Here is a 55273-nt window from a genome sequence, read left to right as displayed (position 1 = left end):
CGCGTCGTCGGCCGGCGATGCATCCGGCCGGCGACGCGCGAACCCATCAGTCGAGCAGCGTCTGGATTTCTTCATACAACAGTCGCGGCACGCGCACGCCGTGCGCGATGCTGCGCGCGCGGGCGTCGAAGCGCCGTTGCGACGGCAGCCGCGCGCCTTGCGCGACGATCGATTCGAGCATGCGTTCGCCGCGCGCGAGCCCGGCGTCGAGATCGTCGCCGAGGAACACCTTCGGATCGAACGCGATCACAAGCTCGCCATGGCACGGCGTCGCGCCGACGCCTTCGTCGAACGCCATCGACTCCTGGCTCGTCATGTCGCCGATCAGCGCGCCGCCGAGCAGCTCAACCATCGCCGCGAGCGCCGAGCCCTTGTGACCGCCGAACGTGCGCATCGCGCCTTGCAGCGCGGCCTTCGGATCGGTGGTCGGCTGGCCGTCGGCATCGATCGCCCAGTGCGGCGGAATCGGCTTGCCTTGCTTCGCGTGCAGTTCGATGTCGCCGCGCGCGATCGCGCTCGTCGCGAAATCGAACACGAACGGCACGCCGGCCGGACGCGGCCACGCGAACGCGATCGGATTCGTGCCGAACACGGGCCGGTTGCCGCCCTCCGGCGCGACCCAGCTATGGCTCGGGTTCATCGCGATCCCGGCGAGGCCCTCGGCTGCGATCGCCTCGACTTCCGGCCACAGCGCGGAGAAGTGATAGCACTGGTTGATCACCATCGCCGCGATGCCATGCTGCTTCGCCATGTCGACGAGCACCGGCAGGCCCGTCTCGAAGCTCAGCAGCGAGAAGCCGCGATGCGCATCGACCGCGACGATCGACGACGACAGCCGCCGCAGCGTCGGCACGGCCTGCGGATCGACCTTGCCCTTCTGCAGCGAGCGCACGCAGACGAGCAGCCGGTAGATGCCGTGCGAATGGCATTCGTCGCGCTGGCCTTGCGTGATCACGTTCGCGATCGCGCGCGCATGCGCGTCGGACATGCCATGGCGGGTCAGCACGCGCAGCGCGAGCGCGTGCACGTCGTCGAGCGACAGGACGACTTCGTTCGCGTCAGACATCGCGCGCCTCCTTCGGCAGGACCAGCACGCCGTCGATGCGCTGCGCGATGTGCAGCGGATTGCCGTCGCGGATTGCCGCGGGCAGCAGCGCGGCCGGCACGTCCTGATACGACACCGGCCGCAGGAAGCGCTCGATCGCGCGCGCGCCGACCGAGGTCGTGCGCGTGTCGGACGTCGCCGGGAACGGGCCGCCGTGCACCATCGCATGACCGACCTCGACGCCTGTGCCGAAACCGTTGACGAGGATGCGGCCGGCCTTGCGTTCGAGCGTCGGCAGCAGCGTCGCGAACAGCGGCGCGTCGCCGTCGGCGAGATGCGCGGCGATCGTCAGCTGGCCTTCGAGCGACTTCAGCACGCGATGCAGCATGCCGGCGTCCGGGCAGCGCACGATCAGCGAAGCGGGGCCGAACACTTCGTCGCGCAGTTCGGGGTGTGCGACGAATGCGTCGGCCGACGTCGCCAGCAGCGCCGCGCGCGCCTGAAGGGGGGCGCCTTCGACGCCTTGCGCGAGCAGCTCGACGGCGGCATGGTCGCGCAGCGCCGCGACGCCCTGCACGTAGCTGGCGTGGATATGCGGGGTCAGCATCGTCTGCGCGGGTGCCGTGCGTATCGCGCCGGCCGCCGCTTCCTCGAACGCGCGCAGCGCGGGGCCGTCGACGGCGAGCACGAGGCCCGGATTCGTGCAGAACTGGCCGGCGCCGAGCGTCAGCGACCCGACGAACTGCGGCGCGATCGTCGTGTGGCGCGCGTCGAGCGCGGCGGGAAACAGCAGCACCGGATTGATCGAGCTCATTTCCGCATAGACGGGAATCGGCTCGGGGCGCGCGGCCGCGATGTGCATCAGCGCGACGCCGCCGCGCCGCGAACCCGTGAAGCCGACCGCCTTGATGCGCGGATCAGCAACGAGCGCCTGACCGATCTCGCGCGACGCGTCGAACAGCAGCGAGAACACGCCGTCCGGCAACCCGCATTCGCGCACGGCCTGCTGGATCGCGCGTCCGACGAATTCGGACGTGCCCGGATGCGCGGAATGCGCCTTGACGATCACCGGGCAGCCGGCCGCGAGCGCCGACGCCGTATCGCCGCCCGCGACCGAAAACGCGAGCGGGAAGTTCGACGCGCCGAACACGGCCACCGGGCCGAGTGCGACGTTGCGCAGGCGCAGGTCGACGCGCGGCAGCGGCTTGCGGTCGGGGCGCGCGGGGTCGATACGCGCGTCGACGAACCCGCCGTCGCGCACAATCGACGCGAACAGCCCGAGCTGTCCGACCGTGCGGCCGCGCTCGCCTTCGACGCGTGCGCGAGGCAGCCCCGACTCGGCGACGCAGCGCTCGATCAGCGCGTCGCCGAGCGCCATGATGTTGCGGCCGATCGCGTCGAGCAACGCGGCGCGCGCATCGAGGCTCGTGTCGCGATACGTGTCGAATGCGTCGTCGGCGAGCGCGCAGGCTGCCTCCAGATCATGCAGGCTCGCGCCGCCGAACGCGGGTTCGAGCCGTTCGCCGGTCGCGGCGGCGATCGCATGGAGTTCGCCGTTCCGGCCGGTCACGGCGGATTGGCCGATCAAAAGCTGACCTGTGAGTTGCATGGTTTTCCTCGAAAAAATGCGGGCCGGGCGCAACGCCCGGCCGATGGAATGGGGAAGGGACGGCGCGCGTCAGCCCTCGTCGTCGTCGAGCTGCAGCTTCGCGGACGGCACGCCGGTATGCGCGCCCCAGTAGTAGATGACGAGCGCGACGAGCGCGACGACGACCGTGTCGTACGGATGCGCGAGCTGGCCCGTGCCGCCGAAGCCGCCGAAATACGACAGCACGATCATCGCGGCATAGAACGCGATCAGCCACGCGGACGAACGCACCTGTTCGGCGAGGCTCAGGTGCGCGGTCGGCACCCAGCGGCGGCACGCGAGATAGATCACGAACATCACGATCTGCAGCCCGAGCAGCCAGGACACGGTGCTCCAGCCCGACCAGTAGACGATCAGCGCGGCGATCACGAACGACGCGGGGCCGGTAATGCCGAATGCGCTCGCGCGGAACGGCCGCGGCAGGTCGGGCGCGGTGCGGCGCAGTGCTGCGACCGACACGGGCGCGACCGCATAGCTGAGCACCAGCGCGGCCGACACGATGTTGATCAGTGCTTCCCACGACGGGAACGGCAGCGTCCAGAAGATCGCGAGGCCGAAGGTGAGCCACAGGCCCGCGCGCGGAATGCCGGATGCTTTGTCGACGCGCGTGAACACCTTGAAGAACGTGCCCGTCTTCGCCCAGCCGTAGACGACACGCGGCGTCGCGTTCATGTAGATGTTGCCGCAGCCGCTCGGCGAGATCATCGCGTCGGCGACGACCATCACCGCGAGCCAGCCGACGCCGAGCGCGAGCGCGATGTCGCGGTACGGCAGCGTGAACGCCTTGCTGATGTCGTGCCAGCCGCCGGCGAGCATGTCGGTCGGGATGCTGCCGATGAACGCGAGCTGCAGCAGCACGTAGATCAGCGTCGACAGCAGGATCGACAGGATCAGCGCGATCGGGATCGTGCGCTGCGGATTGCGGACCTCGCTCGCGACCGACACGATCGGCGTGAGCCCGAGATACGCGAAGATGATGCCGCCCGCGGACACGGCCATCTCGATGCCCGGCATGCCGAATGGCGCGAAGCCGTGCACGGTCAGGTTCGCGGGCTTGAAGAACGTGAACAGCACCGCGATCACCGACAGCGGCACGACGAACTTGAAGATGCTGATGATGTTGTTCGCCTTCGCGAACGTCTTCACGCTCGAGTAGTTCAGGTAGAAGAAGAAACAGAGGAGGGCGGCCTGCACGAGCCAGCCGAGCGTGGTCGGGTCGCTCGACCCTTCCACCGTGAGCCCCGGAAACCACGCGGCCGCGTACTGGCGCGCGGCGACGACTTCGATCGCGATCAGGCTCGAAAAGGCGATCAGCGTGATGAAGCCCATCAGGTAGCCGAGCAGCGGGCCATGCGAGAACACCGGATAGCGCACGACGCCGCCCGCGCGCGGCAGCGCGGCGCCGAGCTCGCAGTAGACGATGCCGAGCAGCAGCACCGCGAAGCCGCCGAGCAGCCACGAGAAGATGCCGGCCGGGCCCGCGATCGTCGACACGTGACTTGCGGCGAACAGCCACCCCGACCCAAAGATGGCGCCGAGACCGATGAACGTGAGGTCGGTCAGCGACAGCTGTTTCTTGAACTTGCCGTGACCCGCGTCGGGGTGCGCGGAACGGGAAAGCGGCACGGACGGTTGTGCATTGCCTTGGCCTGGCATGGGCTTGTCTCCTATGGGAATGTCGGCACAGGCGGAAATCGCACCGCGCTCCGAGGAGCTGCGGCGCGTGCCTGCCGGCCGGCGGCGCCCGGTTCGAACGACCGGGGCGGGACGGGCGGCTCACTGCGTGCACGGTGGGCGGGGGACGGTGCACGGCCGGGTGGCAGGGGATTGACGCCCGGTCGATGCGGCGGCGCGCGCGCGTGAGTCTGCCCGGCCGGGCCGGACCGGGAATGGCGGCGGCGCGCGGCGGAATCGCCGTCGCGCCGCCGCAGGCGGCAAGTCGATCAGAGACCGACGTCCGGCAGCGTCGGGCGGTTCTCGAGCGCCTTCGCGACGATCGCCTTCACTTCCGCGAGCGTGTCGCCTTGCAGCGCGAGGCGCGGCGGGCGGGTAACCGCGCTGCCGCGGCCGACCAGCTCTTCGCACAGCTTGATGCACTGCACGAGGTCCGGGCGCGCGTCGAGGTGCAGCAGCGGCATGAACCAGCGGTACAGCGCGAGCGCTTCGTCGAAGCGCTTCTGCTTCGCGAGGCGGAACAGCGTCTCGCCTTCCTTCGGGAACGCGTTAGACATGCCCGACACCCAGCCTTCGGCGCCGACCGCGATGCTCTCGACCACGACGTCGTCGAGGCCCGCGAACAGCACGAAGCGGTCGCCGACCGCGTTGCGCAGGTCGATGAAGCGGCGCGTATCGCCCGACGAATCCTTGAAGCAGACGATGTTCTCGCAGTCCTGCAGCGCGATCAGCACGTCCGGCGTCACGTCGTTCTTGTAGATCGGCGGGTTGTTGTAGACCATCACCGGCAGGTCGGTGCTCGTCGCGACCGCGCGGAAGTGTGCGGCGGTCTCGTGCGGCTTCGCCGAATAAACGAGCGCGGGCATCACCATCACGCCGTCGACGCCGACGCGCTGCGCTTCACGCACGGTGTTGCGCGCGAACTCGGTCGTGAATTCGGCGATGCCGGCGATCACCGGCACCCTGCCGCCGGCCGCGTCGCGGGCCGCCTCGATCACCTGGAGCTTTTCCGACGTGGACAGCGACGTGTTCTCGCCGACCGTGCCGCAGACGACGAGGCCCGACACGCCGTCGTTCACCAGGTTCTTCACCACGCGGTGTGTGGCGTCGATGTCGAGGGAAAAGTCCGGCTTGAACTGGGTGCTGACGGCCGGGAAAACCCCGGTCCACTGAATGGCGTTTCGGCTCACTGAAATCTCCTACGTTTGTATCGGTCGGCCGACAGGGGCGTCGGTGTGGTGACCAGTATCGCCGCGCAAACGCCCGTCGCGCTTGAGTCGTTTCCCGGAGCAAAATGACGAAATCGGCACAGTCGTCGAAAGGTCCGCGGAAGGCGCCGCGCACTATGCCGATTTCGTCGTCGTCCTTATCGAAAACCCACAAGCGGGCGGACGCGCGACGGAGGAAGCTGTGCTCCTTTCCCCACTCTCGGACGACACAAGATGAAGCGCATCCAGATCATCGATTCGCATACGGGCGGCGAACCCACGCGGCTCGTCGTGTCCGGTTTTCCTGCGCTCGGCAGCGGCTCGATGGCCGAGCGGCGCGATGTGCTCGCACGTGAGCACGACCGCTACCGCACGGCCTGCATCCTCGAGCCGCGCGGCAGCGACGTGATGGTCGGCGCGCTGCTGTGCGAGCCGGTCGCGCCCGATGCGGCCGCCGGCGTGATCTTCTTCAACAACTCCGGCTATCTCGGCATGTGCGGACACGGCACGATCGGCGTCGTGCGCACGCTGCATCACATGGGGCGCATCCAGCCCGGCGTCCACAGGATCGAGACGCCGGTCGGCACCGTCGAGGCGACGCTGCACGACGACCTGTCGGTCAGCGTGCGCAACGTGCCCGCGTATCGCCATGCGAAGGACGTCGTCGTCGACGTGCCGGGCCACGGCCCCGTGAAGGGCGATATCGCGTGGGGCGGCAACTGGTTCTTCCTGATCAGCGACCACGGCCAGCGCGTCGCCGGCGACAACGTCGCGGCACTGACCGCGTATGCGTCCGCGGTGCGCGAGGGGCTCGAACGCGCGGGCGTCACCGGCGCGAACGGCGGCGAAATCGACCACATCGAGCTGTTCGCCGACGATCCCGAACACGACAGCCGCAGCTTCGTGCTGTGCCCGGGCCTCGCATACGACCGTTCGCCGTGCGGCACCGGCACGAGCGCGAAGCTCGCGTGCCTCGCCGCGGACGGCAAGCTCGCGCCGGGCGCCGTGTGGCGGCAGGCAAGCGTGATCGGCAGCGTGTTCCACGCGAGCTACGCGATAACCGAAGGCGGGATCGTGCCGACGATCCGCGGCAGCGCGCACCTGAGCGCGGAAGCGACGCTGCTGATCGAGGAAGACGATCCGTTCGCCTGGGGCATCGGGTCGTGAGCGACGTGCGGACCGACGTCATCGTGATCGGCGCCGGCATCGTCGGCGCGGCATGCGCGCACGAACTCGCGCAGCGCGGGCTGCGCGTGCTCGTGTTTGACGACGCGAGCGGCGGCGCGACCGGCGCGGGCATGGGGCACCTCGTCGCGATGGACGACAACGCCGCCGAGCTCGCGCTGAGCCATTACTCGATCGAACTGTGGCGCTCGCTGAGCGCGCAGATGCCGGACGGCTGCGCGTATCGCAACTGCGGCACGCTGTGGCTCGCGGCCGATGCGAACGAGATGGACCTCGCGCGCGCGAAGCAGGCGGCGCTCGCCGCGCATGGCGTGGCGGGAGAGCTGATCGGCGGCGCGGCGCTCGCCGCGCTCGAACCGATGCTGCGGCCCGGGCTCGGCGGCGCGCTGAAGATCCCCGGCGACGGCATCCTCTACGCGCCCGTGACCGCGAGCTGGCTGATTCAGCGTGCGCCGGGCATCACGTTGCGCCGCGATCGGGTGGTCGAGGTCGGCGGACCGCGCGTGAAGCTCGCGAACGGCGAAATGCTGCGCGCGGAGCGCGTGATCGTCGCGAACGGCGTCGCAGCACGGACGTTGCTGCCCGAACTGCCGCTGCGCCCGAAAAAAGGCCACCTGCTGATCACCGACCGTTATCCGGGGCGCGTATCTCACCAGCTCGTCGAACTCGGCTACGCGGCGAGCGCGCATGCGAGCGACGGCACGTCGGTCGCGTTCAACGTGCAGCCGCGGCCCACCGGCCAGCTTCTGATCGGCTCGTCGCGCCAGTTCGATACCGAAGACCCGCGTGTCGAGCCGCCCGTGCTCGCGCGCTTGCTGCGCCGCGCGGTCGGCTACCTGCCGGCGCTGGCCGACCTGAATGGTATCCGCGCGTGGACGGGTTTCCGTTCCGCGAGCCCGGACGGCCTGCCGCTGCTCGGCGAACATCCGTCGCGGCCGGGCGTGTGGCTCGCGGTCGGACACGAAGGGCTCGGCGTGACGACCGCGCCGGGCAGCGCGCGGCTCGTCGCCGCGCAGATGTTCGGCGAGCGGCCGCCGATCGACGCCGAACCGTATTTGCCGGGACGTTTCCTGTCGACGTCCCGGCCCCATGCAGCCGGAGTGCTCTCATGATCATTCATCTGGATGGCCGCGCGCTGACGGTGGCCGACGGGGTGACCGTTGCAGCCGCCGTCGCGTCGAGCGGCGACGACACGACGCGCATGTCGTGCACGGGCGCGCCGCGCGCGCCGTTTTGCGGAATGGGCATCTGCCAGGAGTGCAGGATGACGATCGACGGCCGGCGCCGGCTCGCGTGCCAGACGCTGTGCCGCGACGGGATGCAGGTGGAGCGCACGCGATGACACATGAACTTCTGAACGTCGACGTCGCGATCGTCGGCGCGGGCCCGGCCGGGCTGTCCGCCGCGCAGGCGGCGCTGCAAAGCGGCGCATCGGTCGCGATCGTCGACGACAATCCGCGCGCGGGCGGGCAGATATGGCGGCAGGGGCCGGGCGTCGCGCCGCCGCCGGCCGCCGCCGCGCGTTTGAAGGTGCTGGGGCATCAGAACGTCACGTATCTCGCGGCGACCCGCATCGTCGCCGAATCGCGCCCGGGCGTGCTGCTGCTGGAAGACGACGAACGCGGGATGCTGCTCGAGTACCTGACGCTGATCCTGTGCTGCGGCGCGCGCGAACTGCTGCTGCCGTTCCCCGGCTGGACGCTGCCGGGTGTCACCGGCGCGGGCGGGCTGCAGGCGCTGATCAAGCACGGCCTGGACGTGCGTGGACAACGCACCGTGATCGCCGGCAGCGGGCCGCTGCTGCTCGCGAGCGCCGCGACCGCGCGCGAGCGTGGCGCGCAGGTGCTGCACGTGCTCGAACAGGCGGCATGGCCGGACGTGCTCGGTTTCGGCGTGGGGCTGTGGCGCTGGCCGTCGAAACTCGTGCAGGCGGCGAAGCTGATGACGCCGGCCTATCGGGCGGATGCGCACGTCGTCGAGGCATTCGGCGACAAGCGGCTCGAAGGCGTGCGGATCCGGCAGCGCGGCCGCGAATTCGACGTCGACTGTGACCGGCTCGCGTGCGGCTTCGGTCTCGTGCCGAACACCGCGCTGCCGAGCCATCTCGGCTGCCGGATCGAGAACGGCGCGGTGGCGGTCGACGCACACCAGCGCACGAGCCGCGCCGGGCACTTCGCGGCCGGCGAATGCACGGGCGTCGGCGGCAGCGAGCTGGCGATGGTCGAAGGGGAAATCGCCGGGTGCGCGGCCACCGGGCAAACCGCGCGGCTCGCCGAACTGGCCGAGCGGCGCGCGCAGTGGCAGGCGTTCGCGGACGCGGTGCGGCAGCGCTTTGCGATCCGCGAGCCGGTCCGCAAGCTCGCGCGGCCCGATACGCTCGTCTGCCGCTGCGAGGATGTGCGCTACGACGCGCTTGCGAACGAGGCCGGCTGGACGGCCGCGAAACTGCAATCGCGCTGCGGGATGGGCGCGTGCCAGGGGCGCGTGTGCGGCGCGGCCGCGCAGGCACTGTTCGGCTGGACGCCGCCCGTGCCGCGTCCGCCGCTCGTGCCGGCGCGGGTGGGGACGTTGTTGCTGGATGGGACTTGCAACGATGGTTGACTGCGGCCCGGCGATGCCTGGTCGCCGGGCCTGAGGCATAGCGCCTCGGTTTTTTGCGCAGGGTGACCGGCGAGCGATTCGCCACGCTCGGGCGGCAGCCCTCGGTATGCCGCAGACCATTCCAGTCGGCCGTGACGACGTGGGTTCCTGCGCGGTCCCGGCAAAGGTCAGGGAACGGCCTTGTGCTTTCGCGGCGCACGTTTTGCTTTTGCGGCCGCTGGCTCCGCATCTGCACGCCTCTTTTGTGACGAGCGCCTGGAGACCTGAATACGACGCTCTTCCGCAAATGCTTCAGCACGTGAAGCGCGTTCGGCCGCCCACGCCGGATTGATCCGCGTGTCGACCTGACTGAAGGTGAAAGGCAGATCCACTTCTTCGGGTTGCCAGTCGGCGTCGATGGGCGCGCCGGTTCGACGATGCTTCATCGTCACGGCACCTTCAGCGTCCGGATCGAACCCGCAGTGCCGCATCCCCCACAAGCGGAGGCTCAGCATCACTCCGTCAAGCTCGCGCGTCTTGTCGGTGACGCAGTATGCGTACCGTTTGGGCCGTTCCTGATAGAGCTTTCGTTCAATGAGCCCGTTCTCCTCCATTGTTTGCAGGCGACGGGTCAGCAAATTGGGCGACATCCCTGTCTGCGCCTGGAGGCCGTCGAAGCGATCATTCCCCATTCTCAACTCGCGCAGGATCAGGATTGTCCAACGATCCGCAATGATGGCGGCCGCACGAGCGAGGGGGCAGAGCGTCTCGCTGGTGTTCTGTTGTTTCATTTGTGTCTCTCACGTGACCCGCCATTCTGAACCAGTCCGCTCTGCGAACCAAGATCGCCGGGATTCGTCCGTGGTGGCATTCGGCCTTTACAAACCATGTGACTTCAAATATTGTAGTCACCAACCAGAGACACCTGAGGGACGATCGAAATGGCAAACCAGTCCACCTCCGAGTTGACGTATGAGCCTGAACTGACGGGGCTACTCATCGTCGATCCCTACAACGACTTCCTGTCGGAGGGGGGCAAGCTCTACGAACTCTCCCGGTCGACCCTCAAGGCTAACAATGTCGTCGAGCATATGCGGCAGGTTCTCGCTGCTGCGCGAGCGGCCGGCGTGCAAGTTTTGATCGCGCCCCACCATCGTTGGCGGGAATGCGATCGGCACAACCACTGGAAGACGATACCCCCCATTGGGGCTGCCGCCGACAAGGGACAGGTATTCGCCGACGGGACTTGGGGCGGAAGTTTTCACCCCGATTTCGAACCGCGCCCCGGCGATGTCGTTGCACAAGAACATTGGCTCTCGAGCGGGTTCGCCAATACGGATCTTGACCTGCAGCTGAAGAAGCACGGCCTGCGCAAAGTGATCGTGATCGGCATGCGCGCCAACACATGCATCGAATCCACCGTTCGATTTGCGGCCGAACTCGGCTATGAAGTCACGCTGGTGAAAGATGCGATAGGCAGCTTCGGTCAAGCCGAAATGGAGGCCTCGCTGAAGTTCAACATGCCGGCTTACGCATGCGGAATCGTGTCGACTGACGAGATCGTCGCGAAGCTCTCGGCCTGACAATCACATGTCCGATGTTCGGCGGTGCCGGTAGCGAGGAATCGCCCAACCCGGCAGACGCATCGACGTCTGTTGCCAGCACACGCTCGACGCGCCAGTCACGCTTCCCGCATCTTCTCCCACCCGCCAGCCCGCGGCGCCGCACAGGCCCGCAGGCATTCGATCGCCGCCGCCACGGCCGCGCGATTCGCACTGTCCGGGTGCCAGTACATCGACACCGACCCGAAGCCCTCGAGCTGCATCGGCAGGATCCGGATCGCGTTGAGCTGCGCGAAGCGCCCGGCGGCGCGATGCGACGCGACGCCGAGCAGGTCGGTGTTGTTCAGCAGCGTGAGATTGAGGATCGACGAATTCGATTCGACGCAGTGCGGCGGCAGCGTGCGACCGGCCGCCGCCAGCGCGGCTTCGAGGGCGTTGGCGACCGGCGTGCCGGGCGGCCAGACGATCCATGAATACGCGAGCACGTCGTCCCAGCCGAGCGCCGTCGCGCCGGCCAGCGGATGATCGGGCCGCGCGACGAAATCGATCGGTTCCACGTACAGCGTTTCCGCCCGCAACTGCGGATCGGCGGGCTCGGGGCCGGACCGGCCGACGACGATGTCGAGCTCGCCGCGCGCCAGCTGAGGCATCAGCTGGAGCATCGTGCTTTCGGTCAGCCGCACCTGTGCGCGCGGCATCCGCTTCAGCAACTGCGAGACCGCGAGCGGCACCGTGTCCGCAGCGGCGACCCCCGACGTGCCGATCGCCACGAGGCCGCTGCCGCCTTCGCGCAGCGCTTCCATGTCGTCGCGCGCGACGTCGAGATGCGCTTCGATCCGCCGCGCGTGTTCGATCAGTGCTTCGCCGTAACGCGTGGGTCGCAACCCGCGCGCATGCCGCTCGAACAGCGGCAGCCCGATGTCTTCCTCCAGCTCCTTCAGCCATTTCGACAGCGCCGGCTGCGTCGTCGCGAGCGCAGCCGCCGACTGGCTCAGGTTGCCGGTGCTTGCAAGGCTCAGCAGCACCTGCAGATGGCGCAGCCGCAGCCGGTTAGTCCAGTCCATTGCCCACCCCTCGTATCGCCAAGGTATATCTAAAAAAGTATGAATTAGATGATTTTGCCATTTTACGAGGTATATCTGCGTCGCATATAAATCTTCTAACGGGTCGATGACAACGACCGAGATGTGACCGTAGCGCCGATCCCCGTCGGCCGAATCAAACTTTGTATGGGACCCGAGTCAGCGCTGAAGCGCCTACTCGGGCCGATAGGAGACACCATGTCCAGACAAGCCCCGGACGCCTCGCGGGTTGCCTATTACGCACGGATTGCCGAGCAGCGCCTGACGCCGCTGTGGGAATCGCTGCACAACCTCGTGCCGAAGACGCCGCAGCCGGCCGCGCTGCCGGCGATCTGGAAATATGCGCAGGTGCGCGACCTCGTGATGCAGGCGGGGGACGTGATCAGCGCGGAAGAGGCGGTGCGCCGCGTGCTGGTGCTCGAGAACCCCGGGCTGGCGGGCAAGTCGAGCATGACGCCGAGCCTTTATGCGGGCCTGCAGCTGATCCTGCCCGGCGAGATCGCGCCGAGCCACCGCCATACGCAGTCGGCGCTGCGCTTCATCGTCGAGGGCAAGGGCGCGTGGACCGCGGTGAACGGCGAGCGCACGACGATGCATCCGGGCGATTTCATCATCACGCCGTCGTGGACGTGGCACGACCACGGCAATCCTTCCGTGGAGGAAGGCGGCGAGCCCGTCGTGTGGCTCGACGGCCTCGACATTCCGCTCGTCGCGAGCCTCGACGCGGGCTTCGCGGAGAACTATCCGGAAGCGACGCAGCCGGTCGAGCGTCCGGAAGGCGACAGCTTCGCGCGCTTCGGCCACAACATGCTGCCGGTGCGGCACCGCGTGACCGACCCGACGTCGCCGGTCTTCAGCTATCCGTACGCGCGCACCCGCGAAGCGCTCGACGCGCTGTACCGCAACGGCGAGCTCGATGCATGGGACGGCGTGAAGCTGCGCTACGTGAACCCGGCGACGGGCGGCTGGCCGATGCCGACCATCGCGACCTTCATGCAGTTCCTGCCGGCCGGCTTCGACGGCCGCACGTACCGCAGCACCGACGCGACGATCTACTGCGTCGTCGAAGGCCGCGGCACCGCGCACGTCGGCAACGAGACGTTCGCGTTCGAGCCGCACGACATCTTCGTCGCGCCGTCGTGGGCGCCGGTGCGGCTGGCCGCGCAATCGGACTGCGTGCTGTTCAGCTATTCCGACCGGCCCGTACTGTCAGCGCTGAACCTGTTGCGCGAAGCGCGCGACTGACGCCGCCGGCATTCCGATTCCCTTCTTCCCGCGCGCCTTCAACCCGGCGCGCGATCCTGTTCATCCTGCTGGAGCCGTATCCATCATGTCTTTCGTCTTTCCGCCCGAAGCACCGATCGCACTCTCCGTCGCCGGCAGCGACGCGCAATTCGCGGTGCGCCGCGTCTACTGCGTCGGCCGCAACTACGCCGCCCATGCGCGCGAAATGGGCTTCGATCCCGATCGCGAGCCGCCGTTCTTCTTCTGCAAGCCGGCCGACTCGGTCGTGCCGGTCGCCTATGGCGAGACGCTCGACCTTGCGTATCCGTCGCAGACGCAGAACTACCACTACGAGGCCGAACTCGTCGCGGTAATCGGCAAAGGCGGTTCGGACATCCCGGTCGAGCAGGCACTGGAACACGTATGGGGCTACGCGGTCGGCCTCGACATGACGCGGCGCGACCTGCAGATGAAGATGCGCGAGATGGGCCGGCCGTGGGAAATCGGCAAGGCGTTCGACCGGTCCGCGCCGATCGGGCCCGTGCATCCGGCGAGCGCCGTCGGTCACTTCGAGCAGGGCGGCCTGTGGCTGACCGTGAACGGCGAGACAAAGCAGAAGAGCGACGTGTCGCACCTGATCTGGTCGGTCGCGGAGACGGTCGCCGACCTGTCGAAGTTCTTCCGCCTCGAGCCGGGCGACGTGATCTTCACCGGCACGCCGGAAGGCGTCGGCGCGGTGCGCTCGGGCGACGTGATGCAGGTTGGCGTCGAGCGTCTCGGCGAACTGACCGCGCGCGTGGTCTGACGCGAGGGACGCATCATGCAGCTGCACAGCTTCTTCAACAGCTCGACGTCGTATCGGGTGCGTATCGCGCTCGCGTTGAAGGGCCTCGCGTACGACACGCTGCCCGTCAACATCCGCGTCGGCGAGCAGCGCGCGCCGGACTACGTCGCAAACGTGAATGCATCGGCGTCGGTGCCGGCGCTCGTTTACGGCGAATTCCGGCTCGGCCAGTCGCTCGCGATCCTCGACTATCTCGACCAGCTTCATCCGGAGCCGCGGCTGATTCCGCTCGAGCCGCAGCGGCGCGCGCGCGTGCTGGAACTCGCGATGCTGATCGCGTGCGACATCCACCCGGTCAACAACCTGCGCGTGCTGCGCTATCTGGACAGCGAGCTGAAGGTCACACCGCAGCAGAAGACCGCGTGGTATCGCCACTGGATCGCGGAAGGGATGGCGGGCGTCGAGCGCTTGCTCGAACGCGCGGACAGCGGCCCGTGGTGCTTCGGCGACACACCGACGCTCGCCGACGTGTGTCTCGTGCCGCAGGTCGCGAACGCGCTGCGGATGGACTGCGACCTCGGCGCCTATCCGCGCAGTCTCGCGGTGGTCGAGCATGCGCTGCGGCATCCCGCATTCGACGCTGCGCAACCGCAGCGGCAACCCGACTACATCGCTTGATGCAGACGCAAGGCATGGGGCCGGAGCAAGCGCTGAAGCGCTAAATCCGGCCGACCGCGAAGCAAGGGCGGAAGCAAGCGCTGAAGCGCTAAATCCGGCCGACCGTGAAGCAAGGGCGGGAGCAAGCGCTGAAGCGCTGGTCCACGCCGACCGCGAAGCAAGGGCCCGGAGCAAGTGCTGACGCGCCAGCTCAGGCCGAAATTGGAGACAGACATGAACGAAACACAGACAACGGGCCGGCGCGTGCTCGTGATCGGCGGCGGCATCGGCGGGCTCGCGACCGCGCTCGCGCTCGCGCGCCAGGGCATCCACGTGAAGCTGCTGGAGCAGGCCGCGCAGATCGGCGAGATCGGCGCGGGCATCCAGCTCGCCGCGAACGCGTTCAACGCGCTCGACGCGCTGGGCGTCGGCGAAACGGCGCGCAGCCGCGCGGTGTTCACCGACCATCTGCAACTGATGGATGCGATCGATGCGAAGGAGATCGTCCGCATCGACACGGGCGCCGCGTATCGCGCGCGCTTCGGCAATCCGTATGCGGTGATTCACCGCGCGGACATCCACCTGTCGATCTACGAGGCGGTCAAGGATCATCCGCTGATCCAGTTCCGCACCGATACGCAGGTGTGCGCGTTCGAGCAGGATGCGCAAGGCGTGACCGTCACCGACCAGCGCGGCGAGCGCTATCGCGCGGACGCCGTAATCGGCTGCGACGGCGTGAAATCGGTGATCCGGCAGGCGCTGGTCGGCGATGCGCATCACGTGACGGGGCACGTCGTCTACCGCGCGGTGGTCGACGTCGAGAACATGCCGAAGGACCTGCAGATCAACGCGCCGGTCGTCTGGGCCGGCCCGCATTGCCATCTCGTCCACTATCCGTTGCGCGGCGGGCGCCAGTACAACCTCGTCGTCACGTTCCACAGCCGCGAGCAGGAGGAGTGGGGCGTGCGCGAAGGCAGCAAGGCGGAAGTGCTGTCGTACTTCGACGGCATTCATCCGCTGCCACACCAGATGCTCGACCGGCCGACGTCGTGGAAGCGCTGGGCGACCGCCGATCGCGATCCGGTCGAGCGCTGGAGCGTCGGCCGCGCGACGGTGCTCGGCGATGCCGCGCATCCGATGACGCAGTACCTCGCGCAGGGCGCGTGCCAGGCGCTCGAGGATGCGGTGACGCTCGGCGCGGCCGTGAAGGAGACCGACGGCGATTTCGAAGCGGCGTTCGCGCTGTACGAACGCGTGCGGATTCCGCGCACCGCACGCGTGCTGTATTCGGCGCGCGAGATGGGCCGGATCTATCACGCGAAGGGCGTCGAGCGGCAGGTGCGCAATGCGCTGTGGGTCGGACGCACGCAGGACCGGTTCTACGACGCGCTCGAATGGCTGCACGGCTGGCGTGCCGAGGATTGCCTGAAGGCTGCCGCGTGACCTGACACTCAACCCGGCGGCGCGCGTACCCAAGACACGACATGCCACGACATGTCACGACAGGCGCCCGCCCACATGGAGGAGACACCATCATGGCCGTTACGCCATCCATCGACGTGACCGGCTGGATCGACCGGCAGCGCATTTCGCCGTTCCAGGCCACGATCGTCGTGCTGTGCTTTCTGATCGTTGCGATCGACGGCTTCGACACCGCATCGATCGGCTTCATCGCGCCGGTCATCCGCGCCGAATGGAATCTGTCGCCGGCGCAGCTCGCGCCGGTGTTCGGCGCGGGGCTCGCCGGCCTGATGGCCGGTGCGCTCGTGTTCGGCCCGTTCGGCGACCGGTTCGGACGCAAGCGGCTGCTGCTCGCATGCGTGGCCTGCTTCGGTATCGCAAGCGCCGCGTCGGCGGGCGCGGGCAACCTGCACGAGCTGATCGCGTGGCGCTTCGTGACCGGCCTCGGGCTCGGCGGTGCAATGCCGAACGCGATCACGCTGACGTCCGAATACTGTCCGGCGCGCCGTCGCTCGCTGCTCGTGACGACGATGTTCTGCGGCTTCACGATCGGCTCCGCGCTGGGCGGGCTCGCGGCCGCGGCGCTGATCGAGCGCGACGGCTGGCGCGCGGTGTTCGTCGTCGGCGGCGCCGCGCCGCTGCTGCTCGTGCCGGTGCTCGCGTGGCGGCTGCCGGAATCGGTGCGCTATCTGGTCAACGCGGGCCGGGATGCGTCTCAGGTCGCGGCACTGCTCGCGCGTATCGCGCCGGACGATTCGCTCGCGCGCGCATCGTTCATCGCGCCGCGCGGGAAGCCTGCGGGGTCGCCGCTCGGCCGCCTGTTCGGCCCGGACCTGCTGCGCGGCACGCTGCTGTTGTGGCTGACGTTCTTCATGAGCCTGCTCGTCATCTACCTGCTGTCGAGCTGGCTGCCGACGCTGCTGCGCACGACCGGCGCGACGCTGCAGACGGCCGCGCGCGTGACCGCGATGTTCCAGGTCGGCGGCACGCTCGGTGCGATCGTGCTCGGCTGGCTGATGGACCGCTTCGATCCGCATCGCGTGCTCGCGTGCAGCTACGCGGCGGCCGGCGTATTCGTCGCGGCGATCGGCACGCTTGCCGCGACACCGTGGGGCGCCGCGCTGGCGGTGTTCGCGGCCGGCTTCTGCGTGTCCGGGTCGCAGGTCGGCGCGAACGCGCTGTCCGCGGCGTTCTATCCGACCGAATGCCGGACCACGGGCGTGAGCTGGGCGAACGGAATCGGGCGCGGCGGCTCGGTCGTCGGGTCGATGGCCGGTGGGGCGATGCTGTCGATGGGGCTGTCGCTGCCGACCGCGTTCGCGATCGTCGCGGTGCCTTGCGTCGCTGCCGCGATGGCCGTGTTTGCGCTCGGTACGGTGCGGATGGCTGCGACCGCCTCGGGCAGCGACGCAATCGTGCACGGGATGGTGAGCGACGAAGCCTGAGGAGCGGGGCGGGGGCGGCTGCCGTGACACAGGGCGGCCGCGATGCGTTCTGGAAGCGGGACTCGATTGCCAACGATATATAAAAATATATAATGTCAGATAGTAGATTGTTCAGGGACCTCGATGAACTCCGATTCTTCCTCCGCATTTCCCGCTCCCGAGCAGATGCGCGCCGCGGCCGAGTCCGCCTGCGCGCTGCTGAAGGTCCTGTCGAATCCTGACCGGCTGCTGCTGCTGTGCGAGCTGTCTCAAGGCGAACGCTGCGTGAGCGATCTCGAGGCGCGGCTCGACATCCGCCAGCCGACGCTGTCGCAGCAGCTCGGCGTGCTGCGGGATCACACACTGGTTCGCACCCGCCGCGACGGCAAGAATATCCATTACTCGCTCGACAGTCCGGCCGCGATCGCGGTGATGGCGGTGCTTTACGAGCAATTCTGCGGCCCGGCTGCGAAGGGGAAACGCGATGCAGATGCAGCTTGATATGGCTCATTTCACGCCGTGGCTGTCGCTCGCGGGCGGCGTGCTGATCGGGCTCGCGGCCGCATGGTTCGTGGCGTTCAACGGACGCGTGGCCGGGATCAGCGGCATCGTCGGCGGCTTGCTTGCACCCCGCCCGGACGGGCGCGACTGGCGGCTGGCGTTTGTCGCCGGGCTGATCGTTGCGCCGGTCGGGTTGCGCGTGGCCGGAAGCGGGGCGATGCCGCAGGTCGACGCGAGCTGGCCCGTCGTCATCGCGGCTGGCCTGCTGGTCGGGATCGGCACGCGCTACGCGGGCGGATGCACGAGCGGCCACGGCGTGTGCGGGTTGTCGCGCGGGTCGATGCGCTCGCTGGTCGCGACGGCGACGTTCATGGCCTTCGGGTTCCTGACCGTGTTCGTGCAGCGGCACGTGCTGGGAGGCTGACATGACCGCATGGTTCGCATTTTTCGCGGGGCTGGTGTTCGGCGGCGGGCTCGTCGTGTCGGGCATGTCCAATCCGCAGAAAGTCCTCGGGTTTCTCGATGTCGCGGGAAGCTGGGATCCGTCGCTCGCGTTCGTGATGGCGGGCGCGACGGGCGTGGGCGTGCTTGCGTTTGCGTGGGCGAAACGCCGCACGCGGTCATGGCTCGGCCTGCCGATGCAGCTGCCGACCGCGCGCGGGATTACCGTGCGGCTCGTGGCCGGAAGCGCGGCGTTCGGTGTCGGCTGGGGGCTGGCGGGGTTCTGTCCGGGGCCGGCGATCGTGGCGATCGGGTTCGGATCGATCAAGGGCATCGGGTTCGTCGCCGCGATGCTGGCGGGAATGGCCGCGTTCGAGTGGATCGAACGGCGTCGCGCCGCGCGGTGACGGGCCGGCCGTGAGGCTCGCCGTAATGCCGGCCGCGAAGCCAGCCGCTAAGCCAGCCGGCTAAGTCAGCCGCTAAGCCAGCCGGCTAAGTCAGCCGCAAGGCGAGCCGCGATGCCGGCCGCGAACCCAGCCGCATAACCGGCCGCATAACCGGCCGAAAGCGGCAGGCGCCGAGTTGCGGGCGTCAGGATGCCGCTGCCCGCCAGCGCTGCACGCGTGCACGCCACGCATCGATCACGCCGCGCCATCCGGGGCGGGGCGCCGGCGCCATGATTGCCGCAACGGCCCCCGCATTGGCCCCCGCATGACTCGCCCCCGCGCCGGCGGCCGCGAGCGACGCAAGGCCGGCCGACTCGATCGTCAGGCAGTCGCCGGCGTCGAGCACCTTGCGCACGTAGTGCGGTGCGTCCGGCAGCCAGTCGAGCCCGCCGTGCCTGAGCGTGACGGCGAGCGCGCCGTCGAGCACGATCACCTGGCTGCCCTTGTCGAACCACGCGATGTGGCTTTGGCCGGCGTCGAGCCGGATGTTTCGAGTTCGCATGGCGATTCCTTTCCCGGTTGCCTGCCTCGCGCCGTGCGAGACAATCGCATGCCGACAGGTTAGGGATGCCGGCCCGGGCGCGACAGATTCAGGGGCCGGGAATCTGTTGCGGTGCAGATGGGCGATTCGCGCCGCTGTATCGGTCAGTTTTCTCAGGTTCTGTATCTGGCACGCGCACACCCGCGCAGGCACGATGGCCCGCATGACGCCTTCCCACGACGAATCCCGCCGGCATCTGCCGATGCTCGGCGAACCGCTTTACGAGCGGCTCGCCGAGCATTACCGCCACATCATCGCCGCCGGCACGCTTGCGCCCGGCGACCGGATGCCGTCGGTGCGCGCGGTGATGGAGCAGCACGGTGTCAGCCTGTCGACGGCGATCCAGACCTTCCGGCGGCTCGAGGACACCGGCTGGTGCGACGCGAAGCCACGGTCCGGCTACTTCGTTCGTCGCCGGGCGGGGGCCGCAATCGAAACGCTGCGTGACAGCGACGCGCCGCCGCCGATGTCGGTCGAGCCGCCGTTCGCCGGGCTGCACGAGCGCGTGTCGCGCGTGATCGATCGCGGCAATGCCGCGCCCGATGCGCTGAATCTGGGCGGCGCGTCGGCGTCGTCGGCGCTGTATCCGACGGCACGCCTGCAGGCGCTCGCGATCCGCCAGCTGCGGCACAAGCCGACGTTGCTGACCGACGCCGGGCCCGTTGGCGGCTCTGCCGAATTCCGGCACGCGATGGCGAAGCGCGCACTGTCGTTCGGCGTGGCGGTGTCGCCGGACGACGTGATGTCGACGAGCGGCGGCGTCGACGCGATGAACCTCGCACTGCGCGCGGTCGCCCGGCCGGGCGACACGATCGCGATCGAATCCCCGGCATTCTTCGGGCTCATCCAGTTGCTCGAAAGCCTCGGCCTGCGCGCGCTCGAAATCCCCGCGAACCCGACGACCGGGATGTCGATCGAGGCGCTCGAAGTGGCGCTGTCCGCGTATCCGGACATCAAGGCGGTCGTCGTCGTGCCGAACCTGCAGAATCCGCTCGGCAGCGTGATGCCCGATGACAGCAAGGCCGCGCTCGTCGCGCTGTGCGCGAATCGCGGCGTGGCCGTGATCGAGGACGAGCCGTACCGCGAGCTCGTCGAGGCGCCGCAGTGCGTGAAACCCGCCAAGGCATGGGACCGCGACGGCACCGTGATTTACTGCCCGTCATTCAACAAGGTGCTGGCTTGCGCCCGGCGCGATCTTTTCCAACACCGACCGCTTCGATGCGTTCATCCGGCTCGGCTGTACGCGCGTGTTCGATGCCGAGCTCGAAGCGGCATTCGAGACCCTCGGACGGCTCGTGCGCGACGCAGCGGGCGCCTAGACGGCCCGCCGTCGCGCCGGTTGTGCCGTTGACGCCGCGCTAGCGGCCGGCCGTGTGCGCGGCGAGGTGCTGACGGATCAACGACAGGTAGCGATCACCGACCGAGAAATCGCGCGCGACCCGCGGCCGGCGCGCATGAAGGAGCGTGGCCGGCGGGTTCATGCCCAGATATCGACACACGGCGGATGGATAGGGCTTGCGGGTGTGCCCGAGCTGCCGCGCCGCGCGTTCGACGCGGGCATCGCCGACCTGGGCGCGTAGCCACGCCAGCACTTGGCGATCAGTGTCGTTGACGATCCGGACCAGATGTTCCATCGCGCACCTCACTGTTCATAAATACAGTACTGTAAATATAACCAGTATTGTGGGCGGCAGCAAGCGGACGGCACGGCCGTTGGCCATTCGGACAGGGGTCAGCGCGCCGGCGCGCGGGCGGCTGCCCCGCCGGTGGCGCCGGCTGCGGCGTAGCGCGCGTCGGTCAGCGTGCCGAGGAACGCGACGATGTCGTCGATCTCCGCGTCGGTCAGCGCGGGCGGCGTGCCGGGGCGGCGGTTCATCGGCGTCGAGTTGACGTTGATGTTGCCGCGGTACACGGGCGGCACGTCGTCGAACGTTGTGGCGCCGTGATACCAGTGCTGCGGATCGGTCGAGCGCGTGTTGTAGAACGCGACCGCATCGCGCAGCGACGCGAACACGCCGTTGTGCATGAACGTCTGCTTCACGGCGACATTGCGCAAGCCTGGCGTACGCAGGTAGCCGCACCACTGGTCCGGCTCGGGCCAGCGCAGCCGGCGCGCGGTGTCGCACAGGCCGTTGTCGAAGTGGCGCGGGTCGCGATTGGCCGGCAGTGTGCGATTGCGCGGCACGGCGATCGCGTCGTAGCCGAAATCGGTAAACAATGAACGCTCCGGGCGGCTCGAAGTGTCGGACAGCGTATGGCAACTCATGCAGTTGCCCTTGTCCGGATTCTTGAACAGCGCGAGCCCGCGCATTTCGTGCGGGCTGAGCGGTGCGCGGCTGCGCAGGTACGCATCGAAGCGGGACGTGAACGGCGCCATCTCGTCGCTCTGCAGATACGCTTCGACCGACGCGCCGAGCGCACGCACCAGCAGTTCGGGATCGCGCCGCACACGGTCGCCGAAGCGCGCGGCGAGCGCTGACGCGAGTTCGGTCGCATCGATCTTGCGCAGCAGCGCGGCCGGCGACCGGTTGTTCATCTCGTTCGGATCGAACAGCGGCCCGCGGATCTGCTCGGCGAGCGTGTCCGCGCGGCCGTCGCTGAACAGCCCGCCGAACGGCGACGGCGCGGGCGCGTCGTCGTCCTGGTAGAAGTGGCGGCGGGGCACGTACCGTACGTACAGCAGCGACGGTGCGTTGCGCTGGCTGAAGCGTCCGGGCCGGCTGCCTTCCGGTACGCCCGGGCCGGCCAGCGCGGTCGCGGACAGCGTCGGCGCGAACGCGCGGCCAGGATCGTGGCAGCCCGCGCACGACATGCCGCCCGGCTCGGACAGACGCGGGTCGAAGAAAATCCGGCGGCCGAGCGCGACGAGCGTCGGATCGGGCGCGAAGCGCGCGGTCGCCGCATCGACCTTGGCCGTGACTTGCGGCGTGCCGTTGCCGATCGTGCCGACGACGCGCGCAGGCGGCGCGCCGGGCAGCAGGATCGTGTCGGACGCGGCTGCGGCGGCCGGAAGCGGGGCGGTGGCGGTGACGGCGGCGATCACGGCTGCAGCCGATACCGAGCCGATCATGCGGGCGGCGCGATACGGTTTCGGCGTCCCGGCAGCCACGAGGTGCGGTGTGCGGGCCGGGGGATGCGCGATGCCCGACCGGTCGATTTCGCGCCGCGCGGCGTTCGCTTCCGCCGTGCCGCCGCGCGATGCGCCGACGCCACCCGCCGATCGCGCGGCACGGCCATCCCGTCGAACAAGGCCGCTCACGGCGCGATGAACCCCGTCTTGTCGCACGCGAGCGTCGTACCCGACTGGTTGCATGACGCGAGCAGCTTGCCGGCGGCCGAATACGCGTGGAACACCCAGCCCGTCGCGGGCGTCGCGCGGCGCTCCATGATCAGGAAACCGAAGCTGTTGTTGTGCGACAGCCGGTCGATGACCGCGCCGGGCGCGGGCGTGAGACCGGCCGGGAACGGGTCGGGCAGCGCGACGTCGAGGTTGTCGCCGCCGTTGCCCGACACGATCGTCGCCGGGTGGCCGGACGCGAAGTTGATCGCCTGGAAGTCGTGCACGTGGCCGTGCAGCGCGACGTGCACGCCGGGCGGGTAGTACGCCTGCGCGTTGAGGCTCGACATCACCGACTGCAGCGCGAGGTTGCCCGGCGCGGGCGTGCTGCCCGGGATCGGCGCGAACGCGAGGATCGGGTGGTGGTTCGTGAAGATCGTCGTCGTCATGCCGGCCTTCGACGCGAGCGCGGCCACCGTCTGGAACTGCTTCTGATAGATCTGGAATTGCGTGTCGGTCGTCTTCAGCGCGGTGCGGCCGACCTTCGCGGTGTCGAACACGATCACCTGCGAGCCGCCGCCGAGCGATACCGTATACGGTTCCGAATAGTTCGCGTTGCCGTCGTTGGCCGGATCGTTGCACGAACGCGCGTCGCTGTAGGGGCGCGGATCGAGGAAGCGGAACCAGCCCTGGCCGCCGCGCGCGCATTCCTCGTGGTTGCCGCGCACGAAGACCCACGGCGCCTTCGCGAAGAGCGGCGCGGCCGGGCGGAACAGGTCGGCCTGCCACGTATCCCAGCCGTAGCCCCACGGGCTGTCCTTGCAGCCGGCGATGTCGGGCGGGCACGCGTTCTCGCGGTAGTGATAGTCGCCGACGTGCAGCACGAGATCCGGCGACAGCTTCGCGACGCTTGCGGCGATCGTCTCGAACGGCCATACCGATGCGTCGTTGCACGCCTGCCATGCGTTGTCGGCCTTCTTCATCCGGCAGCCCGTGTCGGCGATGATCGCGATGCGCTGCGGCAGCGCCTTCGGCAGCGGCAGCGTGCGGCCCGCGACGCTCGCGCTCTGCGCGCCTGCCGGCAGCGTCGCCTCGCACACCGAGACCGGAAAGCTCGACGGCTTCGAATCGGCCGGGTCGCTGGCGGTCGGGCGCAGCGGCACCGTGCCGGCACCCACGCGCAGCGTCATCCGCGACACCTTGCCGTCGACGGCGAGCTGCGGGCACGGCGGGTCGCCGGCCGACGCGGGCGTGTAGTTCGTAATCACGCGGGCAAGCGGCTGGTTTGCATCGCCGATTTCGACCCATGCGGCCTGGACGTTGATCGCGGCGCTGGCCGGGTCGGCGGGCGAATCGATGTGGTTCGAGCAGGCGGACAGCATCGCGAGGGCTGCGATCGCCGCGAGCGAGGCAACACGCGCAGGCACGGCGCGCAGGGAGAGTCGTCGCATGATGGTCACCGTTGAAAAGGCGTCAACATACGCAACGCCAATGTAAGAAATTTGAAAAAGAAACGGCAGGTGCGTCGCGATGCGGGGCGCCGTCGACGCATTGTCCGCGATTCGGCTCGCGGGATTTCGCGGTGGGTACAGTCGGGTCGATGGAAGGGCCTGCCCGATGACGGTGTACCGCATCGCACGACTTGTCGCGCGACCGCTTGACCTCAAGCCGGCTTGAAGTCGCACACTGGCGAATCGCCTCCCGAGGGCAAACACAAGGAAACGAACATGAACCACACACCGTCAGCCAACGTCGAGCAGGCCGCACTCTGGAATGGTCCGTCGGGCCGCGCCTGGGTGGATACGCAGGCGGCGCTCGACACGATGTTCCGGCCATTCGCCGAGACGCTTGTCGAAACGGCCGCCGCCACGTCGGCGCGGCACGTGCTCGATGTCGGCTGCGGCACGGGCGCCGTCACGGTGGCCATTGCGCGGCGTCTTGGCGCGGATGGCCGCTGCACCGGGATCGACGTGTCGGCGCCGATGCTCGATGCGGCGCGCTCGCGCGCCGAACGCGACGGCGTGCACGCCGACTTCATCCGCGCGGACGTGCAGACGCATGCGTTTGCCGCCGCGCAGTTCGACCTGATCGTGTCGCGCCTCGGCGTGATGTTCTTCGACGATCCGGTTCGCGCGTTCTCGAACCTGCGGGGTGCGGCGGCCGACGGCGCAGGCTTGTGCGTGATCGCGTGGCGCAGCGGGGCGGAAAACCCGTTCATGACGACCGCCGAGCGGGTCGCGGCGCCGCTGCTGCCGAATCTGCCGCAGCGCAAGCCGGGCGCGCCCGGGCAGTTTGCATTCGGCGACCGGGAGCGGATCGCGGCGATCCTCGACGCGAGCGGCTGGACTGGTGTCGACATCCGGCCGATCGATGTGTCGTGCGTGCTGCCCGCGTCCGCATTGAGCGACTATGTGTCGCGGCTTGGACCTGTCGGCCTCGCTTTGCAAGAGGTCGACGACGCAACGCGCGTGCGTGTGGTCGAAACCGTCTGCGCCGCGTTCGAGCCATACGTACACGGCGACGAAGTGCGTTTCGAAGCGGCGTGCTGGATGATCGGCGCGCGAAAGTGAGTTACGAAACGGCGGATGTGCCGGCGGCAATCCGGCCTGGCCAATGAGCAGACGTCAACGCTCCCGCCGCGCGCGCAGCATCAGCCACGCACATCCCGCCGTGACCATCGCGAGCCCGGCGAGCACCGCTTCGACGCCGAGTGCGAAGCCGCCCGGAATTGCCACGGAATCCGGTTCGGGCGACTGCCCGGTGAACATCGCGCCGGCGCCGCCGATCAGCAGCACCGCGCAGATGCACCAATAGGCCTTGCCGCGCCGCCCGGCCGCCCATATCCGCCACAGCGCGAGGCCCAGCCCCGCGAGATACAGCAGCGCGAAGGTGCCGAGCGCGATCGTGTCGCCGACGAGATCGTGCGACACGCCGCTCATCGCGCGCCTCCGAGCAGCATGCGACCGGCCGCGTCTGTCAAAGGAAAATCCGCCGTCATTTCGCCTCCGTCGCGTGTCCGGGCGCGCGGCTCAGCAGGTGCGTGCGCGCGTCGGCCGCGAGCGACGGCAGGACGGCCTGCGGCTTGAACGTCGTGCGGGGCGAGGGGCGGGAGTCTGTCATGGTCGGCATCGGATTGTGGGCGCAACGAAATGCAACGCCGCCCGCCAGCGCGCGTCGGACCCCGGTGCGGCGGGTTCGTCGAGTGTACCCCGGTGGAGGAACTGCAACGAGAGTCGTGCAGAGGTCAGTCTGACGAATTGCAAGGTTGGCGGGCGGCGAGGGAAACCAGGCGGGCGTTTGGGCATGAAATGGCGTTGCATTCGGTCGATTTTTTTGCAACGCGGCGCAGTCAATTTCGAACTTGTCCAATTGACGCTCGTTTCGGCAGCCCATTAAATTGCAAGGGTGCGGCAGTCGTCGGACGGACGAAACCGAAATCGACGAGACCGACACATGTCATTATTTGAGGATTGCGTAACATGCGTGAATTGAAGGTATCCGAAGCAATGCGAATTTCTGGCGCCGGCCTGGTGATCGGCGGCGACATCAGCGGCAACGTCGGTACGGGCGGGAATGGCGGTGCTTCCATCGGGACCGGCATCGGCATTGGCCAGGGCGCCAACGTGTCGATCAACGGTCGGCCGGTTTCTCCCACGAGTCCGAGCAGCAACGGCGTTGGGTTGATCGTCGGGAGTTCCGGGTTCGACGTTTCGAAATTCATCAACTCGTTTTTCAAGTTCAATTTCAATTTCAAGTTCTGATTCCGGTGCGTTGAACCCGGAATTCAAATGAACAGACAGACGTATCTTGAGGGCAGCGATTCGCTGCCCTTTTTTTCGACTTGCGCGATGTTCGACGCTTGGTTTGATGCGACGCCGCAACCCGTGTGAGGAAGCGTGGGCGTGATGCGCGGGCGCCGGCCGGCGATGCGCCGTCGGAACCATGCGTGCCGGCGGCGCACCCGGGAAATCCCTCGGGTGAGTGAAAATTTATTTTTTCTTACGTTTTGATTGTGTAAATTGATTTTCACCGGTCCTGTCGACGCATCCACATGCCGCCCACCGCATCGCCCGACACCTGCCAAGCCGAACCCGCGATCGCTGCCCGCATCGCGGCGGCAATGCCGTCGCTGACACCGATTCACCGCCGGATGGGCGAATACGTGCTGGCCAATCCGTTCCGCGCGGCGACGATGCGGATCGACGAGCTCGCGCAGGCCGTGAACGCATCGATCGCGACCGCGAACCGCTTCGCGAAGGCGCTCGGTTTCGACGGCTATCCGGCGATGCGCGCGGCGCTCGTGCGCGGTTTCGAGGCGACGCTGGGGCCCGTCGAGCGGCTGCGCTCCGCGCAGGAGCAGGAAGCGGGCGTGCGCGGCGCCGCGTGGATCGACGCGGTGTTCGACCAGGCGGTCGCGAACATCGAGGACACGCGCGCGCATCTCGACGCGTCGAACGTCGAAGCAGCGGTCGAGGCGATCGTTGCCGCGCGCCGCGTGCTGATCCTCGGCGCGGGGTCGAGCGCGTTTCTCGCCGGGCTGATGGAGCACGGATTGTCGGTCTGCCACGACAACGTGCAGTCGCTCGCGCTGCTCGGCGGCCCGTCGCACGCGGCGCGGCGTCTGTACGCGGCCGACGCGCGCGATCTCGTGATCGCGATCGCCTTTCCGCGCTACGTCGAGGACACGATCGAACTGGCCCGCCGCACGGCCGCGCGCGGTGCGCAGGTGCTCGCGATAACGGACGGCCCGCATTCGCCGCTCGTGCCGATCGCCGCGCTGTCGTTGTTCGTCACGGCGAAGCGGCGTTTCGCGGCGACGTCGGAAGCGGCCGTGCTCGCGACGATCGAGGCGCTGATCGACGCGGTCGCGCTGCGCACGCATCGCTCCGCGAAGGCCGCGGCGGACATGACCGAATTCCTGCTGCCGTGGCTCACGCAACCGCAGGCGGCGCTGTCGGCGACGAACCCTTCCTCCCATCGTTCAAGGAAATCATGACTTCACCCGCGATCGTGGCGATTCACGGCGGCGCAGGCACGATCCTGCGCAATGCGATGAACACGGAAACCGAACTGCAGTACCGCACGGAGCTGGCCGCGATCCTGCGTGCTGCGCAGGCCGTGCTGGCCGACGGCGGCAGCGCGCTTGACGCGGTCACCGTCGCGGTGCGGATGCTCGAAGACTGCCCGCTGTTCAACGCAGGGCACGGCGCGGTGTACACGGCCGAAGGCAAGCACGAGCTCGACGCCGCGATCATGGACGGCGCGACGCTCGCCGCCGGCGCGGTGTGCTGCGCGACGCGCGTGCGCAATCCGGTGCTCGCCGCGCGGCGCGTGATGGAGGCGAGCGAGCACGTGCTGTTCGCGGGCGCGGGCGCCGACGCGTTCGCGGCCGCGCAAGGGCTGGAACTCGTCGAACCCGGCTACTTCGATACCGAAGCGCGCCATGCGCAGTGGGTGAAGGCGCGCGATGCGGCCGGCATGCTGCTCGATCACGACGCCGCGACGTTTGCATTCGGCGACGGCGAACCGCGCCCCGTCGAGCCGCTCGACCCGGACCGCAAGCACGGCACGGTCGGCGCGGTCGCGCGCGACGTGCACGGTCACGTCGCGGCGGCAACGTCGACGGGCGGCATCACCAACAAGCAGCCGGGGCGCGTCGGCGATTCGCCGATCATCGGCGCGGGCTGCTATGCGGACGACGCGACCTGTGCGGTGTCGTCGACCGGCACCGGCGAGATGTTCATCCGGCTCGCGACCGCGCACGACGTCGCCGCACAGATCGCGTACCGCGGCGTGTCGGTCGCCGAGGCCGCGTACGACGTCGTGATGAACAAGCTGCCGCGCATCGCGGGGCGCGGCGGGATCATCGCGGTCGACGCGCACGGCAACGTCGCGATGCCGTTCAACACCGAAGGTATGTACCGCGGCTTTGCCCGCGTGGGCGAAGCGCCCGTCGTCGGGATCTACCGCGACGACGCGGCCTGATTCCGGCCGACCCCAGATGCAGGAGACGCACGCATGACTTCGAAACGAACTCCGTCCGCGCTTGCGATGCCCGAAAAGCGCGTCATCGCGGTGGACGACCTGTCGGTGACGTTTCGCCGCGAAGGCGTGACGTTCGACGCGGTGCGCGGGGTGTCGTTCCATGTCGATCGCCGCGAGACGCTCGCGATCGTCGGCGAGTCGGGCTCCGGCAAATCGGTCACGTCGCTCGCGCTGATGCGGCTCGTCGAGCACGGCGGCGGCGTGATCACGAGCGGCCGGATCGCGCTGCGGCGGCGCAACGGCACGCAGCTCGACCTCGCGCAGGCGAGCGCTGCGACGATGCGCGGCGTGCGCGGCGCGGACATCGCGATGATCTTCCAGGAGCCGATGACGTCGCTCAACCCGGTGTTTACGGTCGGCGACCAGATCAGCGAGGCGATCGCGCTGCATCAGTCGAAGAGCGCGTCCGACGCGCGCGCGGAGACGCTGCGGCTGCTCGACCTCGTGCGCATCCCGGAGGCGCGCCGCGTGTTCGCGCGCTATCCGCACCAGCTGTCGGGCGGGATGCGGCAGCGCGTGATGATCGCGATGGCGCTGTCGTGCCGGCCGGCGCTGCTGATCGCCGACGAGCCGACGACTGCGCTCGACGTGACGATCCAGGCGCAGATCCTGCAACTGATCCGCGGCCTGCAGGACGAGATGAACATGGGCGTGATCTTCATCACGCACGACATGGGCGTGGTCGCCGAGGTGGCCGACCGCGTGCTCGTGATGTATCGCGGCGAGAAGGTCGAGGAGGGCGAGTCGGAGCGGATTTTCGCGGCGCCGGCGCATCGTTATACGCGTGCGCTGCTCGCGGCGGTGCCGCGTCTCGGCTCGATGCACGGTACCGACGTGCCGGAGAAGTTTCCGTTGCTGAAGGTCGACGCACCCGCGGCGGCGGACGGCGCGGCAACGGAGCCGGCCGGCAGCGCGAACGGCGCGGCGGCGGCCGCCGTGCCCGCGCAGCCGCGCATCGATCCCGATGCGCCGCCGATCCTGCGCGTGCGCGATCTCGTCACGCGCTTCCCGGTCAAGAGCGGCCTGTTCGGCCGCGTGTCGCAATACGTGCATGCGGTCGAGCGCGTCAGCTTCGAACTGCGCGCGGGCGAGACGCTCGCGCTCGTCGGCGAATCGGGCTGCGGCAAGTCGACGACCGGCCGCTCGCTGCTGCGCCTCGTCGAATCGCAAAGCGGGTCGATCGAGTTCGACGGCCGCGACATCAGTGCGCTGAAGGGCCACGACCTGCAGACGTTGCGCCGCAATATCCAGTTCATCTTCCAGGATCCGTTCGCGTCGCTGAACCCGCGCCTCACGGTCGGCTTCTCGATCATGGAGCCGCTGCTCGTGCACGGCGTCGCGAGCGGCGCGGCGGCGCAGGCGCGCGTCGACTGGCTGCTCGACAAGGTCGGGCTGCCGGCGGACGCCGCGCAGCGTTATCCGCACGAATTCTCCGGCGGCCAGCGACAGCGGATCGCGATCGCGCGCGCGCTTGCGCTGAACCCGAAAGTCGTGATCGCCGACGAATCGGTGTCCGCGCTCGACGTGTCGGTGCAGGCGCAGATCGTCAACCTGATGCTCGACCTGCAGCGCGAGCTGGGCGTTGCGTACCTGTTCATCTCGCATGACATGGCGGTGGTCGAACGCGTCAGCCATCGCGTCGCGGTGATGTATCTCGGCCAGATCGTCGAGATCGGCCCGCGCCGCGCGGTGTTCGAGGCGCCGCAGCATCCATACACGAAGAAGCTGATGAGCGCGGTGCCCGTCGCCGACCCTGCGCGCCGGCATGCGCCGCGCCAGCTCGCGGCGGACGAGATCCCGAGCCCGATTCGCGCGGCCGGCGACGAGCCGGCGGTCGCGCCGCTCGTCGCGGTCGGCCCCGATCACTTCGTCGCGACGCATCGCGTCGGCGGCGCGTACTGACGCGCAAGGAGACAGAAATGGATCGCAGTTGCGCGCGCGCCAGGCAAAGACGGTTTTTTCCCGAGCGGGTGCAGTCATTCCGCGAGTCCCACCACGCGTCACCGAACCATGCACAGGAGCCAGGCAACATGAACAGACCGCTTTCGTTCCCGATGTTCCGTCCGCGCACGCTGATCGCCGCGGGGGCGAGCGCGTTCGCGCTGGCGGCCGCGCTGCCCGCGTTCGCGCAGCAGACCGCGGTGATCGCGGTGGACCAGACGTTCACGACGATGGATCCGTACGACGCGAACGACACCGTGTCGCAGGCCGCCGCGAAATCGTTCTATGAAGGGCTGTTCGGCTTCGACAAGGACATGAAGCTCGTCAACGTGCTGGCGACGAGCTACGAGGCGTCGCCGGACGCAAAGGTCTACACGATCCACCTGCGCAAGGGCGTGAAGTTCCACGACGGCACCGACTTCAACGCGGACGCGGTGAAGGCGAACTTCGACCGTGTGACCGACCCGGCGAACAAGCTGAAGCGCTACAACCTGTTCCGCGTGATCGAGAAGACCGAAGTGGTCGATCCGTACACGGTGAAGCTCACGCTGCGCGAGCCGTTCTCGGCGATCATCAACACGCTCGCGCACCCGTCCGCGGTAATGATTTCACCGGCCGCGCTGAAGAAGTGGGGCCATGACATCGCGCTGCATCCGGTCGGCACCGGGCCGTTCGAGTTCGTCGAGTGGAAGCAGACCGACGACATGAAGGTGAAGAAGTTCGCCGGCTACTGGAAGAAGGGCTATCCGAAGATCGACATGATCGACTGGAAGCCCGTGATCGACAACAACACGCGCGCGGCGCTGATGAAGGCCGGCCAGGCGGACATGGCGTTTCGCATTCCGTACGAGCAGGTTCCCGACCTGAAGGGCAATCCGAAGCTAGACGTGGTCGAGCGGCCGTCGATCGTCGTGCGCTACGTGTCGCTGAACCTGCAGCAGAAGCCGTTCGACAATCCGAAGGTGCGCCAGGCGCTCAACTACGCGATCAACAAGGAAGCGCTCGCGAAGGTCGCGTTCTCGGGCTTCGCGACGCCGACGACGGGCGTCGTGCCGCCGGGTGTCGATTTCGCGGCGAAGACGGGCCCGTGGCCGTACGATCCGGCGAAGGCGCGCGCGCTGCTGAAGGAAGCCGGCTATCCGAACGGCTTCGAGTCGACGCTCTGGTCCGGCTACAACAACACGACGTCGCAGAAGGTGATCCAGTTCCTGCAACAGCAGCTCGCGCAGGTGGGCGTGAAGGTGCAGGTGCTGGCGCTCGAGTCGGGCGAACGCGTATCGAAGGTCGAGAGCGCGCCGGATCCGGCAACCGCGCCGGTGCGGATGTTCTACATCGGCTGGTCCGCGTCGACCGGTGAGGCGAACTGGGCGCTGACGCCGCTGCTCGCGTCGGCGTCGATGCCGCCGAAGCTCTTCAACACCGCGTACTACAAGAGCCAGGCCGTCGACGACGATCTCGCGAAGGCCCTCGAAACGGTCGACCGCACGAAGAAGACCGAGCTCTATACGGACGCGCAGAAGAAGATCTGGGCCGACGCGCCGTGGATCTTCCTCGTGCAGGAGAACATCGTCTATGCGCGCAGCAAGCGGCTGCAAGGCGTGTACATCATGCCGGATGCGTCGTTCAACATCGACGAGATCTCGATGAAGTAAGCGCGTTCGCGCGCGTCGCGGCACGCCGGCGTGGCACTTCGCACGCGCCGGCGCGTCGCCAGGGTTCGGTGCTCACATGCTGAATTTCATTGTCAAACGCCTGTTCGGTTTGTTGCCCACGCTCGCGATCGTCGCGGTGCTGGTGTTCCTGTTCGTGCACCTGCTGCCCGGCGACCCGGCGCGGCTCGCGGCGGGGCCGGAGGCCGACGAGGCGACCGTCGCGCTCGTGCGCGCCGATCTCGGCCTCGACAAGCCGATGCCGACGCAGTTCGCGAACTTCTTCGTGAAGATCGCGCAGGGCGACTTCGGCAAGTCGACGCGCAGCAAGCGTCCCGTGTCCACCGAAATCGGCGAGCGCTTCATGCCGACGCTGCTGCTGACGCTCTTCAGCATGGTGTGGGCGACGCTGTTCGGGATGGCGATCGGCATCGCGTCGGCGGTGTGGCGCAACCAGTGGCCGGACCGTGTCGGCATGACGCTCGCGGTGTCCGGCATTTCGTTTCCGGCGTTCGCGCTCGGCATGCTGCTGATGGAGATCTTCTCGGTGAAGCTCGGCTGGCTGCCGGTCGTGCCGGACGGCACGTGGAAGAGCTACGTGCTGCCGTCGCTGACGCTCGGCGCGGCGGTCGCGGCCGTGATGGCGCGCTTCACGCGCGCGTCGTTCGTCGAGGTGCTGAACGAGGATTTCGTGCGCACCGCGCGCGCGAAGGGCGTGCACGAGCCGATGGTGGTGCTGAAGCACTGCCTGCGGAACGCGATGATTCCCGTCGTCACGATGATGGGGCTGCAGTTCGGCTTCCTGCTCGGCGGCTCGATCGTCGTCGAGGCGGTGTTCAACTGGCCGGGGCTCGGGCGGCTGCTCGTCGATGCGGTGACGATGCGCGACTACCCGGTGATCCAGGCGATCGTGCTGCTGTTTTCGCTCGAGTTCATCCTGATCAACCTGACCGTCGACGTGCTGTACGCGGTCATCAACCCGACCATCAGGTTCAAGTGAGGCGCACATGAACGCGACTGTCCAGCCCGCGGCGCCGGCCGCGTCCTCCACGGTCCGCACGCCGTGGCGCGAATTCTGGCGCAAGTTCCGCAAGCAGACCGTCGCGCTCGTCGCGGGCGGCTTCGTGCTGCTGCTCGTCGTGCTCGCGATCGTCGGCCCGCACATCGTGCCGTTCGATCCGGAAAACTATTTCGACTACGACGCGCTCAATGCGGTGCCGTCCGCCACACACTGGTTCGGTGTCGATGCGCTCGGGCGCGACATCTTCAGCCGGATCGTCGTCGGCACGCGCATCTCGCTCGAGGCGGGCTTCTTTTCGGTCGCGCTCGGCGCGCTGATCGGCACGTTCTTCGGGCTGCTTGCCGGCTATTACGAAGGCTGGTGGGACCGCATCACGATGCGCATCGCCGACGTGCTGTTCGCATTCCCGGGGATCCTGCTCGCGATCGGCGTCGTCGCGATTCTCGGCAACGGGATGATCAACGTGATCTGCGCGGTCGCGATCTTCAGCATCCCGGCGTTCGCGCGGCTCGTGCGCGGCAACACGCTGGTGCTCAAGCACATGACCTACGTCGAGGCCGCGCGCAGCATCGGCGCATCGGACTGGACGATCCTGATGCGGCACATCCTGCCGGGCACAGTGTCGTCGATCGTCGTCTACTTCACGATGCGGATCGGCACGTCGATCATCACGGCAGCGAGCCTGTCGTTCCTCGGGCTCGGCGCGCAGCCGCCGACGCCGGAGTGGGGCGCGATGCTGAACGAGGCGCGCGCGGACATGGTGAGCGCGCCGCACGTCGCGATCTTTCCGAGCCTCGCGATCTTCCTGACGGTGCTCGCGTTCAACCTGCTCGGCGACGGGCTGCGCGACGCGCTCGATCCGAAGCTGGAGCGGCGCTGATGGCGACCGACAGGGGATTCGACGCCGTATCGCGCGGCGGCGTGCTACCGACCGGGCCGCGCGGCACGATCGCCGACGTGCCCGGCGTGACGGTCGGCCATTGCACGCTCGACGCCGGCGCGGTGCAGACGGGCGTGACCGTCGTGAAGCCGCATCAGGGCGACGTGTACCGCAGCAAGGTGCCGGCGGGCGCGGCGGTGATCAACGGCTTCGGCAAGAGCGTCGGGCTCGTGCAGGTGGACGAACTCGGCGTGATCGACACGCCGATCGCGCTGACGAATACGTTCGGCGTCGGCGCGATTGCCCAAGCGCAGATCCGCGCGGCGATCGCCGCGAACCCGTCGATCGGCCGCGACTGGCCGACCGTCAACCCGCTCGTGTTCGAATGCAACGACGGCTACCTGAACGACATTCACGCGTTTGCGGTGACGGCGTCGCATTACGACGCCGCGTGCCATGCCGCGACGCGCGACGTCGCGCGCGGCGCGGTGGGCGCCGGGCGCGGGATGTCGTGCTTCGACCTGAAGGGCGGGATCGGTTCGGCGTCGCGGGTCGCAGTCGCCGCCGGACGTCCGTACACGGTCGGCGCGCTCGTGCTCGCGAATTTCGGCAGGCTGCCGATGCTGACGCTCGGCGGCGTGCCGGTCGGCCGGATCGTGGCCGAACGTGACGCCGTGCATTCTGCACAGCCTGCACCGCCCGAGCAGGGTTCGATCATCATGCTGCTCGCAACCGACGCGCCGCTCGATGCACGGCAACTGTCGCGGCTCGCGCGCCGGGCGGCGGCGGGCCTTGCGCGGACCGGGTCGGTGTATGGCCACGGCAGCGGCGACATCGCGCTCGCTTTCTCGACCGCCTGCACGATTCCGCACGACGCCCGTTACGTCGCGCTGCCGGCGCTGCTGGCCGACGCGGAGCTCGACCCGCTGTTCGTGGCCGCGGCCGAATGCATCGAGCATGCGATCGCCGATGCGCTGCTGCAGGCCGAGACGGTCGCCGGCCGCGACGGCCACGTGCGGCGCGCGCTGCGTGACGCCATCCCCGATCTCGATCGCCTGCTCGACGAAGGGCCGGGCATTCGAACATGAAAATCCTGATATCGACCGACATTGAAGGCATTGCCGGCGTATTTGCCGTCGAGCAGACGCGTCCCGGCAACCCGGAATACGAGCGTGCGCGCCGCTGGATGACCGCCGAGGCGAACGCGGCGATCGAAGGCGCATTCGCGGGCGGCGCGCAGGCCGTCTGGGTCAACGATTCGCACGGCGGCTTCCGCAACCTGCTGCTTGACGGGCAAGACGGGCTCGATGCGCGGGCGCGCGTCGTGCTCGGCAAGCCGCGAACGCTCGGGATGATGGCGGGCCTCGAGCAGCGGCCCGACCTCGTGTTCATGATCGGCTATCACGCGAAATCGCAGACGCCTGGCGTGCTCGCGCATACGATCAACAGCTTCGCGTTCAGCCAGGTCTGGCTGAACGGCGTCGAACTCGGCGAAGCGGGGCTCTACGGCGCGCTCGCGCGGGAGTACGGTGCGCACGTTGCGCTGGCGTCCGGCGACGACGTGTTTGCCGAGGAGACTCAGCCGCTCTTTCCGGCCGCGCGCTTCGAGACGGTCAAGACGGCGGGCGGCGCGTCGACCGGCGACACGCTGACGCCCGCGGCCGCGTGCGTGCGCGTTGCGGCCGCCGCGCGCGAGACGGTCACGCACGCGCTGGCGGCCGGCTGGCGAGCCGGCGAACCTCGGCCGGCACCGGCCGCATGCACGCTGCGCGTGCAGACGGTCGCACTCGCCGATCTGTTCTGCATGCTGCCGACGCTGGAAAGGGTGGATGCGGTGACGCTGCGGTTCGAAACGCCGTCGGTCGAGCATGCGGTGCGTACGCTGAACAGCCTGTCGGCGATGTCGTTCATGTTGCGCTGACGGGCGCGTGCGGGTCGCCCGTGCTCGGGCAAAAAAAACGCGCCTGCCAAATTTGTTGGACAGTCGCGCTTAAAGACACTCGGTTAAACGGAACATGTGCGATCGCGTCGTGGATCGTGTCGCACACATCGATGCGAATTGTTGCCTCTGCCGATGCAATGCTGCCAGCGAGCTGGAGATAGCATAGGATATGCCGCATTACTCGCAAGGAAAATCCCGTTTAACGTTTGCGACGCCCGCCAGAGCGTCATCCGGCAGTGCGGCACGACCTTTCGTCCGGCTTTCCGGCACCACGTCATTCGGCGCTTGCCGAATGACTTCGTGTTTCGGTGCGGCCCGCCAGAACCCGAAACCGTAATTGATGAAACGAAACCGCCGCGCGCGACGATGCCGAATGAGCATCGCCGCGCGCGGCGGAGCAGGGGCGTACGACGCACCGGGCCGAGCCGGCGCGCGGGTCAGACGTCGAAGAACACCGTTTCCTGAGGGCCCTGCATGCGGATGTCGAACCGGTAGACGATCGGCGCGCCCGGCTGCGCTTCGCGTTTCGCGACGAGCGTCGCGCGCCGTTCGGCCGGCACCGCGTTCAGCACCGGATCGGCTGCGTTCGCGGCTGCTTCGTCGTCGAAGTACACACGGGTGAACGCATGCGTGAGTATCCCGCGCATCATGACCGTCACGTTGATGTGCGGCGCGTCATCGGTCGCGATCCGGCCCGGCTTGACCGTCTCGACGACGAAGCGGTGCTGTGCATCGGTGCCGGTGCCGACCCGCGCGAAACCGGTGAAACCGGCTTTCGCGATGTCGTCGCGCGACGCCGGGTACTGGCCTGCGCTGTCCGCCTGCGTGAATTCGAGCACCGCGTCGCTGACGACGTTGCCGTCGCCGTCGAACACCTGGCCGATCAGCAGCACGTGCTCGCCCGCCGCGTGCGGCGCGGCGATCGCCGGCGAGAACAGGCTCTTCAGGTCGTAGTTGTACTGCTGCGGGCACAGGCCGTAAGCGAAGTACGGGCCGACCGTCTGCGAAGGGGTTTGTTTCAGCGTCGTCATGTTTTAGCGCTCCATCGGGGTGGCGTCGCGGCCGCGCAGCACGATGTCGAATTCGTAGCCGAGCGCATAGCCTTCTTCGGTGATGTCCATCGAGAAACGCGAGATCAGCCGGTCGCGTGCCGCTTCGGGCGTGCCCTGGAAGATCGGGTCGTACGCGAGCAGCGGATCGCCGGGGAAATACATCTGCGTGACGAGGCGCGAGCCGAAGTAGTCGCCGAACAGCGAGAAGTGGATGTGGTTCGGACGCCACGCGTTCGGGTGGTTGCCCCACGGGTACGCGCCGGGCTTGATCGTCAGGAAGCGGTAGCGGCCTTCGTTGTCGGTCAGGCAGCGGCCTGCGCCGAGGAAGTTCGGATCGAGCGGCGCGTCGTGCTGGTCGACCTTGTGCACGTAGCGGCCGGCCGCGTTCGCCTGCCACACCTCGACGAGCGTGTTGCGCACCGGCTTGCCGCCTTCGTCGAGCACGCGGCCCGTGACGACGATGCGCTCGCCGAGCGGTTCGCCATTCCTCACCGCGTTCTTCGTCAGGTCGTGGTCGAGTGCGCCGAGGTCTTCGGCGCCGTACACGGGCGCGTACTGATCGCGCAGCTTCTCCTTCAGCGGAATCAGCGGCTTCGTGGGGCCGCGCTTTACCGACGAGCGGTACTCGGGGTGGACGTAGGCGGGATGCGACGGCCAGTCGCGTGGCGTGAGGATCGTGGGGGAATCCATCGGGCGTCTCCTGTCAAGTTTTCGCAGAGGGGATGGCAGGACTTTAGCCAATCCGGAAAGTTATGCAAAATGACCTTTTTTCGCGAATCGTATAACCGTTCGTTATGCGATGCGCGGGGCGTGGCGGAGGGGAGAATGACGTGGTCCTGCCGGGTCGTCGCGGCGTGCAGATCGCGCACGCGCTCGGCGATTTCCTCGACAGCCGCTTCGACGGGCCGGGCGAAACGATGACGTTCTCGCAAGGGATGCTGACCGGGGCGGCGGCCGTCGAACTCGATCAGGAACTGCGCCGGCTGCGCAGCAAGGCGGCGGCGCTGCATGCGGTGTCGTCGTCCGCGCCGCTCGGGCAGGAGCACGGCACGGGTTTGCTGATCGCGAAGCGGATCCGGGAGCCGACAGGCTTTCAGGCGCTGCGGCGCACGGAGCGAGCGCGATGGGGGCCATGGTCGCGTCCGTCCATGTGCCTGCGGCAAACGAAGCTTGGGATCACCGAGAAAGTTATGCAAAATGGTATTTCACCGTCATTCGCATAACCACCTGTTATGAATAACCGAATCGCCGACGGCCGCGTCAAGTTCCGGCACCTGCAATGCTTCCTCGCGGTCGCGCAACTGGGCGGCGTGCAGAAGGCGGCCGAAAGCCTGTCGATCACGCAGCCGGCCGTATCGAAGACGATCGCCGAACTCGAGGCCATTCTCGGCGTCAGGCTGTTCGAGCGCGGCCGGCAGGGCGCGCACCCGACCCGCGAAGCGCAGCTCTTCATGCCGCATGCTAACGCGTGCGTACTCGCGCTGCGGCAGGGCGTCGGGCTGCTGGCGCGCGAAGGCGGCGCCGCCGCGGCCACGCTCGAAATCGGGATGCTGCCGACTGTCGCGGCGTCGCTCGCGCCGGCGCTGATGAAGGCGCTCGCCGCGCGCTGGCCGCGCGCTGTCGTGCGGATCGCGACCGCCGCGAATGCCGAACTGCTCGAACGGCTGAAGGCCGGCGCGATCGAGTGCGCGATCGGGCGGCTGTCGGAGCCGGAGCGGATGATCGGCCTTGCATTCGAACAGCTGTACAACGAACCGTTGATCGCGGTGGTGCGCGCCGGACATCCGTTGATGTCGAGCGCCACGCCGGCCGCGGAACTCGCGCGCTACCCGGTCGTGCTGCCGCCATACGGCACGCTGATCCGGCAATCGGCCGAGCAATTGCTGAGTACGTGCGGCGCACCGCCGCTGGATTCGTTCATCGAGGTGCTGTCCGTGTCCGTCGCGCGTGCGCTTGCGCTCGAGAACGACGCAGTCTGGTTCGTGCCGCAGTACGCGGCCGAATACGACCTGGCGGCCGGCGCGCTCGCGCGCCTGCCGATGCCGTCGGCCGGCACCGACGAGCCGGTCGGGCTGATCCTGCGGACCGACGCCCAGCCGTCGCCCGTCGCGCGGACGCTGATCGACGCAGTGCGGGAGATCGCGCGGGCTCGGTTCGGCGACGGGCGGCCGGCGCAGCCATTGCAACGCGCCCGGCGGCGCACGCGCAGCGACGCCACGAAGCAGCGCTGAGCCGCCGCGCGGGATCGGCCGATCGGCTGAGGTTCGTGTTCGTCACGCTTGGCCTATCGTATCAATTTTGGTACGATAGGCGGCAAGTCGGCGATGGCGAGACAACAATTTCTGGTGACGCTTAGCGTGCGATTCTTCTGCACGGCAGGCGGAAACGAACCGGTCCGCGAGTGGCTCAAGGGGCTCGGGCAAGCGGAGCGGAAGGCAATCGGCGAAGAGATCAAGACGGTGCAGCTGGGCTGGCCCCTCGGCATGCCGCTGGTCCGGAAGATGTCAAAGGATCTGTGGGAGATCCGGGTCACGCTTCCGACGCGAATAGCGCGAGTCTTCTTCACCGTCGTCGGCGACACGATGGTCCTGTTGCACGGGTTCATCAAGAAGTCGCCGGTCACACCGCCAGACGATCTCAACGTCGCAAGGTGTCGACTGAAAGCCGTGAGCAACGGCATCTGAATTTCGCGCACGCGACGCCGGTTCGTGCCGTCAAGGACGACCGGGCAGCGGGCAACGCAAAGCAATGGAGTACGACATGACGACCACGAACAACCGCCACATCGGCAGTGACTTCGACGCTTTCCTCGACGAGGAAGGCATCCTCGAGGAAGCCACCGCAACCGCGATCAAGCGCGTGATCGCGTGGCAGATCGAGCAGGAAATGAAGGCGCAGCACATCACCAAGACCGCGATGGCCGCGCGCATGAAAACCAGCCGCGCAGCGCTGAACCGTCTGCTCGACGAAACCGACACGAGCCTCACGCTGACGACGCTCGCGAGCGCGGCGGCGGCGCTCGGCAAGCGGTTGAGCTTCGAGCTGGTGCCGGCCTGATTTATCCACCGCGCCCCGCCATCCGCAGATAAAGCAGCGCAGCGCCTGCCAGCAGCAGCGGCCACACGATATACCACCCGGTCGTCAGGAACAGCCCCGCGACCGCCGCCAGCGAAACCCACGCGCAACGGCGTGCAACGCCTCCGCGCGGCAGCAGTTTCAGCGCCGCCGCGGCTCCCAGCGCGTACACCATCACGAAGCAGCCGGACGTGACGAGCACGAGCGGCTTCGGCCCGACGCCCGCGACGGTTGTCGCGGCCAGCGCCAGTGCCGCGAGCGCGGCGATCACGCCGAGGCTGCGGCGCGGCACGCCGCCGACCTGGCTGCCTTGAGCGAGCCACGCGGGCAGCGCGCCGTCGCGTCCGAGTGCCGCGCCGAGCTTCGCCGCACCGGCGAAATACGCATTCATCGTCCCGAGCGTCAGCAGCAACGCGCCCGCGGCCGCCAGCACCTGCGCATGGCCGCCGATGCCGCGCGAGATCAGTTCCGCGAGCGGCGCGCCGGACGCGCCGGCGGACGGCCCGAGCACCGTCACGCTCGCGGCGGCGACCGCCAGGTACAGCAGCCCGACCACGACGACCGCGATGCCGGCCGAACGCGGCATGTCGTGCGCGGGCCGGCGGAATTCCGCCGCGAGATGCGTGATGGCCTCCCAGCCGGCGAAGCTCCAGACGAGCAGGGCCGCCGCCTGGCCGATCGCGAGCCAGCCATGCGGCGCAAACGGATGGAGATTCGAGACGCGCGCGTTCGGCGCGGAGGCGAGCACGGCCGCGAGCAACAGCGACACGAGCAGCGCCGACAACACGAGCTGCATTCGCCCGGACACGGTGACGCCGAACGCGTTCGCGGCCGACACGATCGCGATCAGCGCAACGGCGGTGACGATCACCGTCATGTGGCCGCCGCCCGTCACGGCGGCGACGTACGCGCCGCCGAACATCGCCGCGGCCGGCGCGCCGGCCGGCACCGCGAAGTAGAAACACCAGCCGACGATTGCCGCGGCCTTCGGTCCGAACGCGCGGCGCGCATAGGTCGAGACGCCGCCCGCATCCGGAAAGCGCGCGCCGAGCGCCGCAAAGGTTGCCGCGAGTGGCGCGGACAGCACGACGAGCGCTGCCCATGCAAGCAGCGACGCGGGGCCGGCGACCTCCGCGGCCAGCGCGGGCAGCGCGATCACGCCGGTACCGAGCACCGCGCCGACATACAGCGCGGCGCCCTGGATGATCGTCAGCGAGCCGGCGTGGTGGACAGCGGATGACGATGCGGCGCGCGATTCGGCCGAGGACGGCATGAGCGGGGTCTCCTGTTAGGCATGGGCGTGCGCGGGTGGCACGCGCAGCGAATCGTTCGATCCTAGCGGATTGCGCATTGGCATGCGTGCGGTCGTTCAGTAGTCCGCGATGCGCTGCCTGTCAGCCGTTGTCAGGAGCGCCGTGCGAGCCGCAGGCGTGCGTCTTCGCGTGCGGCGGGCGACAGGTCGGGGGCATAGTGGAATGTGCCGGCGACGAGCGACGCGACCGGCACGCCGTCGCGGAACAGCACGCGGTTGCCGGCCAATGCGGGCACCTTGTCGCCGGGCAGCAGCGTGCCGGCGAGATTCAGCGGATCGGCGCCCGTCACGCAGACGAACTGACCCTCGCCCGACTGCCTCCGCAATTCGCGCAGGATCGGGATCGCCTCGGGCAGCGCGAACTGTTCGCCCGCGAGCCCCGCGACGAAGCGTCCGCCGCGAATCTCGCCGCGCGCCTCCAGACGCTGCAGCACGCGCACCAGCTCGCGCCAGCTCGGCAGCCAGTCGGCCTCGCGTTCGAGCAGCCGCCAGAAGACGACGCCGTAGCGGCGCAGCAGCGTCCAGGCGATGTGTTCGAGCGCTTCGGGATCGGTCGTTGCGGGCGTGCGCGTCGGCGTCGGCGTCGGCGGCGGGGCGGCGGGCGGCGGGGCGGCGGGCGGCGCGGGCCGCTGCACGAGCGCCCAGCGCCCGGCATCGTCCATGCCGCCGATCAGCGCGCCACCCCGCCACGTACGCGGCGCATATGTCGCGCTGCGTTTCACGACCGGCTTCAGCAACGCGCGCAGGCCCGCGAAGCTGTCTGCGTTCACGAGACCGGCCGACACGAGTTCGCCGAGCGCCTGTTCGAGTTCGACGGGCAGCATGTGCAGGTCGCTGAGCAGTTCGTCGAAGAACATCGCGCCGTGCGCGGCGAGCACGTCGCGCACCTGCGTTGCGCGCGCGGACAGCGCCGGTTGCGCGGCCGGATCGCGCAGCGCCTGCCATGCGGCGAGATCGCGGCGCGGCAGCAGCACGATCGGCGTCGTCTTCACGGGCGTCGCGGCAGTGCGGGCCGGCGTGCCGATGCGGGTCCACACGAGCTTGCCGGAACGGCACAGCTCGTCGAGCCCGCCCACGGTGTAGTCGGTCAGCCGCGCGGGCAGCAGCGCGTCTTCCCATGCGCCCGCGGCCGCCTCGAAGCCTTCGAGCTGTTCGACGACGGCAGCAAGCGCGTCGCGTCCGGCGCCGCGCGTGTCGGGCGTCAGGTGCTGCCAGTGGAACAGGAAGCGCATGAAGTCCGCACGCTCGACCGGTTCGATTTCGCGGCGCAGGCGTTTCACGGTGTAGCGGTGGATGCGCGCGAGCAGATGACGTTCGCACCATTCGTCGCCGGCCGCACCTACGCCGGCCGCACCGGGCGTAAAGCGGCCGCGCATCACATAGCCTTCCTGCTCGAGCGCGGCAAGGGCGGCCGTGACCGCCGCAATGGACAGGCCGAGCGGCTGCGCGATCGCGTCGAGCGTCAACGGACCGAAGCCGGTCAGCCGCGCGCGGATTACGTCGACGAGCGCGGCGTCCGCTTCCCACGGCGCGGCGCAGGCGGCCGGCACCTTGAGCGCAGGCGTGCAGCGCGCGTCCGGATGCAGCGCGCGCACGCAGACGAGCCGCTCGACCGGCACCCACAGCGCAGGGCCGCCCGGCGCAGCCAGCTTCGTTGCGCGACGGTGTTCGGCCAGTTCCGCGAGCCATCCGGGCCAGCCGTCCTGCGCGCGGGCTTCGTCGTCGGTTACGCAGGCGAGCGTCAGCAGCGCGTCGTGCATTTCGTCCGCATCGCGCACGAGCGGCCACGCTTCGTCGCGTACCGCGGCAATTGCGTCGGCGTCGAGCGCGCCGAGATCGTCCGCCGATTCCGGGTCGCTCCAGCGGCGTGCCTGCACGGCCTGCGTGCGGCGCTCCTCGAGCGGTGCGTCGTCGAGGAACGCGTACGGCTTCGCGTTGAGGATCTCGGCCGCAAGCGGCGACGGCGCGGGCAGGTCGCGCGCGACCAGCTCGATCGCGCCGCTTTCGATCCGGCGCAGCAGCGCGAGCCAGCCGTCGGTATCCATGGCATCGTGCAGGCAGTCGTCGAGCGTCTGGTCGACAAGCGGGTGATGCGGAATCTCGCGCTCGCCGACGATGTTCTCGAGGCACGCGACCTGATCGGGGAACACGGTTGCGAGCAGGTCGTCGCTCTTCATGCGCTGCAACTGCGGCGCGGTCCGCTTGCCGCCGGTGAAGCGCGGCAGCGCAAGCGCCGTCGTCGCGTTCCAGCGCCAGCGCACGCCGAACAGCGGTGCGTCGAGCAGCGCCTGCACCAGCACGTGCTCGGCATTCGCCGCGCGCAGGTAGCGCCAGACTTCGTCGAGCGCGAAGCTGTGCGCGAGCGACAGCGACAGGATGATCGCGTCGTCGGTCGCCGCGGCCTGCAGCTCGAAGTTGAAGGTGCGGCAGAAGCGCTTGCGCAGCGCAAGGCCCCATGCGCGGTTGATGCGGCTGCCGAACGGCGAATGGATCACGAGCTGCGTGCCGCCCGATTCGTCGAAGAAGCGCTCCATCACGAGCGTGTCTTGCGTCGGCAGCGCGCCGAGCGCCGCGCGGGTGCGCGCGAGGTAGTCGGCGATCTGGCGCGCGGCGTCCGGCGACAACTGCAAGTCGTCGACGAGCCAGCGCAGCGCCGGCGCGAGTCGGCTCGGCGTGGTGGCCGATGTGGCGCCGGGCGTGGCGTTAGCCGTGGCGTCGAGGCCGGCGGCCCGCCTGGTATCTGTTTCGTCGCCTGTTCGGCTGCCCGCTTTGTCGCCCGTTTCGTCGCCCGTTCGGCTGCCTGTTCCACCGCCCGTTCCGCCGCGTTTCCCGGCCTGCCGATCGCCGTCTGCAAACAGCGCGTCGAGCCGCGCGCGCAGCCGGCCGACCGCCGCCGACAACTCGTCGCTACGGCCCGGCGCTTCGCCGATCCAGAACGGGATGTTCGGCGATTGTCCCTGAGCATCCTCGACGCGCACGCGCCCCGTCTCGACGCGAATGATCCGGTACGACTGGTTGCCGAGCTGGAATACGTCGCCGGCCAGGCTCTCGATCGCGAAATCTTCGTTGACGGTGCCGACCTGGATGCCCTGCGGCTCCAGGAGCACCGCATAGTCGGCCATGTCGGGAATCGTGCCGCCGGACGTCGTGGCGGTCATCATCGCGTTGCGCCGCCCGCGCACCGTGCCGCCGACCACGTCGCGATGCAGATACGCGGCGCGCACGCCGCGCCGGCTGCTGAAGCCTTCGGCGAGCATCTTCATTACTTCGTCGAAACGCTCGCGCGACAGGCGCGCGTACGGCGCCGCGCGCGTGAAGCACCGGAACAGCGCGTCTTCCTGCCATTCGGCGCAGGCGACTTCGGCGACGATCTGCTGCGCGAGCACGTCGAGCGGCGCTTCGGGAATCCGCAGCGTGTCGAGTTCGCCGCGCCGCACGCAGTCGATCAGCGCCGCGCATTCGACGAGTTCGTCGCGCGACAGCGGGAAAAGGCGTCCCTTCGGTGTGCCGCCGACGTGGTGCCCCGAGCGGCCGACGCGCTGCAGGAAAGGCGCGATGCCGCGCGGCGAGCCGACCTGGCAGACGAGATCGACGTCGCCGATGTCGATGCCGAGTTCGAGCGACGCCGTGGCGACCAGCAGCTTCAGGTCGCCGCGCTTCAGCCGCTGTTCGGCGTCGAACCGGTGCTCCTTCGCGAGGCTGCCGTGATGCGCGGCGATTGCGTCCTTGCCGAGCCGCTCGGCGAGATGGCGCGCCATGCGCTCCGCGGTGCGCCGCGTGTTGACGAACACGAGCGTCGTGCGATGCGCGGCGGCGAGCCCGGCGATCCGGTCGTACAGCTGCTCCCATACGTCGGTCGCCATGACCGGCTCGAGCGGCACGTTCGGCAATTCGAGCGCGAGATCGCGTTCGCGCGCGTGGCCCGTGTCGACGATCGTGCAGTCGCGCGGCGCATCCGCGGGGCCGCCGACCAGGAAGCGCGCGACCGCGTCGATCGGCTTCTGCGTCGCCGATAGCCCGATGCGCGGCAGCGCGCGCCCCGTCAGCGCATCGAGCCGCTCGAGCGACAGCGCGAGGTGGCTGCCGCGCTTGCTGTTGGCGAGCGCGTGGATCTCGTCGACGATCACCGATCGCACGGTCGACAGCATCTGGCGGCCCGATGTCGACGAAAGCAGCACGTACAGGGATTCCGGCGTCGTCACGAGGATGTGCGGCGCGCGCTTGCGCAGCGCGGCGCGCTCGGCCTGCGTGGTGTCGCCGGTACGCACCGCGGTCCGGATTGCCGGCACCGGCAGGCCGAGCCGCGCGAGCGATTCGCTGATGCCGGCGAGCGGTGCTTCGAGGTTCACGTGGATGTCGTTCGACAGCGCCTTCAGCGGCGACACGTAGACGACCAGGGTCGCGTCGGGCAGCGCGCCGTCGTGCGCGAGCGCGTCGCGCACCAGATCGTCGATCGCGCACAGGAACGCGGTGAGCGTCTTGCCGGAACCGGTCGGCGCCGCGACGAGCGTCGAGCGGCCGGCCTTGATGTGCGGCCACGCAAGCGCCTGCGCGCCGGTCGGCGCGGCGAACGTGCGCTGGAACCAGGCGGCGACGGCCGGGTGGAACACGTCGAGCCCGCTGGCGGCGGGGCGGGTGGCAGTGACGTCCATCGAAGCGGCGTATTAGGGTGCGAGCGAGGAGATGAACGCGGCCGCGCGGAGCGGCGCGCGCGAATCGTCAGTGTGCCAGACCCGGGGCGTGCTTGCCGGCCTATGGCCCAAGGCCCAAGTCGCCACTACACGCGATGCAGCCACCCGAGCCACTGCTGCAGCGCCGGCGCACGCGTCCACACCGATTGCGCGAGCCACAGCGCGCCGGCCCACGCCGCGCCGACCACGATCAGGTCGCAATTTCCGCTGTTCCACAGGTTCAGCGAATGACGTCGCCAGATCCACGGCACGCCGAGCGGATTCGGCCAGTCGGCGATCAGGTGCATCACGCCGCCGCACGCGAAGCCGAACAGCGGCGCGGCCCACAGCGGATGCGGATGGTGCGTGAGCCCGTGCCACGCGAACGCGAGTAGCGCGATCCAGCCGATGCCCCAGTGCGTGATGGTGCGGTGCGTGATCCAGAGCCGGCGCTTGCGGCTCCACCAGGCGACTTCAAGCCAGTCGGGCGCGGTGCCGCCGACGACGCCGGCCGCGAAGGCGGCGGGGATGCCCGCGTGCCACGGACCGGTCGCGCCGCTTTGCGCGACGAGAACGGCCGCGACCAGGCCGGCCGCAAAGCCGGTCGCGTGATGTGCGTTGTGAGATGCCATACAAAAAAAGCGGGAGAGAAGACGGGAAAGAAAGCGAACGGAAAGCGTCTGCGCGGCGCAAATGCGAAGGGGCGCCATCTTCTCAGATCGGCGCGCGGCGCGGGAGGTTCACGCGAGGATTTTTCTCGCGTGGCGGCTTGATGGGGTCGGATTTCACGCGATTCGTAGTATCGCCCGACGCAGACCGCTGACACGAAGAGCGTGCAGCCGGGCCTCGGCACCTCGATGCCGGAGAAGGTGGAGACGACGCACCTCTCGGCCGTCGACAAGTGGGGCAACGCGGTGTCGAACACGTACACGATCAACGGCTGTTTCGGTTCGGGCATGATCGCCGACGGCATGGGCATCGTGCTCAACGGCGAGATGGACGATTTCTCCGCGAAGCCGGGCGTCGCCAATGTGTTCGGCGTCATCGGCGCGGATGCCAATGCGATCGAGCCGAAGAAGCGGCCGCTGTCCGGCGTGCATCGACGTCGGTCAGCGCGAGCACTTGGTCCGACTGCGCGAGACTGCGGCGGGCCTCGATCTCCGCGGTGTCGCCGATCGTCTTCATCCCGAGCTGCGCCATGCGCCGTGTGTCGCTTTCGAGCCGCGTCAGCGCGTTGACTTCGTCGTCGGCCGGCTGCATCTTCTCGTGCGCGCTCAGCAGGTCGAAACAAGCGTTCGCGACGCGCAGGATCAGGTCCTGCTTCGCGACCTCGAGCTTCTGCTTCGCCGATTCCTCATCGCACGCTCGCGTCGAACACGTTCGACATTGCGGCGAATCCGGTGCTCGCGACGGTGCTGCTCAATTTCCGCTTCTGAGCGCGCGCGGCGGTTTGTAGTTGACATCTTGCTTTCACATTCCGCTGCGCACGACTGCGATAATGACGCGATTTCGTTGCGTCATTGAAGGAGGCCCGCCATGGGCGACAACGACAGCCGTATCGATGCGGAAGCCATGGAGGCGCGCCAGCGCGCGCTCGAGGAAGATCTCGTCGACGCGTATGACGAGGAGCTCGAGATGGAGCTCGACGACCGCCGCTTCGACGAAGACGACACGCTGTTCTCGCCGGAGCGCCGCGAGGCGCGCAAGCGCTACTTCCGCGAGCTGTTCCGCCTGCAGGGCGAGCTCGTCAAGCTGCAGGACTGGGTCGTCAGTACCGGGCACCGGCTCGTCGTGATCTTCGAGGGCCGCGACGCGGCCGGCAAGGGCGGCGCGATCAAGCGCATCACGCAACGCCTGAACCCGCGCGTGTGCCGCGTGGCCGCGCTGCCCGCGCCCAGCAACCGCGAGCGCACGCAGTGGTATTTCCAACGCTATGTCGCGCATCTGCCGGCCGGCGGCGAGATCGTGCTGTTCGACCGGAGCTGGTACAACCGCGCGGGCGTCGAGCGCGTGATGAACTTCTGTACCGACGACGAATACGAGGAGTTTTTCCGGTCGGTGCCGGAATTCGAGAAGATGCTCGTGCGCAGCGGCATCCAGATCGTCAAGTACTGGTTCTCGATTACCGATCCCGAGCAGGAGCGGCGCTTCCAGCACCGCATCGAGGATCCGCTGAAGCAGTGGAAGCTGAGCCCGATGGATCTGGAAAGCCGGCGCCGTTGGGAGGCGTATACGGCCGCGAAGGAAGAGATGCTGCAGCGCACGCATATTCCCGAAGCGCCGTGGTGGGTCGTGCAGGCCGTCGACAAGAAGCGCGCGCGACTGAACTGCATTCACCATCTGCTGAGCCAGGTGCCGTATCACGAGATTCCGCGCGCGCCGATCGAACTGCCGCAGCGCGAGCATCACGAGGATTACATCCGCCGGCCCGTGCCGGAAAACATGATCGTGCCGGACGTGTATTGACGCACGCGGCGCCGGCCGCGCGCGCAGCACCGGGCAGCGCGGGCGGCGCGGCCGTCACTCCCGGATCAGGAACGCGGCCCGATCGCGCCCGGCGATCCACGACGGCGCACGGCCGCGTCCGCTCCACGTCGCGCCGGTGGCCGGATCGCGATACTTCGCGCCGACCGTGAACAGCTTTTCGCGGTCGCTGTAGCCTTGTCCGAAGACTTCGCGCGCGGTCAGCGCATAGGTCGTGACCAGATGGCGCACCTGCTCCAGCGCGGAATGGCGTTCGGCGCGGCGGGCAGTCCTGATTTTCCTGTCGAGTTCCGCAAGCTGGGCTTGCAGTTTCTGAACACTTTGCATGCGTCGGTTGTCCCGTTGCGAATTTTTGCTTATTGATCACGCGTCGTGCGGGTTTCGGCACGGTGGCCCCCCGGCCAAGGTAAGCCAAGCGAACACGGCACACGCTGCATGCGTGCCGGGCTGCCGGTAAAACGTTTGCGCGACTGTTATACGGAAAACCGAAAGAGATTAAATTTCAGGAGCGGATTTTGCTATGGGACAAATCTGAATTGTCGACAGAATTGAAAATAAAGCGTTGTCCAACGGCAGAAGAGCCTGGAGCGAGAGAAATACGCCGGGGTGTCGACTGCCGATGGGTGGCAGGCTATCGGGATGGTTGATCATCTGTCGGATGATCATCGGCTTGGACGAAACAGGAATCCGCACTCTCGAGCAGGTGCGCGCCGTGCTCGACAGCATCCAGACACTGGATTTCACACCCGCAGCCACCGCGCAAGCGCGTTGTGCGTGGTTCGTGTCGGTTCTCGTGCACTCCAAATTATCGGCGGCGTATCGGGGCGGCCGCGCCGCCGCTTGACGTCACAGGTCGGGAAAACCCGACCGTCCCTGCGTGAGATCGAACAACTCAGTGCGCGCATCGCCCTCGGCAGTGACAGGCAGCTTGATCACGAGGCGCACGGTCATCCCGTACGCGCTGTCGGCCAGTTCGTAACCGGCCTGCTCGATCCAGCGGCGCACGCGCGCTTCGTCGGGGTAGCCGAGCTCGATCGCGAGCCGGGTCAGGCGGATCCGCTCGACGCGTTCGGCATCGAGCAGCGCCGATGCGATCGCGTCCGTGTACGCGCGCACGAGCCCGCCCGCGCCGAGCTTGACGCCGCCGTAGTAGCGCACGACCGCGCCCAGCACGCCGTCGAGGTCGTGATGGCGCAGCACTTCGAGAATCGGCCGGCCCGCGGTGCCGGACGGCTCGCCGTCGTCCGACATGCCCGACTGGCCGCCGGCGAGCAGCGCCCAGCAGACATGCGTCGCCGTCGGATGTTCGTCGCGCAGGCGTTGCAGCGCCTGCATCGCGGCGTCGCGGTCCTCGACCGGGATCGCATGCGCGATGAAGCGGCTCTTGCGGATTTCGAGTTCCCGGATGTAGGTGGTGGCGAGCGAGTAAGTCATGTTCCGGGTTGCGATAAGCGTATAAAAATCAACGTATTACTGTTCTGCCTGCTCGGGTCGACGTTGATCGGCATGGATGCATGCGGGCGAGTGCCGACATGGGCTGAGCAGGATGAAGCGACAGAATTTTACCGTGTCGCGCATCGGCGGGCGATGGTGCGGATGACGGCCGTCCGATTGTCGGATGCGCGCTCGGTGCTGCCGCCCTTCAGCGTTGCACAGGCCGCCTGATCTTGCGCCGGAACCGCCTGCGATGTGCGCGCGACACATGGCCGGCTCGTGCGTACTCGTTTCGTTGCTGGATGTGATGTGCGACGGCATCCGTCACCGTCGGAAAGAAATTCGCTTGCCCGAATGTGTCGAACAATCCGTACGCGCGCAAGCGGTCCTTCACCGGCCCTTTCATTTCCGCGAAGCACAGCGCGACCCCGCGCTCCCGGAGTTCGTCGCATAGCGCGACCAGCCGGTCCGCCGCGCTGACGTCGATGTCGGTGACGGGTTCGGCCGCGACGACGAGATGTGTGACCGGCGGCCGTGCCCGCGCGAGCGCAGCGTGCAGATGTTCGCAGAAGATCTCGACATTCGCATAGAAGAGCGGCGCATCCCAGCGAAACAGCACGAGACCGGGCGTCTGCACGGCCTCCGGATGGCGGGCAATGTCGTGATAACCGCGGACGCCCGCCAGCCGGCCGAGCACCGCATCATACGGATGCCAGGCCCGCCACACGAACGACAGCAGCGATAGCGCGCTCGCGAGCAGAATGCCCGGCACGACACCGACTCCGATCACGCCCGCGAAGCACAGCATCGAGATCAGGCATTCTCCGCGGCGCAGCCGGTACAGCCGCACGACGCCGGCGATGTCGACAATGCCGAACGCCGCGTAAACCACCACCGCGGCCAGCGCGGCGCGCGGCACGCCCGTCAGCAGCGTCGGCGCGGCAACGAGCAGCAGCACGATGCAGGCCGCCGCGACAAGATTCGTGACCTGGCTTCGCGCGCCGGCTGCCATCGCGACAGGTGTGCGGGACGCGCTGCTGCTGACGGCGCAGCCCTGCAGCAGGCCGGCCAGCACATTGGCGGCGCCCAGCGCGACGAGTTCCTGATTGCGATCCGGTGTGTCGCCGGCGCGTGTGGCGAGTGCGCGCGACAGCATGCTGATGTCCGCGAAAGAGACGAGGGCGATCGCGATTGCGCCCGAGGCAAGCGCCGTCACGTCTGCGACCGAGACCACGGGAAGATGTGGCGCCGGCGTACCGGCGGGCAATGCGCCCACTGTCGCGACGCCATACAGTGACGGCAGACGTGCGGCCAGCGTTGCCCCGATCACGGCAATCAGCATCGCCGGCCAGCGCGGCGCCAGGCGCTTCAGAAGCGGAATGGATGCGAGTACGCCCAAGCCGAGCACGCACGCGCTTGCGGAGAACTGGTGATCAAGCAGCCTGCGCACGATGAGATGGGCGGTAACGGACATGTCGCCAGACGTGGCCGGCATGCCAAGCAACTCCGGCAGCCGGCCCATGATGAGCGTGACTGCGATCCCGTTCAGGTAACCGTATTGGATCGGGCGTGACAGCAGGTCGGTCACGAAGCCGAGCCGAAGCATGCCGATCAGGATGCAGATCGTCCCGGCTGACAGGGCCAGCGCGGCAGAGAGCGCCATCGCGCGTTGCGGGTCGTGGCCGGCAAGCGGCGCGATGGAGCCGGCGATCAACGCGGCAAGCGCGGAATCCGGCCCGAGCACGAGAATCCGGCTCGGGCCCAGCAACGCATAGGCCAGCAGCGCGGCGATCGACGCATAGAGCCCCGTCACGGCGGGCAGGCCGGCGGCCTGTGCATAGCTCATGCCGACCGGCACGAGCACCGCGGTGAGCGCGATGCCCGCGTAGAGATCGCGCGCAAGCCACGCGCGCCGGTAGTGCGCCAGCAGCGCAAGTCCCGGGAGGCGTCGCGCGACGGGCTCAGGAAGATGCCGGTTCATCGAAGCAGCGGAATGCACTCATTGATCGACGGCGGCCGTGCAGCGCGTACCGTTGCAGCCGCCATCGCGTGAATCTGCTGCGGCGCCATTCCGTTCTCGATGCTGTCAAATGCGCGCGAGACCTTCCGAATCCACGATGCGAATCTGCTTGCCCTGCGTTGCGACGATCCCTTTGCGCTGGAATTTCGACAGCATGCGGCTGACCGTTTCGAGCTTCATGCCGAGATAGTCGCCGATTTCGTCGCGCGTCATCCGCAGGATGAATTCCGCGGCCGAATAGCCTCGTGCCTTGAAGCGCGCTGACAGATTCAGCAGGAAGGCGGCGACGCGCTGCTCGGCGGTCATCGTGCCGAGCAGCAGCATCAACGCCGATTCGCGGACAATTTCGGCGCCCATCATCTGGTAGACGTGATGCTGCATCGGCCGCACCTCGCGACACAGCTGTTCGAGCTGGCCAAACGGGATGATGCAGACCGTGCTGTCTTCGAGCGCGATCGCATCGCCGTTGTGACGACCGGTGTGCACACCGTCCAGTCCAAGCGGCTCGCCGACGATCTGAAATCCGGTCACTTGCTCGTTGCCGTCGCGATGCACCATGACGGTCTTGAACGATCCCGTCCTCACTGCGTAGATGCTGTTGAACGCATCGCCTGCGCGGTAAAGGGTTTCACCGCGTTTGACGTGGCGTGTCGTACAGATCATCGCGTCGACACGCGCGAAATCCTCGGTCGTCAGATCCTGCGGCATGCACACGGTGCGCAGCGCGCATGTCGAACAGCGGGACGTCGTGCGCTTGGGCAGGTCGGCACGTGCCACAGGGTGTAACGGATAAAAGGGGTAGGACGGCGCGGCGGTCGCGCAATCGGCATTGCTCAGCATGTTCTGCTCCAGTTCGTTGGGTCAGCAGCTTTTGTTCCGGGACGCACTTGGCAACCCGCTTTTCTTGACCGTCAGTATGGATGGCCTGAAGCGCGAGTGAAATCAGCGAGGCTTGAAGATGCAGTAGGCGACTCGGAAGCGCTGTAGGACATTTCCTACAGGCATGCGGCGTCGTGTCGCACCTGCGGTTCGCGGCACCGGTCAAAGTTCGTCCGGATCGTCGAACAGCTTGTGTCGCATCGCATAGCGCACGAGTGCGGTGTCGTTCGGCATCTGCAGCTTTTCGAGGATGCGCGTCTTGTAGGTGCTCACGGTTTTCACGCTGACACTGAGCGCGTGCGCGATCTCGGAAATCGACTGGCCGGAGGCGACTCGGCGAAAGACGTCGAATTCGCGGTCGGACAATCGCTGGTGGGGCAGTGCGCCGGCAGGCTCATTGAGGCTTTGGGCAAATTGCTCCGCCATCGCGAGGCTGACGTACACCCCACCGGCGGCAATCTTCGTCAGCGCGGCGACCAGGTCGGCGCTCGCGCTTTCCTTGGTCATGTAGCCGGCCGCTCCGGCACGAAATGCGCGTACCGCGTATTGCTGTTCCGCGTGCATCGTCAGTACGAGGATGTGCAGCGCCGGTTTTTCGTCCTTGATCTGCTTGATCAACTCCACGCCATTGCGGCCGGGCATCGACAGGTCGAGCACGAGCACATTCGCATCCGTGCTGCGCACGAGGGCAATCGTCGATGCGCTGTCCCGCGCCTCGCCGGCGACCTCGAAACCGCTGGCGTTCTGCAGGATATGCCGAAGGCCGTCTCGCACGAGCGCGTGGTCGTCGGCAATGAGCACCCTGATCATGACAGTACGCCTCCTCGCCGACGAGATGGGCTGGATCGCGTGCAGCGCAGACGGACCCGATCGGCGCGATCCACCGTGCGCCGGTCGGCAATCCTTCTTCAACGCTCGCATCAATCGGCAGATAAAGGGCCAGACGCGGGCGGTCGGCAGTGGTGTCCGCGGCTTCGCCTGCGCCGATGATGCGGAAGTCGTGGACGGGAGACTGCAAGCCGTCCGGATCGAGACCGGCGATGTAACGAAGCCACGAGCAAAGCCGTGCAAGAATTTTGCCCGCTTTGTTGAAATTCGCCAATCTGGATGAGCGGCGGACGGAGCCGGCATGACCGCCACTGCGCATGCTTGACCGGTGTCAACGAGTGCCGCTGCTTCAGGCCCAGACTGAGCTTCTCGTTCTGACCGGAACGGACGGGGAATCGGGAGGTGTGATGTACGAACGGATTTTCGCTGCGCTCGACGGCAGTCGATGCGCACGTCTTGCGCTCGACGAGGCAATCGGGCTTGCCCGCACGTCAGGCGGCCTGATTGTTGCCGTCTGCGTCGTGTCGGATGCCCTGCGGTTTGCGGATTTCGACAGCGGTTACGTCGATCAACGCGACTGGAACGGGCTCGACGCCGAAACCGCTGCCGCGGCGGTGGCCGATGCCGAGACAGCGTTCCGGTTGAGCCAGGTACGCGGCACCGCCCGCGCGATCGACGCATGTGGCGAAGACGTTTCGGTCGTGCTGGCCCGTGCGGCCGCCGAGTGCGATGCCGATCTGATCGTGATGGGAACGCACGGCCGGCACGGGATTCGCCGGGTCTTGCAGGGCAGCGTCGCGGAATCGCTGCTGCGCGCGGCCGAGCGGCCGGTCCTGCTCGTGCGGGATGGGCCAGGCAGGCACGTTCCGGCGCTGTGACTCGGAACACGGGGCGGCTGCACACAGCCGCCCATATACGGGGTCAATGCGCGGGGTCAATGCGCGGGTCAATGCGACATCAGCACCGGCACCGTCATGGCTTCGAGGATGGTTCGCGTGGCGCCGCCGAGCACACGCTCGTGCATCCGGGTGTGGCTGTAATTGCCCATGACGAGCAGATCGGCATGCAGGTCGCTCGCCCGATTAAGCAGCGTCGCACCCGTTCCGATGCCCGCTTCGCGCGGTGTCGTCGAAAAGGACGCGCGCACGCCGTGACGCTCGAGGTAAGCGGCAACATCGACGCCCGCCGGCGTCTTGTCCGGATCCGGATGCCCGCGCTGCACCGTTTCGACGGTAACGAAACGGGCGCGTTCCAGCAGCGGGAGCGCGTCGGCAACCGCGCGGGCAGCCTCCCGGCCACCG

General features: G+C 68.2%; 51 protein-coding genes and 6 pseudogenes (1 of these 57 cut by a window edge). 32 read left to right on the top strand and 25 right to left on the bottom strand.

Translation table 11 applies throughout. From position 1 onward, the window contains the following. Nucleotides 1-46: 46 nt before the first annotated feature. The 4 genes from ACV22Z_RS12910 to ACV22Z_RS12895 form a co-directional block, all read right to left on the bottom strand. Complete coding sequence (locus ACV22Z_RS12910; protein ID WP_448076681.1) at nt 47-1066, bottom strand: Ldh family oxidoreductase; 1020 nt, start codon at nt 1064-1066, stop codon at nt 47-49. Beyond that, nucleotides 1059-2654, bottom strand: coding sequence for an aldehyde dehydrogenase (NADP(+)) (locus ACV22Z_RS12905; RefSeq protein ID WP_448076680.1), 1596 nt, complete (start codon nt 2652-2654; stop codon nt 1059-1061). Before ACV22Z_RS12905 ends, ACV22Z_RS12910 begins: the two co-directional genes overlap by 8 nt. 69 nt (nt 2655-2723) lie before the next feature. After that, nucleotides 2724-4349 carry an APC family permease gene (locus tag ACV22Z_RS12900; RefSeq protein WP_448076679.1) on the bottom strand — a complete coding sequence of 542 codons (1626 nt, stop codon included), beginning with the start codon at nt 4347-4349 and terminating at the stop codon, nt 2724-2726. 287 nt (nt 4350-4636) lie between these two features. After that, complete coding sequence (locus ACV22Z_RS12895) at nt 4637-5557, bottom strand: dihydrodipicolinate synthase family protein (RefSeq protein WP_448076678.1); 921 nt, start codon at nt 5555-5557, stop codon at nt 4637-4639. Between the two features lie 252 nt (nt 5558-5809). On the opposite strand from ACV22Z_RS12895, the gene ACV22Z_RS12890 reads away from it, so the two are divergent. The 4 genes from ACV22Z_RS12890 to ACV22Z_RS12875 are packed head-to-tail and all read left to right on the top strand — an operon-like array spanning nt 5810 to nt 9361. Then, nucleotides 5810-6742: a 4-hydroxyproline epimerase gene (locus ACV22Z_RS12890; protein WP_448076677.1), complete on the top strand. Its 933-nt coding sequence runs from the start codon at nt 5810-5812 to the stop codon at nt 6740-6742. After that, complete coding sequence (locus ACV22Z_RS12885) at nt 6739-7872, top strand: NAD(P)/FAD-dependent oxidoreductase (protein WP_448076676.1); 1134 nt, start codon at nt 6739-6741, stop codon at nt 7870-7872. Before ACV22Z_RS12890 ends, ACV22Z_RS12885 begins: the two co-directional genes overlap by 4 nt. Continuing rightward, nucleotides 7869-8102: a (2Fe-2S)-binding protein gene (locus ACV22Z_RS12880; protein ID WP_448076675.1), complete on the top strand. Its 234-nt coding sequence runs from the start codon at nt 7869-7871 to the stop codon at nt 8100-8102. The genes ACV22Z_RS12885 and ACV22Z_RS12880 overlap by 4 nt, the downstream gene beginning before the upstream one ends. Further along, on the top strand, nt 8099-9361 hold the full coding sequence (locus tag ACV22Z_RS12875) for an FAD-dependent oxidoreductase (protein WP_448076674.1): 1263 nt from the start codon (nt 8099-8101) through the stop codon (nt 9359-9361). The genes ACV22Z_RS12880 and ACV22Z_RS12875 overlap by 4 nt, the downstream gene beginning before the upstream one ends. A gap of 167 nt (nt 9362-9528) precedes the next feature. On the opposite strand, the gene ACV22Z_RS12870 is transcribed toward ACV22Z_RS12875, so the two are convergent. Further along, the gene (locus ACV22Z_RS12870) at nt 9529-10131 is read right to left on the bottom strand and encodes a winged helix-turn-helix transcriptional regulator (protein ID WP_448076673.1); all 603 of its coding nucleotides are present in this window, start codon (nt 10129-10131) and stop codon (nt 9529-9531) included. A gap of 150 nt (nt 10132-10281) precedes the next feature. On the opposite strand from ACV22Z_RS12870, the gene ACV22Z_RS12865 reads away from it, so the two are divergent. Then, nucleotides 10282-10923, top strand: a complete 642-nt coding sequence (locus tag ACV22Z_RS12865; protein ID WP_448076672.1) for an isochorismatase family cysteine hydrolase — start codon at nt 10282-10284, stop codon at nt 10921-10923. A 98-nt stretch (nt 10924-11021) separates the two neighbouring features. Here the strand turns inward: ACV22Z_RS12865 and ACV22Z_RS12860 are convergent, their stop codons facing one another. Then, nucleotides 11022-11966 (bottom strand): LysR substrate-binding domain-containing protein, encoded by a 945-nt coding sequence (locus ACV22Z_RS12860; RefSeq protein WP_448076671.1) that lies wholly within the window; start codon nt 11964-11966, stop codon nt 11022-11024. A gap of 216 nt (nt 11967-12182) precedes the next feature. Here ACV22Z_RS12860 and gtdA point away from each other — a divergent pair, with 216 nt between their 5' ends. From gtdA to ACV22Z_RS12820, 8 genes are all read left to right on the top strand, one after another. Further along, complete coding sequence (gene gtdA / locus ACV22Z_RS12855; protein ID WP_448076670.1) at nt 12183-13229, top strand: gentisate 1,2-dioxygenase; 1047 nt, start codon at nt 12183-12185, stop codon at nt 13227-13229. An 85-nt stretch (nt 13230-13314) separates the two neighbouring features. Continuing rightward, nucleotides 13315-14013 carry a fumarylacetoacetate hydrolase family protein gene (locus tag ACV22Z_RS12850; RefSeq protein WP_448076669.1) on the top strand — a complete coding sequence of 233 codons (699 nt, stop codon included), beginning with the start codon at nt 13315-13317 and terminating at the stop codon, nt 14011-14013. A gap of 15 nt (nt 14014-14028) precedes the next feature. Next, nucleotides 14029-14670: a maleylacetoacetate isomerase gene (maiA, locus tag ACV22Z_RS12845; RefSeq protein ID WP_448076668.1), complete on the top strand. Its 642-nt coding sequence runs from the start codon at nt 14029-14031 to the stop codon at nt 14668-14670. Nucleotides 14671-14883: 213 nt separating this feature from the next. Beyond that, a complete protein-coding gene (locus ACV22Z_RS12840; protein WP_448076667.1) occupies nt 14884-16092 on the top strand; it encodes a 3-hydroxybenzoate 6-monooxygenase in 1209 nt (402 codons plus the stop codon). Between the two features lie 92 nt (nt 16093-16184). Further along, nucleotides 16185-17555, top strand: a complete 1371-nt coding sequence (locus ACV22Z_RS12835; protein ID WP_448076666.1) for an MFS transporter — start codon at nt 16185-16187, stop codon at nt 17553-17555. Nucleotides 17556-17678: 123 nt separating this feature from the next. After that, nucleotides 17679-18035 carry an ArsR/SmtB family transcription factor gene (locus ACV22Z_RS12830; RefSeq protein ID WP_448076665.1) on the top strand — a complete coding sequence of 119 codons (357 nt, stop codon included), beginning with the start codon at nt 17679-17681 and terminating at the stop codon, nt 18033-18035. Beyond that, complete coding sequence (locus ACV22Z_RS12825) at nt 18025-18459, top strand: YeeE/YedE family protein (RefSeq protein WP_448076888.1); 435 nt, start codon at nt 18025-18027, stop codon at nt 18457-18459. The genes ACV22Z_RS12830 and ACV22Z_RS12825 overlap by 11 nt, the downstream gene beginning before the upstream one ends. Nucleotide 18460: 1 nt before the next feature. Then, nucleotides 18461-18883: a DUF6691 family protein gene (locus ACV22Z_RS12820; protein WP_448076664.1), complete on the top strand. Its 423-nt coding sequence runs from the start codon at nt 18461-18463 to the stop codon at nt 18881-18883. Nucleotides 18884-19067: 184 nt separating this feature from the next. Here the strand turns inward: ACV22Z_RS12820 and ACV22Z_RS12815 are convergent, their stop codons facing one another. Then, on the bottom strand, nt 19068-19424 hold the full coding sequence (locus ACV22Z_RS12815) for a hypothetical protein (protein ID WP_448076663.1): 357 nt from the start codon (nt 19422-19424) through the stop codon (nt 19068-19070). A 202-nt stretch (nt 19425-19626) separates the two neighbouring features. Here ACV22Z_RS12815 and ACV22Z_RS12810 point away from each other — a divergent pair. Beyond that, a pseudogene (locus tag ACV22Z_RS12810) lies at nt 19627-20782 on the top strand (aminotransferase-like domain-containing protein). 39 nt (nt 20783-20821) lie between these two features. Here the strand turns inward: ACV22Z_RS12810 and ACV22Z_RS12805 are convergent. The 3 genes from ACV22Z_RS12805 to ACV22Z_RS12795 all read right to left on the bottom strand — a co-directional run bounded on the left by ACV22Z_RS12805 (nt 20822) and on the right by ACV22Z_RS12795 (nt 24191). Further along, nucleotides 20822-21097: a hypothetical protein gene (locus ACV22Z_RS12805; RefSeq protein WP_448076662.1), complete on the bottom strand. Its 276-nt coding sequence runs from the start codon at nt 21095-21097 to the stop codon at nt 20822-20824. Nucleotides 21098-21195: 98 nt separating this feature from the next. Then, the gene (locus tag ACV22Z_RS12800; RefSeq protein ID WP_448076661.1) at nt 21196-22776 is read right to left on the bottom strand and encodes a cytochrome-c peroxidase; all 1581 of its coding nucleotides are present in this window, start codon (nt 22774-22776) and stop codon (nt 21196-21198) included. Beyond that, the gene (locus ACV22Z_RS12795; protein WP_448076660.1) at nt 22719-24191 is read right to left on the bottom strand and encodes a metallophosphoesterase family protein; all 1473 of its coding nucleotides are present in this window, start codon (nt 24189-24191) and stop codon (nt 22719-22721) included. Before ACV22Z_RS12795 ends, ACV22Z_RS12800 begins: the two co-directional genes overlap by 58 nt. Nucleotides 24192-24467: 276 nt before the next feature. On the opposite strand from ACV22Z_RS12795, the gene ACV22Z_RS12790 reads away from it, so the two are divergent. Continuing rightward, nucleotides 24468-25310, top strand: a complete 843-nt coding sequence (locus tag ACV22Z_RS12790) for a class I SAM-dependent methyltransferase (RefSeq protein WP_448076659.1) — start codon at nt 24468-24470, stop codon at nt 25308-25310. Between the two features lie 54 nt (nt 25311-25364). On the opposite strand, the gene ACV22Z_RS12785 is transcribed toward ACV22Z_RS12790, so the two are convergent. Both ACV22Z_RS12785 and ACV22Z_RS12780 read right to left on the bottom strand, forming a co-directional pair. Next, nucleotides 25365-25679, bottom strand: a complete 315-nt coding sequence (locus ACV22Z_RS12785; protein WP_448076658.1) for a hypothetical protein — start codon at nt 25677-25679, stop codon at nt 25365-25367. 55 nt (nt 25680-25734) lie between these two features. Next, nucleotides 25735-25860 carry a hypothetical protein gene (locus ACV22Z_RS12780; protein ID WP_448076898.1) on the bottom strand — a complete coding sequence of 42 codons (126 nt, stop codon included), beginning with the start codon at nt 25858-25860 and terminating at the stop codon, nt 25735-25737. Nucleotides 25861-26219: 359 nt separating this feature from the next. Between ACV22Z_RS12780 and ACV22Z_RS12775 the strand changes: the two genes are divergently transcribed. The 9 genes from ACV22Z_RS12775 to ACV22Z_RS12735 all read left to right on the top strand — a co-directional run bounded on the left by ACV22Z_RS12775 (nt 26220) and on the right by ACV22Z_RS12735 (nt 36197). Then, nucleotides 26220-26501: a hypothetical protein gene (locus ACV22Z_RS12775; protein WP_448076657.1), complete on the top strand. Its 282-nt coding sequence runs from the start codon at nt 26220-26222 to the stop codon at nt 26499-26501. 290 nt (nt 26502-26791) lie between these two features. Next, nucleotides 26792-27736 (top strand): MurR/RpiR family transcriptional regulator, encoded by a 945-nt coding sequence (locus ACV22Z_RS12770; protein ID WP_448076656.1) that lies wholly within the window; start codon nt 26792-26794, stop codon nt 27734-27736. Next, complete coding sequence (locus tag ACV22Z_RS12765; protein WP_448076655.1) at nt 27733-28725, top strand: isoaspartyl peptidase/L-asparaginase family protein; 993 nt, start codon at nt 27733-27735, stop codon at nt 28723-28725. The genes ACV22Z_RS12770 and ACV22Z_RS12765 overlap by 4 nt, the downstream gene beginning before the upstream one ends. 33 nt (nt 28726-28758) lie before the next feature. After that, on the top strand, nt 28759-30687 hold the full coding sequence (locus ACV22Z_RS12760; protein ID WP_448076654.1) for a dipeptide ABC transporter ATP-binding protein: 1929 nt from the start codon (nt 28759-28761) through the stop codon (nt 30685-30687). A gap of 128 nt (nt 30688-30815) precedes the next feature. After that, complete coding sequence (gsiB, locus tag ACV22Z_RS12755; protein WP_448076653.1) at nt 30816-32378, top strand: glutathione ABC transporter substrate-binding protein GsiB; 1563 nt, start codon at nt 30816-30818, stop codon at nt 32376-32378. A 76-nt stretch (nt 32379-32454) separates the two neighbouring features. After that, nucleotides 32455-33375, top strand: a complete 921-nt coding sequence (gene gsiC / locus ACV22Z_RS12750) for a glutathione ABC transporter permease GsiC (protein ID WP_448076652.1) — start codon at nt 32455-32457, stop codon at nt 33373-33375. 7 nt (nt 33376-33382) lie between these two features. Next, nucleotides 33383-34276 (top strand): glutathione ABC transporter permease GsiD, encoded by an 894-nt coding sequence (gene gsiD / locus ACV22Z_RS12745; RefSeq protein ID WP_448076651.1) that lies wholly within the window; start codon nt 33383-33385, stop codon nt 34274-34276. Continuing rightward, a complete protein-coding gene (locus ACV22Z_RS12740) occupies nt 34276-35364 on the top strand; it encodes a DmpA family aminopeptidase (RefSeq protein ID WP_448076650.1) in 1089 nt (362 codons plus the stop codon). Before gsiD ends, ACV22Z_RS12740 begins: the two co-directional genes overlap by 1 nt. Then, on the top strand, nt 35361-36197 hold the full coding sequence (locus tag ACV22Z_RS12735; RefSeq protein ID WP_448076649.1) for a M55 family metallopeptidase: 837 nt from the start codon (nt 35361-35363) through the stop codon (nt 36195-36197). Before ACV22Z_RS12740 ends, ACV22Z_RS12735 begins: the two co-directional genes overlap by 4 nt. Nucleotides 36198-36655: 458 nt before the next feature. Here the strand turns inward: ACV22Z_RS12735 and pcaG are convergent, their stop codons facing one another. Together pcaG and pcaH are read right to left on the bottom strand one after the other, a co-directional pair. Continuing rightward, nucleotides 36656-37249 carry a protocatechuate 3,4-dioxygenase subunit alpha gene (pcaG, locus tag ACV22Z_RS12730; protein WP_448076648.1) on the bottom strand — a complete coding sequence of 198 codons (594 nt, stop codon included), beginning with the start codon at nt 37247-37249 and terminating at the stop codon, nt 36656-36658. Between the two features lie 3 nt (nt 37250-37252). Further along, a complete protein-coding gene (pcaH, locus tag ACV22Z_RS12725; RefSeq protein ID WP_448076647.1) occupies nt 37253-37960 on the bottom strand; it encodes a protocatechuate 3,4-dioxygenase subunit beta in 708 nt (235 codons plus the stop codon). A 173-nt stretch (nt 37961-38133) separates the two neighbouring features. Here pcaH and ACV22Z_RS12720 point away from each other — a divergent pair. The 4 genes and pseudogenes from ACV22Z_RS12720 to ACV22Z_RS12705 all read left to right on the top strand — a co-directional run. Next, a pseudogene (locus ACV22Z_RS12720) lies at nt 38134-38379 on the top strand (transcriptional regulator); the annotation flags it as partial. A 123-nt stretch (nt 38380-38502) separates the two neighbouring features. Beyond that, on the top strand, nt 38503-39501 hold the full coding sequence (gene pcaQ / locus ACV22Z_RS12715; protein WP_448076646.1) for a pca operon transcription factor PcaQ: 999 nt from the start codon (nt 38503-38505) through the stop codon (nt 39499-39501). A 93-nt stretch (nt 39502-39594) separates the two neighbouring features. Beyond that, nucleotides 39595-39954, top strand: coding sequence for a type II toxin-antitoxin system RelE/ParE family toxin (locus tag ACV22Z_RS12710; protein WP_448076887.1), 360 nt, complete (start codon nt 39595-39597; stop codon nt 39952-39954). A 76-nt stretch (nt 39955-40030) separates the two neighbouring features. Then, nucleotides 40031-40327 (top strand): Fis family transcriptional regulator, encoded by a 297-nt coding sequence (locus tag ACV22Z_RS12705; RefSeq protein ID WP_448076645.1) that lies wholly within the window; start codon nt 40031-40033, stop codon nt 40325-40327. Nucleotide 40328: 1 nt separating this feature from the next. On the opposite strand, the gene ACV22Z_RS12700 is transcribed toward ACV22Z_RS12705, so the two are convergent. The 4 genes and pseudogenes from ACV22Z_RS12700 to ACV22Z_RS12685 form a co-directional block, all read right to left on the bottom strand. Continuing rightward, nucleotides 40329-41618 carry an APC family permease gene (locus tag ACV22Z_RS12700; protein ID WP_448076644.1) on the bottom strand — a complete coding sequence of 430 codons (1290 nt, stop codon included), beginning with the start codon at nt 41616-41618 and terminating at the stop codon, nt 40329-40331. A 131-nt stretch (nt 41619-41749) separates the two neighbouring features. Further along, a pseudogene (locus tag ACV22Z_RS12695) lies at nt 41750-44332 on the bottom strand (Lhr family helicase); the annotation flags it as partial. 152 nt (nt 44333-44484) lie between these two features. Further along, nucleotides 44485-46309: pseudogene (locus ACV22Z_RS12690) on the bottom strand (DEAD/DEAH box helicase); the annotation flags it as partial. 125 nt (nt 46310-46434) lie between these two features. Further along, a complete protein-coding gene (locus tag ACV22Z_RS12685) occupies nt 46435-46959 on the bottom strand; it encodes a metal-dependent hydrolase (protein WP_448076643.1) in 525 nt (174 codons plus the stop codon). Nucleotides 46960-47133: 174 nt separating this feature from the next. Here ACV22Z_RS12685 and ACV22Z_RS12680 point away from each other — a divergent pair. Next, nucleotides 47134-47424: pseudogene (locus ACV22Z_RS12680) on the top strand (gamma-glutamyltransferase); the annotation flags it as partial. Here ACV22Z_RS12680 and ACV22Z_RS12675 read toward each other — a convergent pair. Further along, nucleotides 47417-47683, bottom strand: a pseudogene (locus tag ACV22Z_RS12675) (TolC family protein); the annotation flags it as partial. The pseudogenes ACV22Z_RS12680 and ACV22Z_RS12675 overlap by 8 nt on opposite strands. A gap of 180 nt (nt 47684-47863) precedes the next feature. On the opposite strand from ACV22Z_RS12675, the gene ppk2 reads away from it, so the two are divergent. Continuing rightward, nucleotides 47864-48793: a polyphosphate kinase 2 gene (ppk2, locus tag ACV22Z_RS12670; RefSeq protein WP_448076642.1), complete on the top strand. Its 930-nt coding sequence runs from the start codon at nt 47864-47866 to the stop codon at nt 48791-48793. Nucleotides 48794-48847: 54 nt separating this feature from the next. On the opposite strand, the gene ACV22Z_RS12665 is transcribed toward ppk2, so the two are convergent. Next, on the bottom strand, nt 48848-49138 hold the full coding sequence (locus ACV22Z_RS12665) for an H-NS histone family protein (protein WP_448076641.1): 291 nt from the start codon (nt 49136-49138) through the stop codon (nt 48848-48850). A 331-nt stretch (nt 49139-49469) separates the two neighbouring features. Between ACV22Z_RS12665 and ACV22Z_RS12660 the strand changes: the two genes are divergently transcribed. After that, complete coding sequence (locus tag ACV22Z_RS12660) at nt 49470-49655, top strand: hypothetical protein (RefSeq protein WP_448076640.1); 186 nt, start codon at nt 49470-49472, stop codon at nt 49653-49655. A 2-nt stretch (nt 49656-49657) separates the two neighbouring features. On the opposite strand, the gene ACV22Z_RS12655 is transcribed toward ACV22Z_RS12660, so the two are convergent. The 4 genes from ACV22Z_RS12655 to ACV22Z_RS12640 form a co-directional block, all read right to left on the bottom strand. After that, on the bottom strand, nt 49658-50245 hold the full coding sequence (locus tag ACV22Z_RS12655; protein ID WP_448076639.1) for an IMPACT family protein: 588 nt from the start codon (nt 50243-50245) through the stop codon (nt 49658-49660). A gap of 208 nt (nt 50246-50453) precedes the next feature. Next, the gene (locus ACV22Z_RS12650) at nt 50454-52226 is read right to left on the bottom strand and encodes a SulP family inorganic anion transporter (RefSeq protein WP_448076886.1); all 1773 of its coding nucleotides are present in this window, start codon (nt 52224-52226) and stop codon (nt 50454-50456) included. Nucleotides 52227-52331: 105 nt separating this feature from the next. After that, on the bottom strand, nt 52332-53105 hold the full coding sequence (locus tag ACV22Z_RS12645; protein WP_448076638.1) for a helix-turn-helix domain-containing protein: 774 nt from the start codon (nt 53103-53105) through the stop codon (nt 52332-52334). Nucleotides 53106-53306: 201 nt separating this feature from the next. Continuing rightward, nucleotides 53307-53954 carry a response regulator gene (locus ACV22Z_RS12640; RefSeq protein ID WP_448076885.1) on the bottom strand — a complete coding sequence of 216 codons (648 nt, stop codon included), beginning with the start codon at nt 53952-53954 and terminating at the stop codon, nt 53307-53309. A gap of 425 nt (nt 53955-54379) precedes the next feature. Between ACV22Z_RS12640 and ACV22Z_RS12635 the strand changes: the two genes are divergently transcribed. After that, nucleotides 54380-54850 carry a universal stress protein gene (locus ACV22Z_RS12635; RefSeq protein ID WP_448076884.1) on the top strand — a complete coding sequence of 157 codons (471 nt, stop codon included), beginning with the start codon at nt 54380-54382 and terminating at the stop codon, nt 54848-54850. Between the two features lie 68 nt (nt 54851-54918). On the opposite strand, the gene ACV22Z_RS12630 is transcribed toward ACV22Z_RS12635, so the two are convergent. After that, a protein-coding gene (locus tag ACV22Z_RS12630) for a universal stress protein (protein WP_448076637.1) crosses the window boundary here: on the bottom strand, nt 54919-55273 show its final stretch. The gene runs 479 nt beyond the window's last position; only the last 355 of its 834 coding nucleotides appear in the window; the start codon falls outside the window, past its right edge — the gene reads right to left on this strand; its stop codon occupies nt 54919-54921.

The organism is Burkholderia sp. PU8-34 (genome assembly GCF_053427725.1).
The sequence above is the reverse complement of the archived record's forward strand: the minus strand, read 5'-3'. Positions and strand labels throughout refer to the sequence as shown.

Bases quoted from the DNA above. Each gene is read 5' to 3' on its own strand.
- ACV22Z_RS12910 (WP_448076681.1), bottom strand. From the start codon at position 1,066: ATGTCTGACGCGAACGAAGTCGTCCTGTCGCTCGACGACGTGCACGCG.
- ACV22Z_RS12795 (WP_448076660.1), bottom strand. From the start codon at position 24,191: ATGCGACGACTCTCCCTGCGCGCCGTGCCTGCGCGTGTTGCCTCGCTC.
- ACV22Z_RS12700 (WP_448076644.1), bottom strand. From the start codon at position 41,618: ATGCCGTCCTCGGCCGAATCGCGCGCCGCATCGTCATCCGCTGTCCAC.
- ACV22Z_RS12660 (WP_448076640.1), top strand. From the start codon at position 49,470: ATGATCATCGGCTTGGACGAAACAGGAATCCGCACTCTCGAGCAGGTG.
- ACV22Z_RS12735 (WP_448076649.1), top strand. From the start codon at position 35,361: ATGAAAATCCTGATATCGACCGACATTGAAGGCATTGCCGGCGTATTT.
- pcaQ (WP_448076646.1), top strand. From the start codon at position 38,503: ATGAATAACCGAATCGCCGACGGCCGCGTCAAGTTCCGGCACCTGCAA.
- ACV22Z_RS12860 (WP_448076671.1), bottom strand. From the start codon at position 11,966: ATGGACTGGACTAACCGGCTGCGGCTGCGCCATCTGCAGGTGCTGCTG.
- ACV22Z_RS12900 (WP_448076679.1), bottom strand. From the start codon at position 4,349: ATGCCAGGCCAAGGCAATGCACAACCGTCCGTGCCGCTTTCCCGTTCC.
- ACV22Z_RS12770 (WP_448076656.1), top strand. From the start codon at position 26,792: ATGCCGCCCACCGCATCGCCCGACACCTGCCAAGCCGAACCCGCGATC.
- ACV22Z_RS12705 (WP_448076645.1), top strand. From the start codon at position 40,031: ATGACGACCACGAACAACCGCCACATCGGCAGTGACTTCGACGCTTTC.
- ACV22Z_RS12850 (WP_448076669.1), top strand. From the start codon at position 13,315: ATGTCTTTCGTCTTTCCGCCCGAAGCACCGATCGCACTCTCCGTCGCC.
- ACV22Z_RS12665 (WP_448076641.1), bottom strand. From the start codon at position 49,138: ATGCAAAGTGTTCAGAAACTGCAAGCCCAGCTTGCGGAACTCGACAGG.
- ppk2 (WP_448076642.1), top strand. From the start codon at position 47,864: ATGGGCGACAACGACAGCCGTATCGATGCGGAAGCCATGGAGGCGCGC.
- ACV22Z_RS12905 (WP_448076680.1), bottom strand. From the start codon at position 2,654: ATGCAACTCACAGGTCAGCTTTTGATCGGCCAATCCGCCGTGACCGGC.
- ACV22Z_RS12815 (WP_448076663.1), bottom strand. From the start codon at position 19,424: ATGCGAACTCGAAACATCCGGCTCGACGCCGGCCAAAGCCACATCGCG.
- ACV22Z_RS12790 (WP_448076659.1), top strand. From the start codon at position 24,468: ATGAACCACACACCGTCAGCCAACGTCGAGCAGGCCGCACTCTGGAAT.
- ACV22Z_RS12865 (WP_448076672.1), top strand. From the start codon at position 10,282: ATGGCAAACCAGTCCACCTCCGAGTTGACGTATGAGCCTGAACTGACG.
- maiA (WP_448076668.1), top strand. From the start codon at position 14,029: ATGCAGCTGCACAGCTTCTTCAACAGCTCGACGTCGTATCGGGTGCGT.
- ACV22Z_RS12640 (WP_448076885.1), bottom strand. From the start codon at position 53,954: ATGATCAGGGTGCTCATTGCCGACGACCACGCGCTCGTGCGAGACGGC.
- ACV22Z_RS12805 (WP_448076662.1), bottom strand. From the start codon at position 21,097: ATGGAACATCTGGTCCGGATCGTCAACGACACTGATCGCCAAGTGCTG.
- gtdA (WP_448076670.1), top strand. From the start codon at position 12,183: ATGTCCAGACAAGCCCCGGACGCCTCGCGGGTTGCCTATTACGCACGG.
- gsiD (WP_448076651.1), top strand. From the start codon at position 33,383: ATGAACGCGACTGTCCAGCCCGCGGCGCCGGCCGCGTCCTCCACGGTC.
- ACV22Z_RS12645 (WP_448076638.1), bottom strand. From the start codon at position 53,105: ATGCTGAGCAATGCCGATTGCGCGACCGCCGCGCCGTCCTACCCCTTT.
- gsiC (WP_448076652.1), top strand. From the start codon at position 32,455: ATGCTGAATTTCATTGTCAAACGCCTGTTCGGTTTGTTGCCCACGCTC.
- ACV22Z_RS12685 (WP_448076643.1), bottom strand. From the start codon at position 46,959: ATGGCATCTCACAACGCACATCACGCGACCGGCTTTGCGGCCGGCCTG.
- ACV22Z_RS12880 (WP_448076675.1), top strand. From the start codon at position 7,869: ATGATCATTCATCTGGATGGCCGCGCGCTGACGGTGGCCGACGGGGTG.
- ACV22Z_RS12635 (WP_448076884.1), top strand. From the start codon at position 54,380: ATGTACGAACGGATTTTCGCTGCGCTCGACGGCAGTCGATGCGCACGT.
- ACV22Z_RS12650 (WP_448076886.1), bottom strand. From the start codon at position 52,226: ATGAACCGGCATCTTCCTGAGCCCGTCGCGCGACGCCTCCCGGGACTT.
- ACV22Z_RS12875 (WP_448076674.1), top strand. From the start codon at position 8,099: ATGACACATGAACTTCTGAACGTCGACGTCGCGATCGTCGGCGCGGGC.
- ACV22Z_RS12785 (WP_448076658.1), bottom strand. From the start codon at position 25,679: ATGAGCGGCGTGTCGCACGATCTCGTCGGCGACACGATCGCGCTCGGC.
- ACV22Z_RS12655 (WP_448076639.1), bottom strand. From the start codon at position 50,245: ATGACTTACTCGCTCGCCACCACCTACATCCGGGAACTCGAAATCCGC.
- ACV22Z_RS12820 (WP_448076664.1), top strand. From the start codon at position 18,461: ATGACCGCATGGTTCGCATTTTTCGCGGGGCTGGTGTTCGGCGGCGGG.
- ACV22Z_RS12780 (WP_448076898.1), bottom strand. From the start codon at position 25,860: ATGACAGACTCCCGCCCCTCGCCCCGCACGACGTTCAAGCCGCAGGCC.
- gsiB (WP_448076653.1), top strand. From the start codon at position 30,816: ATGAACAGACCGCTTTCGTTCCCGATGTTCCGTCCGCGCACGCTGATC.
- ACV22Z_RS12840 (WP_448076667.1), top strand. From the start codon at position 14,884: ATGAACGAAACACAGACAACGGGCCGGCGCGTGCTCGTGATCGGCGGC.
- ACV22Z_RS12710 (WP_448076887.1), top strand. From the start codon at position 39,595: ATGGCGAGACAACAATTTCTGGTGACGCTTAGCGTGCGATTCTTCTGC.
- ACV22Z_RS12775 (WP_448076657.1), top strand. From the start codon at position 26,220: ATGCGTGAATTGAAGGTATCCGAAGCAATGCGAATTTCTGGCGCCGGC.
- ACV22Z_RS12870 (WP_448076673.1), bottom strand. From the start codon at position 10,131: ATGAAACAACAGAACACCAGCGAGACGCTCTGCCCCCTCGCTCGTGCG.
- ACV22Z_RS12760 (WP_448076654.1), top strand. From the start codon at position 28,759: ATGACTTCGAAACGAACTCCGTCCGCGCTTGCGATGCCCGAAAAGCGC.
- ACV22Z_RS12890 (WP_448076677.1), top strand. From the start codon at position 5,810: ATGAAGCGCATCCAGATCATCGATTCGCATACGGGCGGCGAACCCACG.
- pcaH (WP_448076647.1), bottom strand. From the start codon at position 37,960: ATGGATTCCCCCACGATCCTCACGCCACGCGACTGGCCGTCGCATCCC.
- ACV22Z_RS12825 (WP_448076888.1), top strand. From the start codon at position 18,025: ATGCAGCTTGATATGGCTCATTTCACGCCGTGGCTGTCGCTCGCGGGC.
- ACV22Z_RS12765 (WP_448076655.1), top strand. From the start codon at position 27,733: ATGACTTCACCCGCGATCGTGGCGATTCACGGCGGCGCAGGCACGATC.
- ACV22Z_RS12830 (WP_448076665.1), top strand. From the start codon at position 17,679: ATGAACTCCGATTCTTCCTCCGCATTTCCCGCTCCCGAGCAGATGCGC.
- ACV22Z_RS12835 (WP_448076666.1), top strand. From the start codon at position 16,185: ATGGCCGTTACGCCATCCATCGACGTGACCGGCTGGATCGACCGGCAG.
- pcaG (WP_448076648.1), bottom strand. From the start codon at position 37,249: ATGACGACGCTGAAACAAACCCCTTCGCAGACGGTCGGCCCGTACTTC.
- ACV22Z_RS12800 (WP_448076661.1), bottom strand. From the start codon at position 22,776: ATGCAACCAGTCGGGTACGACGCTCGCGTGCGACAAGACGGGGTTCAT.
- ACV22Z_RS12740 (WP_448076650.1), top strand. From the start codon at position 34,276: ATGGCGACCGACAGGGGATTCGACGCCGTATCGCGCGGCGGCGTGCTA.